We start from the raw sequence: 56,157 nt of genomic DNA on the forward strand, positions 1-56,157 counted from the left end.
GCCGAAGGCGGCGATCACGACGCTGCCAGCCGACTGGGCGAGTTGAGCCGATAGTCGAGGGATACGGGTGCGCCCGCCGGAGCGACTCCGGCGCTGCTTGATTATCTCCGGCCGTTGTCACCGCCGAATGCAGCGCATTTGTCTTAGCGCAAAGCTTTTTTCGGCCGTGAGCTGCTATTCTCGCGCGCTATTCAATTGATACCCAATTGGAATAGTCCGGCAAATAGGGGTGAAGAGCCTCGCGCCGCGGGAAGGATCGGCAAATGGACGGCTGTCGCGCAGCGTGTGGATCCGGATTTCGACTTCGGGGAAGTCGATCGGCGCTCGCGGGCCCTGCGGGTGACTGCAAGTGAAGCGGACCACGCGCCGAATGCAGCTGCGGGTGCATGGCCGCGGCCGGTCATCGACCGAAGTGCGAAACATCGCGCTGTTCGTGCTCGTGGTCATCCTGAGCCTCGCGGGCCATTTCTACTTCTACGCCTATCCCTCGCTCGTCCAGTGCCTCGTCGAAGAATCCGAGCGCGACGCCGTACGGGCCGCGGCCATTCTGCGTGTCGTCGTGCCGGGGAACGCAGAGGCGACCGCCACGCTCGACGCCCACGTGTCGGCCGAACTCGAATCCGTCCGCCGCGCGCTCGGCGTGATGAAGTTCAGGATCTTCGACCGGGATGGCCGGATCACCTTTTCGACGGAGCCGTCGGAGACGGGCCGCGTCAATGAAAACCGCTATTTCCGCGACAGCGTCGCGGCAGGCGAAACGCGCACGAACCTCCTGCGTCGCAACGGATCCAGCCTCGACGGCGACACTTACGTCCGCGACCTCGTGGAAGTCTACGTCCCTCTGATGGAGCAGCGGCGCTTCAACGGCGCGTTCGAGATCTATTACGACATCACGGAGCAGCGCAAGGACTTCGACCTGCGCCTGCGCGCGATGAGCGTGAACCTGGGCGGCCTGCTGGCGATCCTGCTTGCGATCTTCGCGGTGATCGTCGTGCGCTCCTACACGAACGCGCTGCGCAACGAGCGCAGGCACAGCCGCGAGTTGCACCGGGAAATCGAACGGCGGCTCGAAATCGAAGAGGAATTGCGCGAGAGCCACGGCCGCTACCGTCACCTTGCGCATCACGACTCGCTCACCGGCATCCCGAACCGTACGCTGTTCCTCGACCGCTTCCAGCATGCGCTCGCCAATGCCCGCCGTTACGACACGCGGCTCGGCCTGCTCTTCATCGATCTCGACCGCTTCAAGACGATCAACGACACCTGGGGGCACGAAGCGGGCGACCGCATCCTCAAGGCGGCGGCGAACGTGCTGCAAAAGAGCATCCGTGAAAGCGATACCGCGGCTCGCATTGCCGGGGACGAGTTCGCGATTCTCGTCGAGCATGCCGATGAGCGCACTGTCACTGCGCTCGTCGACCGCCTCGCGCGCGAGTTCGCTAACGGACTCGACTTCGGCGATGGCGACGTCAGCACTTCGGCGAGCATCGGCATCAGCCTGTATCCGCAGGATGGCGAGGACATCGAAACCCTGTTTCGCCATGCCGACGTCGCGATGTACCGTGCGAAGGCCGACCGCCGCGGGAGTTGGCAGTATTTTGCGGCGGAACCGGCGACGGATTCGGCGAGGGGCTGACCGATGCGAGTGGCCCTGGCGAAGCGCTGGCGCCTGCAGGCTTGCGCGCGCTAGTCTCTCGGTGGTTCGGTCAGTCCGGTCCGAGTCTGTCCTTTCTCGGACGCCGGATGCCGACCCCCCAGCCCTGCGGAGAATCCATGCATTTGCCGAACCACCAACTCACGATGACGGTGCTGATGACACCGGACATGGCCAATTTTTCCGGCAACGTCCACGGCGGCACGATCCTGAAGCTGCTCGATCAGGTCGCGTACGCGTGCGCAAGCCGCTACGCCGGGCAATATGTCGTCACGCTGTCGGTAGACCAGGTGATGTTCCGCCAGCCGATTCACGTCGGCGAACTCGTGACCTTTCTCGCGTCGGTGAATTTCACCGGCAAGACCTCGATGGAAATCGGTATCAAGGTGCTGGCCGAGGACATCCGCAAGCAGGTGGTCCGCCATGCGAACAGCTGCTTCTTCACGATGGTTGCCGTCGACGACCACGGGCGAGCGACGCCGGTGCCGGCGCTCGAACCAAGGACTCCCGACGAGGAGCGACGCCACCGTAACGCGATGATGCGGCGCGAACTGCGGCAGGAATACGAGTTGCGGCAGCGCGCGTTGAGGCCGGCTACGCCTTCCATTCTTCAGCCGGGAGAAAAGCGGACGCAGTAGATCGGCGGCAAATGCGCAGACAGGCAGGTCCAGGAATTCCCGCCGTCCTCCGATATCCACAGTGCGCCTGTCGTCGATCCCATCGCGAGCCGCTTGCCGCTTGCATCGACGTCGAGCCCGTGGCGATAGACGAGATCGTACGCGGGGGCACGCGGCAGGCCGTGGTCGAGCGTCTCGAAGGTCGCGCCGCCGTCACGCGTGCGCGTCACGACGAGGTGGGCGTGTGAAGGCACGCGGCAGGCGTCCTTCGCGGCCGGTACGAACCACGCGGTCTCGGGGTCCTGCGGATGGACTGCGACGGTGAAACCGAACGACGACGGCTGCGCGACAAGCGGTTGCCAGCTCGCGGCCCCGTCGGTTGAACGGTAGAGGCCGGAATGATGCTGCACCCACAACACGTCGGGGTTCGCGGCGCATTGGGCGAGCCGGTGGACATCCTGGATGTTTGGATCGCCGATGCGCTCCTCGGGCATGTAGTCGGCCTTCATCCCGCTCGCGCGGCAGTCCCAGGTTTCGCCGGCGTCGCGCGTCTGCCAGATCCCTCCGCACGAGATTCCGATCGTCACACGTCGGCTATCGTGCGGGTCGACGCAGATCGAGTGGATGCCGGGGTGGTCGTAACCGCCGCCAAACCATTCCCGGCGCTCCGGCCGGTCCCACAGCGAGCGCACCAGCGTCCAGGAATCGCCGCCGTCGAGGGAGCGGAAAAGTCCTCCCGGGATCGTGCCCGCCCACAGCAGGCCCGGCTGATCGGGGCCGCCGCGTTCGAGCGCCCAGACTTGCGCAAGCGTCCACGCCGCGTCGGATTCGTCTGCGGCCGATTCCGGCTTGGGCGGATAGGCGGGGACCGCTACCTCCGTCCAGTTTTGCCCGCCGTCCGAAGAGCGGCGCATCTTCACCCCGAAGTGCCCGAGGTTGAGCGCCGCGTGCAGGGTGGCGCTGCGGGGATCCGCCAGCACCATCGTCACCGGGTCGCCGAGAAACTGCACTTCGGCGCGCGGCAGCCAGTGCGGGCTCGCATGCGGATGGCGGTCGTAGATGAACAGACCCTTCCGGGTCGCGACGGACAGCTGGTCGGACATCCTTCGCTCCTTGACGCTCGGGGCTCAACCGCCCGACAGGGCCTGCACGACGTAGATTTCCGCGGTTTCGCCGGCCGCGTCCGTCAGGTGCAGCCGGTCCTCGATGACCCGGCCGTCGATGAAGATCGCGACATGGCGCCGCAACCGCCCCTGATCGTCGAGGATGTAGTCGCGCATCTGCGGCTGCGCGGAAAAAGCCTGTCCGAGCGCGGCGCTGACCGTGCCCGCCGCAACCTTCAGCGGCGGACAGGGTTGATGACGCTGGATGGCCGGGGCGAACACGATTTGCGGCATGATTCGTACGTCACAGGGCACCCGTTCGACGGGGTTTTGACAGTCTAGACCAGCATCGCCGCGGCTGCCGGCATCCGCCTGCCTGCCCCATATGGCCGGTAGCGCGATGTCGTGAGGAACGCGGCGATGAAACAGGCGACGCCGATCGCGCTGCGGCGGTCGAAGGGCGCTGGTGCCGACGGGGCTTCGACGAGTTCGACGCGCGCGGCATCTGCCGCGCGGGTGGATAATGAGTCTTTGGGAGATCCGGATGAGTGTCGAAACGGTAGTAGATCGTTATCTCGACGGGAGGATCACGGTGCTGATCGGCGATCTCACCGACCAGAGGGTCGATGCGATCGTCAATGCCGCGAACGCGTCGCTGCTCGGAGGCGGCGGCGTCGATGGCGCGATCCACCGCCGGGGCGGGCCCGCGATTCTCGAAACTTGTCGCGCAATTCGTGCGACACGCTATCCGCAGGGGCTGCCGACCGGCGAAGCGGTCATCACGACCGCGGGCGAACTGCCGGCGCGGTATGTCATCCACACGGTCGGCCCGATTTACGGACAGCATCGAGGCGACGAACCCCGGCTACTCGCCAACTGTTACCGCCGCTCGATCGAAGTCGCGCGCGAACATGCGCTGACGACGATCGCATTTCCCGCGATCTCGACCGGGGTGTACGGCTACCCGGCATCCGAAGCCGCGAGCGTGGTCTCGCGGACGCTGTCGCAGTGGCTCGCCACGGATGATTCGTTCACCGAAGTGCGTCTCGTGTTCTTCAATCGCAGTCACGCCGAGACCTTCGTTGCGGCCGCAGCCTTCGGAGCGACGGACGAATCAGCGTAACAGCACGAAACGCAGCCCCGGATACCGGTTTATTCGTAGATACTTTCGCCTTTAAAAAAATGCCGACCGGGCGGCGAAGACGGCGCGGGCGCCGGAACAGGAAAGACATCTGAAATGGAAAATGGATTGACCAATGCGCAGTGGTTCCTGCTGATCGGGGGGCTGCTGATTGCGATGGGGTTTACGTCGTCGACGTTGAAGCGCCTGCCGGTGACCTCGGCGATCATCTACCTCGCCGTCGGCATGATCGTCGGGCCGACGGTTCTGCATCTGTTCCACTTCAATCCGCTCAAGGAATCGGCGCTGCTCGAGGTGCTGACCGAGGCGGCCGTGCTGATCTCGCTGTATGCGGCCGGCGTGAAGATGCCGGTGCCTGTGAGCCTCCCGCGCTGGCGGACGCCGATCCTGCTCGCTTTCGCATCGATGACCGTGACGGTCGGGCTGGTCGCGGCCTTCGCCCACTATGTGCTCGGCTTGCCGCTGGGCGCCGCGGTGCTGCTCGGGGCGATCGTCGCACCGACCGACCCGGTGCTCGCGACCGACGTCCAGATCCGCCACCCCGGCGACCGCGACCGCCTGCGTTTCACGCTGACCTGCGAAGCGGGGATGAACGACGGCAGCGCCTTTCCGTTCGTGATGCTCGGTCTCGGGCTGCTTGGGCTGCATGAGCTGGGCGAGTTCGGCCTGCGGTGGGCGCTCGTGGACGTGCTGTGGGCGACCGCCGCCGGCATCGCGATCGGAGTCGGGTGTGGCGTCGCACTCGCGCACATCGCCAGGCGCCTGCGCGGAAAGGATGCGACGCACGGCCTGATGGACGATTTCCTCGGCCTCGGCCTGATCGGCGTGGTCTACGGTCTCAGCGTCCTGGTCAGCGCCTGGGGCTTCCTCGCGGTGTTCTTTTCCGCGGTCGCCCTGCGGCAAGCCGAGAAGCGGCTGTCGGGCGCCGCGCCGGATGCGCCCGAGCGGCTGCAGACCGCAGAATCGGCGTCCGCGGGGCGGCCGGCGCTCGCGCGCCGTACGCCGGCGCCGACCGTCAGCCAAGGCTCGCTCGTGTTCAAGGAGCATCTTGAGCGGTTGTCCGAACTGATGCTGATCCTGCTGATCGGCGGCACGCTGTTCGTCGATTCATGGAGCTGGCGCGCGGTGGGACTCGCGTTCTTCCTCTTCGCCGTCGCCCGGCCGGTCAGTGTGCTGATTGGCCTCCTCGGCACGCGCGCGCCGTGGACGATCCGCAGCCTCAGTGGCTGGTTCGGCGTGCGCGGGATCGGGTCACTGTATTACCTGATGTTCGCGATCCAGCACGGCCTGCCGCAGCCGATCGCGCTCGAGCTGATCCACATGACGCTGATCGTCGTCACGCTGTCGATTGTCTGTCACGGTGTCAGCGTGAAGCCGCTGATGGAGCGGTTCTGGCCGGCGCGACCGCTCGCGACGCACTGAACGGGGCGGCGAAAACCGGCGCGCAATGCGGGTGGTCGGCTTCGATTTCGCAGTGATTCCCGGCTCCGGCGGGATGGCGAGGGGCGCGAGAATGCGGCCTCGCCCCGTCCGGCCTTCCGTCCTACGGCCTGAAGTCCAGTGTCTTCAGATCTGCCGCGTCGATTCGCGGCTTGTTCCGTCAGTCAGGCTTTCCGCCATACCGTCGCGAGCCACGGCTGCTGCTCGCGCGGGAGTCCGGGCGGTCGGTAGTAATGGTCGATTTCGACGAAGCGGGCCGCGCCGACGTAGCGCCGCCACGCGTCGAGGTCGTGGTAGCAGCCGTAGCGCCCGCCGGCCATCCCTTCCTCATTGTTGCCCCGAGGGTTCGACGAAAACAGCACGCCCTGCGGCTTCAAGGTCGCGTGCAGCTTCGCGAGTACGTCCGGCAGGACTTCGCGCGGCACGTGAAACAGCGATGCATTGGCGAAGACGCCGTCGAATCGGGCTTCGGGAAGGTCGAGCGCGAGGAAGTCCTGGTGCAGCACTTGGCAGCCGGAGAACTCGCGCGCCATCTCGACGAACGCTTCCGAGCCGTCGAGCCCGACCGCTTCATGCCCGAGCGACCTGAAATACGCGAGGTCTCGCCCCGGCCCGCAGCCGAAATCGAGAATGGACCACGGCGGGGCGGTCAGGATCGTGCCGAAGAGCGCGTCGTAATTCTGCCTGACGTCGTGATCCCGCGTACCCGACCAGAATGCATCGGCGTTCCGGTCGTAATGCGCGATCGTCGTTTCGGCGAGCCGGTGGAGCGAGTCGGCTCCCGTCTTTCCTGCATCGCCGGATCTACCGCCGTTGTCGCTCACCGCTCTCCCGTGCCGCTCACTTGTACTGCTTGAACACGGTCCGGGCGTCCTGATGCGCACGGTCCAGCGTGCAGATCGACGGGTCGTCGTCGTGCCCGCTGAAGTACCCGTCCGCCTGCGCGCGCATCACGATCGCGATCGCGACGTCGTCCTCGACGTCGTATTTTTCGGTGATCAGCGTCGTCACTTCGTCGAGGTGTTCTTCGTAGGTCATCTCGCTTCCCTGGGTGCTCCGGGAATTACCGCGCGGAAGCCGGCAACGGGCTGTACTCGACCGGCACCCAACTGTAGACACCCTTGCCGTCCGCGCGCACGTGGCCGATGCCGGGGAAGGGCAGGTGCATGCCCGCGACCAGGGTCTTCGTCGCGGCCATCGAATACATCAGGCTCTTGCGTGTCGCAACAGCTTGGTCCCGATCGACGTCGAACTCGATCGACACCTCCGGCTGAGCGAACTGCACCGCGTGCGCATGGACGACATCGCCCCAGATCAGAAGTTTCTGCCCGTCCGACTCGACGGAATAGGCGCTATGGCCCGGCGTGTGACCGTATGCCTTCGTCGCCCGGATTCCCGGGACGATGACGGTTCCGTCTGCGAAGGTCTTCCACTGGCCGCGAGCCTGGTAGGGCGCGGCAACGTCGCGTGCCGTCTTGAAGAACTGCTGCATCGCCGGCGCGACCTTCGCCGCGGCCTCCTGCGACAGCCAGAAGTCGTTGTCGCTCTGCGGGACATGGATCGCGGCGTTCGGAAATGCCATCTGGCCCGCCGAATCGTTGAGACCGCCGATGTGATCGCCGTGCAGATGCGTGACGATCACGGTGTCGACCTGCGCGGGGTCGTAACCGGCAGCGCGCATGTTATCGACGACGTGGCCGAGGCCCGGGCCAAAGAGCTTGGCGGCACCGGCGTCGACGAGCACGAGGTTGCTGCCGGTGTTGATCAGGTAGGCATTGACCGCGGTCTGCATCTTCGGCGTGCCGACGAACATCCGCGCAAGCATGCGGTTCAGCGAATCGCCGCGGGCGTTCTTGAGCAGGTTGACGTCGAGTTCGAGTGCGCCGTCATGCAGCGCGGTGACCTCGAACTGTCCGAGCATCATCCGGTAGTAGCCCGGTGCCTGTGTCTTCACCATCGGCGCCTCGGCGTGCGCCGCCGACACCGGGGCGAGCGCGGCCACGGCGGATCCCGCAACGAGCATGGCACGGAGGATTTTTTTCATCGCTTCTTCTCCCTGAAAATTGACGAATGTGAGGTTCGCCGGCCCCGAAGGACGTCGGGCCGGCGAACGGAAAGGGGCCAGGCGGAGCGCCGGTTCAGCGGGCGATCGGCCTGTAGCGGATGCGCTTCGGTTTCGCGCCTTCCTCGCCGAGGCGTTTCCGCTTGTCCTCTTCGTATTCCTGATAGTTGCCGGCGTAGAAGGTCCATTGCGAATCGCCTTCCGCCGCGAGGATGTGCGTGCAGATGCGGTCCAGGAACCAGCGGTCGTGGCTGATGATCAGCGCGCAGCCGGCGAACTCGAGCAGCGCGTCCTCGAGCGCGCGCAGCGTCTCGACGTCGAGGTCGTTCGACGGTTCGTCGAGCAGCAGCACGTTGCCGCCGGAAATCAGCGTCTTGGCCATGTGCAGCCGGCCGCGCTCGCCGCCGGAAAGGTTGCCGACGATCTTCTGCTGGTCGCCGCCGCGGAAGTTGAAGCGGCCGATGTACGCGCGGCTCGGCATCTCGAAGCGGCCTACGGTGAGGACGTCCGCGCCGTCCGAGATCGCCTCGAACACCGTCTTGTCGTTCGCCAGACCATCGCGCGACTGGTCGACCGACGCGAGCTTGACCGTCGGGCCGACGACGACTTCGCCCGAATCCGGCTGCTCCTTGCCCTGGATCATCCTGAAGAGCGTCGATTTGCCGGCGCCGTTCGGGCCGATGATGCCGACGATCGCGCCCGCGGGAATCGTGAAGCTGACGTTGTCCATCAGCAGCTTGTCGCCGAACGCCTTCGACACGTTGTGGAACTCGATCACCTTGTCGCCGAGGCGCTCGCCGGGCGGGATGAAGATTTCCTGTGTCTCGTTCCGGCGCTGGTATTCGACGGTCGCCATCTCCTCGTAGCGCGCAAGCCGCGCCTTCGATTTCGCCTGGCGCGCCTTCGGGTTCGAGCGCACCCACTCGAGTTCCTGCTTCATCGACTTCATGTGCGCGTCGACCTGCTTCTGCTCCTGCTCGAGGCGCGCTTCCTTCTGCTCGAGCCACGACGAGTAGTTGCCCTTCCAAGGGATGCCGTGGCCGCGGTCGAGTTCGAGAATCCACTCGGCGGCGTTGTCGAGGAAGTAGCGGTCGTGCGTGACGGCGACGACGGTGCCTGGGAAGCGGGTCAGGAACTGCTCGAGCCACTCGACCGATTCGGCGTCGAGGTGGTTCGTCGGCTCGTCGAGCAGGAGCATGTCGGGTTTCGACAGCAGCAACTTGCACAGCGCGACGCGGCGCTTCTCACCGCCCGACAGGTGGCCGATCACGGCGTCCCAGGGCGGCAGGCGCAATGCGTCGGCGGCGATTTCCATCTGGTTCTCGATGTCGCTGCCGGCCGTCGCGAGGATGTTCTCGTACTTCGCCTGCTCCTCGGCGAGCTTGTCGAAATCGGCGTCGGGCTCGGCGTACGCAGCGTAGATCTCGTCGAGTTTCTGGCGCGCCTCGAGGATTTCGCCGAGGCCGGATTCGACTTCTTCCCGCACGGTCTTCGCGGGGTCGAGTTCGGGCTCCTGCGGCAGGTAGCCGATCCGGACGCCGGCCAGATGCTGGACTTCGCCGTCATACTCCTTGTCCGCGCCGGCCATGATGCGCAGGACGGTCGATTTGCCCGAGCCGTTCAGGCCGAGCAGTCCGATCTTGGCGCCGGGAAAAAACGAGAGGGAAATATCCTTGATGATCTGCCGTTTCGGCGGCACGATCTTGCTCACGCGGAGCATCGACATCACGTATTGGGCCATCGCTCTCTGATTGGAAAACGCTCGGAAAGAAAGACTGCCAAGGATACCCCAAGCCTGCAGCATGCTGTTCAGGCGGCGGGGCCGTCGAACCGATGTCCGATGATGCTGTCCAGTGCTCGTATCGTGTCCCGGGGGCGCACGGATATCCGATCACCGTGCCGTAATCGGCTTCCCGCAACAGGTAAACGCGCTGCATGACCGACAACGACAAGACATCGGGGGAAGCGGTCCGGGGCTGGCGAGGCGGGCTGTCGGGCGTCGTTGCGATGACGCTTTTCGCGTTCGTTTGTTCAGGGCTCGCGGCCTGGGTGGTATGGCGTGAACTCACTGACCGGCACGAGCGCGAGCTGGCGTCCCACTTCGAAGTCGAGCGTGCCGAAGTTGTGCTTCGCATCGAGGAGCGCTTCAGGAGTTACAAGGCGTTGTTGCGCAGCGGACGGGCGCTCTTCGGGCTGGCCGGCGAAATCGACCGTGCGGAATGGCGGGATTTTGTAACGACGCTGAACCTGGTCGAAGACTTTCCCGGGATCCAGGGGTTCGGCTTCACCGAGTGGATAGAGCCCGAGACGCTGCCAGCGCATCTCGCGCGCATGCGCCGCGAGGGGAACGCCAACTACCGAGTGTGGCCGGAGGGCGAACGCGACGGCTACTCCAGCATCATCATGCTCGAGCCAGACGATTGGCGGAATCGCCGTGCCTACGGCTACGACATGTATTCCGAGCCCGTGCGGCGGACGGCGATGGAGCGCGCGGTGCGAACCGGCCAAGCGGCGCTGTCCGGCCGGACGATCCTGGTGCAGGAGACGGAATCCGACGTCCAGCCGGGTGTCCTCATCTACAGCGCGGTGTTCGATCGGAGCAAACCGTTGGACACGCTCGCGCAGCGCCGGGAAGCGCTGCTCGGTTGGGTTTACATGCCTTTCCGGATGTCCGATCTGATGCGAGGGATCCTCGGGCGGAATTCGGACGGCGTGCGACTCCGGATTTACGATGAAGCCGAGGCGCCCGGCAACCTGTTGTACGACAGTCATGGCGGTCGCGAGCCGGAAGACGAGCCCGAGTTGGTCAGCGTCGAGCACGTGTCGCTGGCCGGGCGGGAGTGGATCGCGCGGCTCGAAGCCTTGCCGGGTTACCTCGCGCCGTTCGACGCGCGCCAGGCCGAATTGGTGTCGATCGCGCTCGTCGGCGTGCTGTTTGTGGTGGTCACGTTCTCGATGTCACTGGCTCGCCGACGCGCCCGTACGCTGGCGCGTACGTCGGCGTCGTTGCGACGGAGCGAGGCGCGCTACGGCACGCTCGTGAATCTCGCGCAAGAAGGGATCGCGGCGACCGACGCGCAGTTCCGGCTGACTTTCGTCAACCCGAGCCTGATCGAAATGCTCGGGCGCGACGAATCGGTGCTCATCGGTCGCGCGTTGGACGAATTGTGGCGGGACGGCGAGCCCGAGAGCCGTGAGCACCTCCTCGAACGACTGCGGATGGGGCGCGGGAAGCGTTACGAGAAGGAAATCGTCCGCGGCGACGGGCGCGTCATCACCGCGCTGGTGTCGGACGCCCCGCTGACCGACGATCGGGGCGGGCTGAAGGGAGCGACGGTCGTGATCTCCGATATCACCGAGCGCAAGGACGTCGAGCGTCGCATTTCCCATCTCGCAACCCACGACGTGCTCACCGGGGTGCCGAATCGCCTGCTGTTCGGACAATTGCTGACCCACGCAGTCGATCAGGCGCGCCGCTACCAGCATCGCCTCGCGTTACTGTTCGTCGATCTGGACCGCTTCAAGGAGGCGAACGACGAGTTCGGGCACCACGTCGGCGACCTGCTGCTGGTCGAGGCCTGTCGGCGGATGCAGGGTTCGGTCCGTTCGTCCGACACTCTCGGCCGATGCGGCGGCGACGAATTCGTGGTCCTGCTGCCCGAAGTCGACTCCCGGGCCGATGTCGAGATCGTCGCGGAAAAAATCCGCAGTGAGATCGAGCGAGCTTTCCTCCTCGACGGCTACGAAGTGCGGATCTCGTCGAGCATCGGCATCGCGTTGTATCCGGAGCATGCCGACGACGAGGACGGGCTGCTGCGGCGCGCGGATGAAGCGATGTATCGCGCGAAGAGCGAAGGGCGGAACAGCTGCCGGTATGCCGACTGAGCGGCGACGGCGAGACGCCTCAGCCCACCAGCTCGTCGAGATTGATGTCGGCGATCAGGTCGTTCGACAGCCGTTCGAGATCCGCCTTCAGCGCCGCGGCGTCGACCGAGGCGTCGGCGTTGAGTACCGCCTCGGCGTGGAACAGCGTCTCGGATGACATCGGCGCGCTCGACACGTGCGTGACGAGTTTCTCGACGTTGACGCCGTGCCGGGTGAACACCTGCGACACCTCGCGGACGATGCCGATGCGGTCGTGTCCGACGAGGCTGAACGCGAGACGGCGGTGACGCGGCGCCGCGCCGGCGGAGTCCATCGAACATTCGACGGCGACACGCAGCGCCGACAGCTGCGCCAGGGCCTGTTCGAGCGGTTCCGCCTCTTCCGCCGGCACGCTCACCTTCAGGACACCGGCGAACTTCCCCGCGAGCTGGGCCATCGAGGATTCGAGCCAGTTCCCGCGATGAGCGGTGATCACCGACGAGAGCTGTTCGACGAGTCCGGGACGGTCGTCGCCGAGGAGCGTGAGAACGAGAATTCGGGACACGGCTTTCCTCCGGTTGTCAGGGCGCACGAACGTCCGCGCCGGGGCCACCGATCGATTCTAGTCCTTCCGCAGGCGAACGTTCAGGCGGCGAATTGCAGGCGCGCGAGGTGGGCGTACAGGCCGTTCAGCAAGACCAGGCGCGAGTGGGTGCCGGTTTCAACGATCCGGCCGGCGTCGAGCACGATGATGCGGTCGGCGCGCTGCACGGTGGCCAGACGGTGGGCGATGACGATCGTGGTCCGATTGCGCATCAGCGCGTCGAGCCCCTCCTGCACCATCCGCTCGCTTTCGGCGTCGAGCGCGGAGGTCGCCTCGTCGAGCAGCAGGATAGGGCGGTCGGCGAGGATCGCGCGCGCGATCGCGATTCGCTGCCGCTGTCCCCCCGACAGCTTCACGCCGCGCTCGCCGAGATCGCTGTCGTAGCCGGCCGGAAGTCGCGAGATGAACTCGTCCGCGCTAGCGGCTTCGCACGCGGCGCGCACTTCGTCGAGGCTCGCTTCCGGTCGGCCGTAACGGACGTTCTCCGCGACGCTCGCGGCGAAGATCACGGGCTCCTGCGGAACGAGCGCGATCCGGTTGCGGATCGCGGACGGATCGGCTGAGGTGAGCGGGACGCCGTCGATGCGCAGGACGCCCGCATCCGGATCGTAGAAGCGCAGCAGCAACTGGAAGAGCGTCGACTTGCCCGCTCCGGACGGGCCGACGAGTGCGACGGTTTCGCCGGACGCGACCGAGAGGTCGAAGTGCTGCAGCGCGGGTGCGTTCGGCCGGGAGGGGTAGTGGAAGCTCACGCCCTCGCAGCGGATTTCGCCGCGCGGTGGTTCGGGTAGCGGCACCGGCACCGCGGGCACGCGGATCGCCGGGCGCGCGGCGAGAATTTCCAACAGACGCTCGGTGGCGCCGGCCGCCCGCTGCAAGTCGCCCCAGACTTCGGATAGTGCCGCGACGCTGCCCGCAACCAGCGCGGAATAGAACACGAATGCGGACAGTTGGCCGGCGCTGAGCGTCCCCGCGAGGACGTCGTGTCCGCCGACCCACAGGATGAACGCGATCGCGCCGAACACGAGCACGAGCACCGTTGCGACGAGCTGCGCGCGGACGCGGACGCGCGCGTGCGCGGAATCGAACGCGCGATCGAGCCGCTGCCGGAAGTCCGCGCGGTCGGCATCTTCGTGGCCGTACGCCTGCACGACGCGGATCTCGTGCAGCGTCTCGTCGATGCGGCTGCCGAGTTCGGCCAGCCGGTCCTGACTTTCGCGCGCGAACCGGCGGACGCGCCGACCGTAGATGATGATCGGCACGACGACGAGCGGGACCCCGGCGAGCGTCAGCAGCGTAAGCTTGAGGCTCGTCGTGAACAGCATCGCGAGCCCGCCGAACAGCATCAGGATGTTGCGCAGCGCGATCGACAGGCTCGATCCGATGACGCTTTCGATCTGCGCGGTGTCCGACGTCAGCCGCGAAATCACTTCGCCGGTGCGTCCGGCCTCGAACCACGCCGGCGGCAGCGTGAGCAGGTGATCGAAGAGGCGCTGGCGCAGGTCCGCGGTGACGCGCTCGCCCAGCCACGAGACGTTGTAGAAGCGAACGTAGGTCGCGCCGGCGAGCAGCGCGATGATGCCGAACATCGCCGCGAGCGTCGCGTCGAGCCAGATCGGGTTCCCAGCCGAAAAACCGCGATCGACGACCGCCCGCAATCCTTGTCCGACCGCGAGCATCGCTCCCGCGGCGACGAGCAGCGCGATGCCGGCAACCACGACGCGCTGGCGATACGGCCTGAGCAGGGCGGCCAGCGCAGCGGCCGGGAAAAATGGTGGAGGCATTGCGATCGGAGAAGGGAGGCGAGGGTGTAGAGAAGCACAAACTCGGCTTCGACGCGATACCCCAATTTGGGCACTCGTTCGAAGTTCCGCCGGTCCGTCGCAGCGGCGACGCGCCCGGCGTGCATCCAGCTCGACGCTTCAGCCCGCGTCGATCGTCGCGATCAGTTGCCCTTCGTCGATCAGGTCGCCTTCGTCGATGTGGACCTCGACAACGCGTCCCGCATAGAGGGACGGAATGTCGAGAGCGACCTTCCCGGTCTCGAGCACGATCACGGTTTCGTCGAAGCCGATGTTTTCCCCTGCGCGAATCAGCACGCTCTGCACGTAGACCTCCTCCGCGCGACAGGAACCGCAGCTCTCCCAGCATTCGGGAAACCTCGGCATGCGGATCTCGACGATTCTGCTCATATTCAGTGACCTGCAGGCGTGACGGTAACGCCGCTGACGAACATCACCGCCGGAAAGGTGCGGTGCAGCAGCTTGCTGTGAAACGCCTTGATGACCACGCCGTCGTCAAAGCGGACGATGTCGCCCCGCGACAGGACGGTACGCGGCCCCGCGATCCAGCGCGTGCCGTCGGCTTCCCTGACTTCGATGTAGGTGTATTCGTTCGCATCGATCGTACTGACGACTTCCCCGGTGTGCGCCGGTGTTTCGGCGCGCAGGGGCGTGCCGGACGCCATGATCCGATATGCATTGGCGGGGGAAGGATGGTCGGGCGGCGGCGCTGCGTGGGCCGCGAGCGACCCGGCGAGCAACAGCGCGGGCAATGCAGGTAGCGGCGCGATCGCCGCCCGTCTGCGGGGGGTGGTCATTAAGGTAGTCCGGAAAACGGCGGGGAAGCAGAAGTTTACTCCCGCGCCCACGCTTTCGCACGAGCGACGGGGGCCCACGTTGCCCGGACTCGCAGGCTTACTTCTCGACGAAGGCGCGTTCGATGACGTAATCGCCCGGCTCGCCGATATGGCTCGACACCTTGAACCCCCGCGAGTCGAGTAGCGAGCAGGTGTCCTTGAGCATCGCCGGGCTTCCGCACAGCATCGCGCGGTCGTGTTCGGGGTCGAGCGGCGGCAGCCCGATATCTTCGAACAGCTTGCCGCTTTCGATCAGATCGGTCAGGCGGCCGCGATTCACGAAGGGTTCGCGCGTGACCGTGGGGTAGTAGATGAGCTTGTTGCGCACGTCGTCGCCGAAGAACTCGTTCTCGGCCAGTTGCTCGGTGATGAAATCGCGGTAGGCGAGCTCGGATACGGTACGCACGCCGTGGATCAGCACCACATGCTCGAAACGCTCGTAGGTCTCGGGGTCCTGCATCAGGCTAAGGAACGGGGCGAGACCGGTGCCGGTCGCGAGCATGTACAGGCGCTTGCCGGGCTTCAGGTCGTGCAGCACGAGCGTGCCGGTGGGCTTCTTGCTGACGACGATCGGGTCGCCTTCCTTCAGGTGCTGGAGGCGCGAGGTCAGCGGACCGTTGGGGACCTTGATGCTGAAGAATTCGAGGTGCTCTTCGTAATTCGGGCTCGCGATGCTGTAGGCGCGCGTGAGCGGGCGGCCGTCGACGTCGAGGCCGATCATCACGAACTGACCGTTCGTGAAGCGCAGCGCGCGATCGCGGGTCGTGCGGAAGCTGAAGAGCGTGTCGTTCCAATGATGGACGCTAAGGACGCGTTCGGTGCTGAGATTGCTCATGGTTGTCACCTTGCCGGGAGGGAATACGGGTCGGTGCTGATTTTAGGATTGCGTAAATATCCGTTGGTTGGATAATTCGGATATTTCTTAGAAGAAAAAGCGATATGAAGTTCACGCTTCGCCAACTCGCGATCTTCGCCGCCACCGCGCGAACCGGCAGCATTTCGCGCGCGGCGGAGCTGTCGGCGATCTCGCAATCGGCCGCGAGCAGCAGCCTGGCCGAATTCGAACGGCAGTTCGACGTCCAGCTCTTCGACCGCGTCGGCCGGTCGCTGCGTCTGAACGAACTCGGGGAGCGCCTGCTGCCGCGCGCGATGGAGCTCCTCGACCGCGCGGACGACATTGAGGCCTTGCTCCACGGCCGTGCTGGCTTCGGCACGCTCGACATCGGCGCGACGCTGACGATCGGCAACTACCTCGCGACGCTCATCGGCGCCGAGTTCCTGCAACGCCATCCCGACGCGCGCATTCGTCTCGAAGTGCACAACACGGCGACCATTGTCCAGCAGGTCGCGGGCTTCGAACTCGATCTCGGGCTCATCGAAGGGCGCTCGCAGCACCCCGATCTCGTCACGGCGCCGTGGCTCGACGATGAGCTCGTCGTGTTCTGTGCGCCGTCCCACCCGATGGCGCAGCGCCGCCCGGCCACAGCGGACGAGCTGCTCGATCAGCCGTGGATCTTGCGCGAAATCGGCTCCGGCACCCGCGAAACCTTCGACCAGGCGACCCGGCATCTTGAAAGGCGACTCGACGTGCGGCTCGAACTCGAACACACCGAGGCGATCAAGCGCGCCGTCGAATCGGGACTGGGGATCGGTTGCATTTCGCGCATGGCGCTGCGCGAAGCGTTCCGTCGTGGAAGCCTGGTCGCGATCGAAACGCCGTGGCTCGATTTGCGCCGGCGCTTTCATTTTCTCTGGCATCGGCAGAAGTTCCAGACGGCGGGTATGAAGGCTTTTCTCGACCTGTGCCGCGAGATGACGGCGGGCGCCCGTCGCAGCGACGAGATCGAACTCAGCTTCATTCCCTGAACACGCGCCGCGGGCGCCCGCGTCCCGACGAAGCGCCGGCCGCAGCTCTGAGTGCTAACATCCGGACATTCAGTCCGCATGGCGACGCGCGCTTTCGCGCGGCCTCGACATCCCGGAAGCAGCATTCGGGAGCGGGCGAAGGAGGCTTGGGAATGCGTGCAATCGACCGCTCGACAGCATGCGTGCTCGCGGCAGCCGCGCTCCTGTTTGGCTGCAGCCAGCCGAGTTCCGGCGAGACCGCGACGCCCGTCGCCGGAACGCTCCACGTCGCCCCCGACGGTGCCGAGCTCGACCGGACGAGCTTTCAAATGCGGCTCGCGGCGGCGGACGTGATCTATCTGGGCGAACAGCACGGCAACCGCTACCATCACGCCGCCCAGCTTCGCATCGTCACCGACCTCGTCGCGAGCGGGCGCAAACCCGCGATCGGCTTCGAGGTCGTGAGCCTGACGCAGACGAGCGACCTGATGAACTACGTTTTCGCGCCGGCGTCCGACGACGCCGAAGCGCCTGCGCGCCGCTTGCGTACCGAGCTGGAGTGGGCGGCTGACGGCGAGCAGTGGCGCGACTACGGGCCGCTGCTAGAGTTCGCACGGGCAAACAAGCTGCGTGTCGCCGGTATCGATCTGACGCGCGGCCTGCGTCGGCGCATCAGCCGCGTCGGCACGCAGGGGCTGACTGAGGTCGAGCGAGATCAGCTGTACGACACCGGGTTCACCGATGCGGCCTATCGCGAATTCATGCAGGGACGGCTCGACGAGGCGCACTGCGGCTTCGCTCCGCCCGCGCTGCTTGATCGCCTTTACGAAACCTGGCTTACGCGCAACGACGCGATGATGACAGTCATCACGACACTCGCCGCCGAGCGGCCGGGCGAGCCGGTCGTCGTGATCGTCGGCGGCGGGCACGTCGCACACGATATGGGAGTCTTCGAACGGGTCGCGCACCGCGCGCCCCACTTGCGCCAGCTCAACATCGGCTTCCGCGGCGAGCAGGCCGGGGTGAGCGTTCCGGAACTCTTCGCACCCGTCGAGGTAGCGGGACGGCGGTTTGGGCCGATACACGAAATCATCTGGCTCACGCCGTCCGCACCGGGCGGGGCAGGGGCATCCCCGTGCGCCGGGCTCGAGGAGCACATGAAGAAGATGGGGAAGTAAAGGCGCCGGTTCTGCCGGCGCTACGCGCCATCATCCGCAGTCGAGGGAGAACCGGGAGTGCGGGGCGCCGGTGTCGCCAGCGCCATCCGATCGTCGCCCCGCCGAGGCGGAACCGAGGCGCCGGGGATTGAAGAGCGCCGACTTCGTCGGCGCCCCCAACGGCAGTCAGCCTTGGCCGGCCCGCAATTCCCGAGCGCCCATCTTGGCCGCTACCGGAGCAGGTGCGGCCGGAACGGGTGTCAGCGGAACCGACGGCGCCGCGGGCGCGGGTACGACGACGGGCGGGCGCTCCGGCATGTAGGAGGCGACCTGGCACGCGATCGCCGCGACATAGGGAATGCATTGCAGCGCCAGGATGCCCACCCATAGCTGTGCTTCGAGGTCGTTCGCGCCGCGCAGCCAGACGAGGACGACCGAGGCGAGGATCAGTGCGAAGAGCAGCCCGATTTCCTCGCGGATCGGCGAGAAGAACGCGAGCGTCCCCTTGTCCTTCCAGCCTTTCGGCGTGCGGACGAACTCGCCGCGTTTCTTGATCAGGCCGGCGAAGACGCCCCTCGCGATCGCGTGCGCCAGTCCGACCGAGAGCACCGATGCGCCGAGAATGTCCTTCCACGGCGCGTCCATCGTCCGGCGGTAGAGGATCGGCCCGAGACCGCCCTTGAATGCCATGAACACGAGGATCGGCAGCGCGAGCGCCGACACCGGCAACCCGAACTCCTTGGGCATGTAGAGCATGCCGATCGTCCATGCGAGGCTCGCGAACACGAACACGAGCTGCAGCGCGTCCCCGAGCCAAGCGAACCATCCGGTGAGGAAGTGGTAGCGCTGCGCGATGTTGAGCCGGCTCGGGCCGAGCATCGCGGGTAGGTGGTGCTTGAGAATCTGCATCGCGCCGAAGGCCCAGCGGAAGCGCTGGCTCTTGATCGCCGGGAAGTCGGCCGGCGTGAGCCCGCGCCCGAGGATGTGGTCGACGTAACGCGTGTCGTAGCCCTTTTCGATCAGGCGCAGGCCGAGTTCGGTGTCCTCGCAGATGCACCATTCTGACCAGCCGCCGACCTCTTCGAGCGCGATCCGACGCACGAGCGTCATCGTTCCATGCTGGATCAGCGCGTTGCGCTCGTTGCGGTGGTGCATGCCGATGCGGAAGAAGCCGTCGAACTCCCAGTTGCACATGCGGCGGAACGGCTGCGTCTCCCAGTCGCGGTGCGCTTGCGGTGCCTGCACGACGGCGACGTCGGCAGCGTCGAAGTGCGGGATCAGGCAAGACAGCCAGTCCGGCGACACGACGTAATCCGCGTCGACGACGCCGACGACTTCGGCTCGCGGATCGGTCTGCTTGAGGCCGAAGTTGAGCGCACCCGCCTTGAAGCCGGGCCAGTTGTCGAGATGGAAGAAGCGAAAGCGTGGCCCGAGTTCGGCGCAGCGCTTCTCGAGCGGCTTCCACAAGGCCTCGTCCTTCGTGTTGTTGTCGAGAACGAGAACTTCGAAGTTGCCGTAGTTCATTGCCGCGAGGCTGTCGATCGTCGCGATCACCATGTCGGGCGGCTCGTTGCAGCACGCAAGGTGGATCGATACGAAGGGCTCGCGTTCGACCGGGTGCGGCGCAAGCGGCAGGAAGCGCCGCTGCCAGCGGCGTTTGAACAGCACTTCGCCGAACTCGAAGCCGTGTGATAGCAGCACCGCGATCGTCAGGATCGTCGCGCCGATCAGCATGACGAGGCCGATCAGGTCGCGTTGGGTGAGGTAGTAGTCCGCCGGCACGTTCAGACCGATGACGAGCGTCACGGCACAGGCTTGGATCAACGAGGCGAGCCACAGGCGGCCGAGGACATTCCAGTCGCGCAGCAGGAAGCAGATCAGGAACATCGGAAGGAAGGCGATCATCGCCGCCATCTCGGCCTTCTCATGCCAGCGGATGTCTTTCACGACGAGGCCGTCGAGCGGGTATTTCGCCTCGCGCTCGGCGTTGTACATGCCCCAGTACGCGCCGGCCCATCCTTCGACTTCGATCTTCCACGGCTGGTCGATCGCTTCCATCAGGAAATAATCGAGGTCGGCGGTGCGCGGGTGCGCGAGGAACTCGCGAATGAACCGGGCCTGGTTCTCCGCGGACGGGACCGAACTCGTGTCCGCGCCGTCGAGGCTGTTCAGCGTCGGACCACGGCTCGGCCAGCCGATTTCGCCGATGACGATCTTCTTCCTCGGGAAGGTCTTCACGAGTTCGTCGTAGCGCATCAGCGCATAGTCGACCGCGGACTCGACCGGAACCCCTTCGTGGTACGGAAGGAGGTGCACGTTGATGTAGTCGGCGTTCTTCGCGAGCTCCGGATTCTTGAGCCAGACGTGCCACGGCTCCGCCGTCGAAACCGGAACCTTGAGCCGCTTCAGCGCCTTGCGCACGCTCGCGAGATACGCGGACAGTTCCTTGACCGAAAGGTCGCCGCGCAACACTGCTTCGTTGCCGACCACGACGCGGTCGATGTTCCGGTATTTGTGCACCGCTTCGATCAGCGCTTCGATCTCGCGCTCGTTCGCGGCGAGGTCGGGCGACAACCAGGCGCCGGCCGTCACGCGCAGTTTGCGCTCGGCCGCGAGCGGGATGACCGCCGGGTTCTCGGTGATGCCATAGGTCCGCACGCGCTCGGTGGACTGCGCGAGCAGATCGAGGTCGGACCCGATCTGCGCTTCGGTGGGATACGTCCCCTTCAGGGGACTCTGGTCACGCTGGAAGGGGCTGTACGCGAAGCCGTGGATGCTGTTGCCGGCGCCGACGAATTCGGCGCCGCGGTTCCAGCGTTCGGCGATGTAGTACTGGGTGGCGGCGACGAGGCCGGCGAGAATGAGCGCTACGAACAGACGGTAAATCAGCGAAGCAGCAGTTTTCATCAATGATCCGGGTGCCTTCAGGGCAGGAGAAGCTGCACGGCGTGGCGGAGGTGCTTCGAGCGGCGGCGTGGTGCAGCGCGGGGCTCATGCAGAGCCGACCTTGTGACACAATTCGGCCTACCCGGAACACGTTACGTGCGGCGCGAAGTTTATTCGTTTTTTCAGTTGCTTAGCAACGGGCCACAGGTGCAATTTGCAACAGGACGTAGGTAGTAGGTCGGGTGCTTGATTTGAAAGGGAAAAGAACAATGGTTCGAAAGTATTTGCACACACATTGCACCCCGGGAGAGATCGCTGTGGTTGGCGTCGCAGTGCTCGCGGCGGCGCTCCTGCTGCGCTACGCCGCCCTCGAAGCAGGGGTGTTTCCGCTCGACTGCGCGGGCGCCGCTGCGGATGGAATCGGCGGTTTGTGCGCGGCGAAATGGCTCCTGGTGCAGTCGTTCCTGCACCAGCGGCTCGGCTGGCTGAGCTTCGTTCTGGGGCTCGCCGCGTTCGCGACCCGGCGGAGGGGGCTCGCATGGGCAGGCTGGGGCAGCGGGATCGCCGGGCTCGTCCTGTACAGCTTCGATCCCGCGGCGATCGGGGCCTTGCTGTCACTGCTCGTCCTCGCGCGCGCCGCGTCTCAGCGTCGGCGCGGCGAGGAGCAGCCCGGTGAGGAGCCACGCGATGGCCTCGGGGTTGGCGGGCTCGGGTAGCCAGCGGCCGACGACGCAGATCGCGATGACCGCCGCGCAAACCCGCTCCTCGACTCCGTGCCGGCTCGGGCGGAACCACCCGACGCTCCCGAACACGAGCGCCGGAATGAGAAACAGCAAAGTCGGAAAGTCGCGATAGCGCGGGTCTGCGAACAGCAGCAGCGCCGCGATCGCGGCGGCAAACAGCAGTACGGCACGCAACAATCCGAGGTAGCCCGACGCGCCGAGACCGGCAGCACCGCCTTTGCGAAAAGCTCTCCACGCCGCAGCGCCGGACCCGATGCCCGACTCCGTCGCCCCTCCGATCAGCACCAGCGGAGCGAGCAGGCCGACGACGAATACCGTGCCGAGCAGCATCCATTCACCCGCGTCGCGGTAGGCGAGGGCGGCGTGCTCCCAGTGCAGTACGGCCACGAGTCCGGCGACCATGCCGATCACCGCAGCCGCAGCCAGTCGCCCGGGGGACCGCTCCCCGCGCCGCACGACGAGTGGCAGACCGACGCAAAGCAGGGCGCCGAGCGCGGCAGCCATTGCGGGCACACCGGCGTCCTTGCGTTCGGCGACGGGCCCGGCGAGCGGGAATTTCGGCTTCAGATCGACATCGAGCACGCCCCAGTAGCCGCCGACCGTCCCCTCGAGGCGCCGCTTCCACGGCTGATCGATCGCCTCGATCAGGTTGTAGTCCCAGCCCTCGTCATGGGCCCGGTGCACGAACTCGCGGATGTAGCGCGCCTGATTGACCTGTGACGGTGCCGACGCTTCGCGCTGGCGTCCGGCGCTCGGCCAGCCCGTCTCACCGATCATCACCGGTTTGTCGAAGTGCGTGCGCACCTCCTCGAAGACCGTCGCGACATGGGAGAGCGCGGTGTCGACGGAGACCGGGTTGTCTTCCCAGAAGGGCAGGATGTGCACGGTGACCCGATCGACCGCGCGCGCGAGGCTCTCGTGCTTGAGCCAGAACTCCCAGACATCGGCGTAGGTGATGGGAACCTTCGTGCGCGCCTTCGCGTACTCGATAAGTTCGCTCAACTCGTCCTCGCTCCGCTCGCGGCGCAGCATCACTTCGTTGCCGACGATCAGCATCCGCACGACGTCGGCGTTGTCGTTCGCGATGGCGATCGCGCGGTCGAGTTCCCGCGCGTTCCGCTGGCGGTCGAACCCGATCCACGCGCCGAGCAGCACTTTCAACCCGACCTCGCGCGCCACCTCCGGCACCTGGTCGAGCCCTTGATCGACGGAGTACAGCCGCACGCACTCGGTCATCCGTGCCAGCGCCGTGAGGTCGTCGACGATCTGTTCGCGCGAGATCATCAGGGTCTCGTCGAACGGTGTTTGTCCCGGCTTCCGGTACGGCGCGTAGGACACGCATTTCAGCCGTTCGCCTTCGGCGAGCTGCAGGTCGTGCATTGCGACGGGCCGCAATTGCCACGCGAGGAAGAGGCCGAGGCAGGCGAGCACGACGACGTGGACGAAGAGCAGCGCGCGCCAGGGGGCGGCGGCCGCGCGCGACGGGCGGGAGTCGGGCATGTAGAAGTCGGGGGGTTTTTGCCGATGGATATGAAAAAGCCACGCCCGGGGGCGTGGCTTCCGAACGAAGCGCGGGGATTTTAGCTCGCGTATTCGGCCATGGGTACGCAGGCGCAGAAAAGATTGCGGTCCCCATACACGTCGTCGATGCGATTGACGCTCGGCCAGAACTTGTTTTCGGCCACCCACGGCAGCGGGAAGGCGGCCTGCTCGCGTGAATAGGGCCGGTTCCACTCCTGATCGCCTCCGATGAAATCAGCCTGCGTATGCGGCGCGTTCTTCAGCGGATTGTCGTCGGCCGGCCACGCGCCCGTCTCGATTTCGCGGATCTCGTTGCGGATCGAGATCATCGCTTCGATGAAGCGGTCGAGTTCCCCCAGATCCTCGGACTCGGTCGGCTCGACCATGATCGTGCCGGCGACCGGGAAGGACATGGTCGGCGCGTGGAAGCCGTAGTCCATCAGCCGCTTCGCGATGTCGACCTCGCTGATGCCGGTCGCGGCCTTGATCGGGCGGATATCGAGGATGCACTCGTGCGCGACGCGGCCCTTGGAGCCGGTGTAGACCACCGGGTAGTGCGGGGCGAGGCGGTTGGCGACGTAGTTGGCGTTGAGGATCGCGACTTCGGTCGCACGCCTGAGGCCGGTGGCGCCCATCATCGCGATATACATCCACGAGATCGGCAGGATGCTCGCCGAGCCGAACGGCGCCGCGCTCACCGCTCCCTGACCCTTGTTCGGTCGCCCGTCGCCGCCGGTCGGCGCGACCGCGTGGTCGGCCATGAACGGCGCGAGATGCGCGGCGAGGCCGATCGGTCCCATGCCCGGTCCGCCGCCGCCGTGCGGGATGCAGAAGGTCTTGTGCAGGTTCATGTGGCTGACGTCGGCGCCGATCGTCGCCGGGGACGTCAGTCCGACCTGCGCGTTGAGGTTCGCGCCGTCCATGTAGACCTGACCGCCGTGGCGATGCACCGCGGCGCAGATTTCGCGGATCGCTTCTTCGAACACGCCGTGCGTCGAGGGATAGGTGATCATCAGCGCCGCCAGGCGGTCCGCGTATTGCGCGGCCTTTGCCTCGAGATCGGCGAGCTCGACGTTGCCGCTGTCGTCGCAGCCGACCACGACGACCTCCATGCCGCACATCTGCGCGGTCGCCGGGTTCGTCCCGTGGGCGGATTTCGGGATCAGGCAGACGTTGCGGTGCGTGTCGCCGCGGCTGTCGTGATAGCGACGGATGGCGACCAGACCCGCGTATTCGCCCTGAGCACCCGAGTTCGGCTGCATCGAGATCGCCGGGAAACCGGTCACCGCCTTCAGGTAACCGGCGAGCCCGTCGATCATCTCCAGGTAGCCCTGCGCCTGCTCGCGCGGCGCGAACGGGTGAAGGTTCGCGAATTCGGGCCAGGTGATCGGGATCATCTCGCTCGTCGCGTTGAGCTTCATCGTGCAGGAGCCGAGCGAGATCATCGAATGGTCGAGCGCGAGGTCGCGATTCTGCAGCTTCTTCAGGTAGCGCAGCATCTCGTGTTCGGTGTGGTGCGTGTTGAACACCGGATGCGCGAGGATCGCGTCGTCGCGCAGGAGCGCCGACGGAATCGCGCCGCCGGCGTCCGTGACGCGCGCGTCGAGCGCGACGACATCGGTGCTCGCGCCTAAGAGCGACAGCAGCCGCGCGACATCGTCGGCGGTCGTCGTCTCATCGACCGACAGACCGAGAACCGTCGGGGTCGCATGCCGCAGGTTGTAGCCCGCCGCTTCGCTTGCCGCGAGCAGATCCGCGGTCCGCCCGCCGGTCTCGACCTGCACGGTGTCGAAGAACGCGTTCGAGAGGACGCGGAATCCGGCGCTCCGCAGCCCTTCGGCGAGAATCGCCGCCAGGCGGTGGATGCGCGCGGCGATCGTGCGCAGGCCACCCGGACCGTGATACACGGCGTAGAAACCGGCCATGTTCGCGAGCAGCACCTGCGAGGTGCAGATGTTGGAATTGGCCTTCTCGCGCCGGATGTGCTGCTCGCGCGTCTGCAGCGTCATGCGCAGTGCGGTCTTGCCCCGCGTGTCCTTCGAAACGCCGATGATGCGTCCGGGCATCGAGCGCACGTTCGCTTCGCGCGTCGCGAAGAACGCCGCGTGCGGGCCGCCGAAGCCCATCGGCACTCCGAAACGCTGCGCGGAGCCGAGCGCGATGTCCGCGCCCATTGCGCCGGGCGACTTCAGCAGCACCAGCGCCATCAGGTCGGACGCGACCGCGACGACGGCGCCCTTCGCCTTCAGCGCGGCAACCGTGTCGCTCAGGTCGACGATTTCGCCGCGCGCGTTCGGATACTGCAGCAGTGCGCCGAAACAGTCATGCGCGCCCGCTTCCGTCGCGGGCCCGAACTTCAGCTCGAAGCCGAAGAAACCGGCGCGCGTGCGCACTACGTCGACCGTCTGCGGAAAGCTCGCTTCGTCGACATAGAACACGTTCGACTTCGACTTGCTGACGCGCCGCGCCATCGTCATCGCCTCGGCTCCCGCGGTCGCCTCGTCGAGCAGCGACGCGTTCGCGAGCTCGAGCCCGGTGAGATCGATGATCGTCTGCTGGAAGTTCAGCAGGGCTTCGAGCCGGCCTTGCGAGATCTCTGCCTGGTAGGGCGTGTACGCGGTGTACCAGCCGGGATTTTCGAGGACATTGCGGAGGATCACCGCCGGCGTCAGCGTGCCGTAATAGCCCATGCCGATCAGCGACTTCTTCACGACGTTCTTCGCCGCGATCGCTCGCAGGTCGGCCAGTGCTTCGTGCTCCGGCTTCGGGCCGGCGAGCGGCAGCGGTGCTGCGAGACGGATCGACGGCGGCACCGTCTGATCGATCAGCGCGTCGAGATCGGGCGCTCCGACCGCGGCGAGCATTGTCGCGATCTCGTTCGCGTTCGGGCCGATGTGTCGGCCGATGAAGGCGTCGCGCTGTTCGAGCTGCGCGAGCGGAGCGGTGAGGTGCGAGGGGAGGGATGTGTTCGGCATGAGGCGTGGCTCGTCAGGGATTTTCCGGACCGGTGTCACCGGCCCCGGGAGAAATGAGATCGGGCCGTCAGGCGTTCGCGATCTCGGCCTGATAACCGTCGGCGTCGAGCAGCGCCGAGAGGTCGGCCCCGCTGTCGGGCTTGAGCTTGAACAGCCAGGCGGAATATGCGTCGGCGTTGACGGTTTCCGGCGCGTCGGCCGCCGCCTGGTTCGACTCGACCACTTCGCCGGCGACCGGGGCGTAGATGTCGGAGGCGGCCTTGACCGACTCGATCACCGCGCACGCTTCGCCCGCGGAGAGGCGTCGGCCGGCTTCGGGCAGTTCGAGGAAGACGACGTCGCCGAGCGCTTCCTGTGCGTGGTCGGTGACGCCGATCGTGAGCGTGCCGTCGGCTTCGACGCGAATCCATTCGTGGGACTTGGTGTATTTCAGCTGGGAGGGAACGTTGCTCATGGTTGACTCCGGAAGTTGGGTGAGCCGCTGGCGATCATGCCCGCGGCTGGTAAGGCTGCTTTCGAAAAGAAACGTGAGTGCGTGTCGAAGGGGCGCGGTGGGGATGCGAAAAGGATGTCGCAGGCGGGGTGTCGGGTGTCGCAGGCGCGGTGTCGCAGGCGGTCCGGCGCGCCCGACGCTCAGACGAGCGCCTTGCCGTTGCGCACGAACGGCAGCTTCACCGTGCGCGCTTTCAGCCGTCGGCCACGGATGTCGACCTCGACGGTCGCACCTGCTTCGACGCCGCGCGGCAGTCGCGCGAACGCGATCGATTTCTCGAGCGACGGTGAGAAGCTGCCGCTCGTCGTTTCGCCTTCGCCTTGCGCGGTGAAGACCGACATGTGCGCGCGCAGCACGCCCTTGTCCTCGAGGATCAGGCCGAGAACCGTGCGAGTGCCAGGCTTTGCGACGAGGGCGGCGCGGCCGACGAAGTCGCGCGCTTCGTCCTTCATATCGACGGTCCAGGCGAGGCCGGCATCGAGCGGCGAGACATCGTCGTCCATGTCCTGCCCGTAGAGATTCATCCCCGCTTCGAGGCGCAGCGTGTCGCGCGCGCCGAGGCCGCAAGGCACGACGCCGGCGGCAACGAGCGCGTTCCAGATCGCTTCGGCACGGTTCGCCGCCAGCGCGATCTCGAAGCCGTCCTCGCCGGTGTAGCCGGTGCGTGCGACCAGCAGGTCATCGACGGCGACGGCCGAGAAGGGTTTCAGGTTTTCGCTCGCCGCGCGGATCTGCGGGAGCGCCGCCCACGTCTTTTCACGCGCGTTCGGCCCCTGGATGGCAATCATCGCGAGATCGCGTCGCGCTTCGAGCGTGACATTCGCCGCTGTCGCGGCGATCCGCTGGCGCATCCACGCGACGTCCTTTTCGGCGGTGCCGGCGTTGACGACGATGCGGAATGAAGTCGGGGAAAAGTAGTAGACGATCAGGTCGTCGATGACGCCGCCGTTCGGATTCAACATGCAGCTGTATAGCGCCTTGCCGGGTTCCTTCAGCTTCGCGGCGTCGTTCGCGAGAAGACCGCGCAGCCACGTCGTCGCATCCGGCCCTTCGAGGTCGAGCGCCAGCATGTGGGAGACGTCGAACATGCCCGCGTCCCGGCGAACGGCGTGATGTTCCTCGATCTGCGAACCGTAGTTGACCGGCATGTCCCAGCCGGCGAAGTCCACCATGCGGGCGCCGGCGGCGACGTGGATGGCGTGGAGAGGGGTTTGTCTGGACACGGGATGTACCTCGGGACGGATTTTCAGGCTGCGAAGGGTTGTAAAACAGGACGGGGCGAGGCCCGTCCAAGCGAGCGTCGCCCCATCTGTCCCTTGTACCTGAGAGATTCCGACATGCGCCGGGTGCCCCTTCGGTGGATGCCGAAGCCCGCGGAAGATTTCACCGCGCGCCGCATCGCTCTCCAGATTTTCATTCCGTCGGCGGTCCTTTTGCCTGAGCGATTCCGGGGGATTACGCCTTCGGCGACTCTCTGGGAGAGTGCTCTCCCGCGCGACGGGCGGACGATAGCACCGCCTGCCCTCCCGTGGCAACGGCGGGAGCGCCCGGTTTGTTACCATCGCGGATCCTCCCGGTCTTCCTACTGTCCTAGAATGCGAACCCATCCCGCCGTATCGATGCCATGAACGCTGACCTTCATTGCCATTCCACCGTTTCCGACGGCTGGCTCGCGCCCGCCGACGTCGTCAGGCGGGCCGCCGCGAATGGGGTGACGCACCTCGCGCTGACCGACCACGACGAAGTCGCCGGCCTGGACGAGGCGCTCGCGGTCGCGCGCGAGGTTGGCATCACGCTCGTGCCGGGCGTCGAGATCTCGGTGTCGTTCCGCGGCGAGACGGTGCATGTGGTCGGACTGGGTATCGATCACCGCAACCCGGAGCTGCTCGCCGGGCTCGCGCAGGTGCGTCGGGGGCGCGACAAACGCGCCACACGCATCGGCGAAGCGCTCGAAGCGGCCGGCATTCGCGACGCCCTCGCCGGTGCGCGACGTTTCGCACGCAATCCCGAACTCGTCAGTCGCGCGCATTTCGCGCGCCATCTCGTCGCGAGCGGGGTGATGCCGGACGTGAATACGGTTTTCCGTCACTACCTTGCGCACGGCAAGCCCGGCTACGTTGCGCACGAATGGGCGCGGCTCGAGGACGCGGTGGGCTGGATCCACGCCGCGGGCGGCGTCGCAGTGATCGCCCATCCCGGGCGCTACCGCTTCTCCGATGCCGACCTCGGTGCGCTCTTCGATGCGTTTGCCGCGTGCGGGGGCGAAGCGGTCGAGGTCGTCTCGGGGGCGCACTCGCAAGCCGAGGCCCAGAAGTTCGCGAGCCTCGCGCGGCGACGCGGGCTGCTCGCGTCGCGAGCGTCGGACTTCCACGGCGAGGGCGAAAGCCCCGTGGATCTCGGTTGTTGCGAACCCCTGCCGCCCGATCTGTTGCCCGTGTGGTCGCGGTTCGTTTGATTTTATGCAGTTCAGCCTTGAAAAAGCAGGCAAGAAAAAATGGCCCAGTTCTTTTCGCTCCATCCCGAGCATCCCCAGCCGCGGCTGATTCGACAAGCCGCGGAGATCATGCGCGGCGGCGGTCTGGTCGTGTTTCCCACCGACTCGGCGTATGCGCTCGGCGGACTGACCGGCGACGCCGATCTGCTGCAGCGGATCCGCCGGCTTCGCGCCGTCGACGAGCGCCACCATTTCACGCTGATGTGTCGCGACCTGTCCGAGATCGCGACCTTCGCGCGAGTCGACAACACCCAGTACCGCCTGCTCAAGGCGACCACGCCCGGTCCGTACACCTTCATCCTCGAAGGCACGCGGGAGCTGCCGCGACGGGTGCTGCACCCGAAACGGAAAACCATCGGGCTGCGCGTGCCCGACCATCCGGTCGTCGCCGCGCTGCTCGCGGAGCTCGACGAGCCGATCCTGACTTCGACCTTGTTGTTGCCCGGCGAGGACCACCCGCTGACCGACGCGGAGAACATCCGCGAGCGGATCGGCAAGCAGGTCGATCTCGTGATCGAGGCCGGCTTCTGCGGACCCGAAGCGACCACGGTCATCGACCTGACGTCGGGGACCCCTACGCTCGTGCGCGCCGGGCGCGGCGACCTCGCGCCGTTCGGACTCGAGGAATAGGGCTGGGTGTATCGGGGTCTCGGCGGCCTGCCTTCGCGAAATGCGGGCGTTTCACGGCGGCCGTAGATGCCGGCGATTGCCGCCGTATCAGAGGATTTCGGGCGATCTTCCTGCCACGTGGGCGGCGGTCGCGGTGCGGGCCCGCGTGCGCCGCAGCCGGCCGTGACGGGGTGCGCGCGCCGCTCTGCTAGAATGCGCCGTTTTACGCCGTGACCTCATGGAATCGCTGATCTCGACAATCGCCATCTGGGCGCTGCCGGTGCTGCTTGCCATCACGCTGCACGAAGCTGCGCATGGCTATGTCGCGCGCCACTTCGGCGATCCGACCGCGCATCAGGCCGGGAGAATCACGCTCAACCCGTTCAAGCACATCGACCTGGTCGGCACGATCCTCGTGCCCGGGGCGATCCTTACGCTGAGCACACTGTTCGGCGGGGCAGGGGTGCTGTTCGGCTGGGCGAAGCCGGTGCCGGTGGATTTCGGTCGTCTGCGCAACCCGAAGGCCGACATGCTGTGGGTCGCCGCCGCAGGGCCGTTCATGAACTTCCTCATGGCGCTCGCGTGGGGCGTGCTGTTCAAGATCGCGGCGAGCAACCCGGGCGGCATTTACACGATCCCGATGATGAAAATGGCCGACGCCGGCATGCAGATCAATGCCGTGCTCATGCTGCTGAACCTGCTGCCGATTCCGCCGCTCGACGGGGGCCGGATCGCGGTCAGCCTGCTGCCGCACCGGCTGGCGTGGAAGTTCGCGCGGCTCGAACCGTATGGTTTCCCGATTCTTCTCGTGCTGCTCTTCACCGGCATTCTCGGGGAAGTCCTGTGGCCGATGATGGCTGTTTTCCGTGTTCTTCTCGCGACCCTTCTTGGATTCTGACCAGCGACCATGTACGCAGAACGTGTTCTTTCCGGCATGCGCCCCACCGGGCGCCTCCACCTCGGCCACTATCACGGCGTCCTCAAGAACTGGGTGAAGCTGCAGGAAGAGTATCCCTGCCTGTTCTTCGTCGCCGATTGGCATGCGCTGACCACCGCGTACGACAGCCCCCAGGTGATCGCCGAGAGCGTCTGGGACATGCTCGTCGACTGGCTGGCCGCCGGTGTCGACCCGCAGAAGGCGACGTTTTTCATCCAGTCGCGGGTGCCGGCGCACGCCGAACTGCACCTGCTGATGTCGATGTTCTGCCCGCTCAGCTGGCTCGAACGCGTACCGACGTACAAGGACCAGCAGGAAAAGCTCGCGCATAAGGATCTGTCGACGTACGGCTTCCTCGGCTATCCGCTGCTGATGTCGGCCGACATTCTTCTGTACCGCGCGGACAAGGTGCCGGTCGGCGAGGACCAGCTTCCGCACGTCGAGTTCACCCGCGAGGCCGCGCGCCGCTTCAATCACCTCTATGGCCGTGAACCCGGCTTCGAGGACAAGGCGAAGGAGGCGATGAAGAAGCTTGGCAGCAAGGGCGCGCGGCTGTTCGACGAACTGCGCACCCGCTTCCAGCAGGACGGCGACGACGAAGCGCGCGATCAGGGGAAGCTGCTGATCGACGACGCGAAGAGCCTCGGCCACGTCGACCGCGAGCGGCTGCACGGCTATCTCGAAGGCACCGGCAAGATGATCCTCGTCGAGCCTGGCGCGCTGCTGACGGAGGCGGCGCGCATGCCCGGCCTCGACGGTCAGAAGATGTCGAAGAGCTACGGCAACACGATTTACCTGCGCGAGGACGCCGACTCGATCACGAAGAAGATCCGCACGATGCAGACCGATCCGGCCCGGGTGCGGCGCACTGATCCGGGCGACCCGGACAAGTGCCCGGTGTGGCAATTCCACCTGATCTACTCCGATGACGGCGTGCGTGCGTGGGTGCAGGAAGGCTGCCGCAGCGCCAGCATCGGCTGTCTCGAATGCAAGCAGCCGGTGATCGATGCGGTGCTGAAGGAGCAGGCCGAGATGCGCGAGCGCGCGCAGCCCTACGTGGAAGATCCGTCGCTGCTGCGTCGGATCATGGCCGAGGGCTGCGAGCGCGCGAGCGTGCTGGCGGAGGAGACGATGCGCGATGTGCGCGAGGCGATGGGCCTTTCGTATTCCTGAGCCGTCCCGACCCGTCGCGACGGAGCGGCGCGAGCCGGTCACGGTCGCTTCGGCGCAACGGCGCTCTGCCGGGTTCTCGCTGTCCTTGCAATGAATCTGCCGCTCGCACTCGCCCCCGAGGAGACGCTCGCCCAGAGCGAGGCTGTCGCACGCCTGTACGGCGAGCCGCTGCTCGAGCTGCCGAAGGACCTCTACATCCCGCCCGACGCGCTGGAGGTTTTTCTCGAAGCGTTCGAGGGGCCGCTCGACCTGCTGCTGTACCTGATCCGCAAGTCGAACCTCAACGTCCTCGACATCGCGATGGCGCCGCTCACCGCGCAATATCTCGTCTATGTCGAGGCGATGCGCCGGCACAATCTCGAGCTTGCCGCGGACTATCTGCTGATGGCCGCGACGCTGCTGGAGATCAAGTCTCGGATGCTGCTGCCGCGCCCGCCCCGCGAAGGCGACGACGAGAACGCCGACCCGCGCGCGGAACTCGTGCGCCGGCTGCTCGAGTACGAACAGATGAAGATGGCCGCGGCACGGATGGACGTGCTGCCGCGAGCCGAACGCGATTACGAATGGGTGAGCGTCTTCGTCGCCGAGAAGGTCGTCGAGCGGCAACCCGACGTCACGCTGCACGACCTCCAGTTCGCGTGGCTGAAGATGATGAAGAAGGCGCGTCTCACCCAGCATCATCATGTGAAGCGCGAAGAGCTTTCGGTGCGCGAACACATGACCGCGATCCTGAGAAAGCTCGCGGACGGCACGTTTGTCGCGTTCGAGACGCTGTTCGAGCCGTCGGCCGGGCCGGCGTCGCTCGTAGTCGGTTTTCTCGCGGTACTCGAACTCGTGAAGGAAAAGCTCGTGCAGGTCGCGCAGAATGAACCCTTCGCACCGATCTACGTGAAACTGACCGATGCAACCGACGACGCCTGAAGACTTCAAACGCGTCGTCGAAGCCGCGTTGTTGGCGGCGTCCGCGCCGCTCGCCGTCGCCGACTTGCGGCAGCTCTTCGAGAATGACCCGGGCGGCGAGTTCATCCGCCGCGTGCTCGACGAGTTGCGCGGCGACTGGGCCGGGCGGGGCGTCGAATTGGTGCAACTCGCGTCGGGCTGGCGCTTCCAGACGCGACCGGAATATCAGGTCTTCCTCGATCGCCTGAAGCAGGAGAGGCCGCCGAAGTACTCGCGCGCAGTCCTCGAAACGCTCGCGATCATCGCCTATCGCCAACCCGTCACGCGCGGCGATATCGAGGATATCCGCGGCGTCGCGGTGTCGCCGAACGTGCTGAAAACGCTCGAATCGCGGGGCTGGGTCGACATCGTTGGCCATCGCGACACGCCGGGCCGGCCCGCACTCTTCGCAACGACGCGGCGCTTCCTCGACGACCTGGGCCTGCGCACGCTGACCGAATTGCCGGCGCTAACCGAAATAGAAAGGATCATGGATCTTGTCGACACCAAAGAAATCGAAGCGCCCGCTGCGGCCGCCAACGAAGAAGAAAACTGAACCGGCTGGGCACCGGCCCGAGCGTCCGCCGCTGCGCGCAGATGCGGCGTTCGGCGAAGCCGACGGACGCGGCGGTCTCGCTCGTCCCGCACGGGCACCGGCCGCGCCGTCGAGAGGCCGCCGCGCAGTCTCGCAGGGAACGGAGCAAGCCGAGCCCGAGCGCCTGCAGAAAGTGCTCGCGCAGGCGGGGATCGGCTCGCGCCGCGAGATCGAGGAATGGATCGTCGCGGGGCGGATCTCGGTCAATGGCGAGCCCGCTGTCCTCGGCCAGAAGGTCGGCCCGGGCGACCGGGTCAAGTGCAACGATAAGCTCGTTCAGCTGCGATTCGCGACGCGGACGCCGCGCGTGCTGATGTATCACAAGCCCGAAGGCGAAATCGTCTCGCGCGAAGATCCCGAAGGCCGGCCGACCGTGTTCGAGCGGCTGCCCATCCTGCGCAAAGGCCGGTGGATTGCTGTCGGTCGCCTCGATTTCAACACCTCGGGCCTGCTGCTCTTTACCAACGACGGCACGGTGGCGAACCGGCTGATGCACCCGCGCTACGAACTCGAGCGTGAATATGCGGTGCGCCTGCTCGGACAACTCACGGACGAGCAGGTCGAGTCGCTCAAGGCGGGCGTCCAGCTCGAAGACGGTCTCGCGCGCTTCACGACGCTGTCCGACCAGGGCGGCGAGGGGGTCAATCACTGGTACAAGGTGACGCTGTCGGAGGGCCGGAACCGCGAGGTGCGGCGGATGTTCGAGGCGGTCGGTCTCACCGTCAGCCGCTTGATGAGGGTGCGCTACGGACCGGTGTCCTTGCCATCGCGCCTCAAGCGCGGGATGTGGATGGAGATGGCGGAATCCGAAGTGTGCGAACTGGCCGGTTTGCCGAAACCGCAGGGGCAGGCCTCGCGCCCGGGCGAGCGGGAGCGGAAAGTGCGCGTCCATCGCACCACGCCGCGCGGGCGCGAGCCGGGGAAGTGAACGCCTGGCGGCAATAGGTTGCCGGACGGTGTGGTCCGAACGTCCGGCCCGACTCTCGCGCAGCGCTTATCGTTCTCGCGGGGATGCGATGCAACCCGCTTCGCCCCGCAGCTCTCGATCGTGAATTGCCTGTTATCCGGCGACCAGTTATAATTTCAAGGCTTTGGTAGGACAGATTCCGCGTCCTCCAGTTTCGGTTGGAATCAACAGGGATGGGCGTTATGCCCATTTTTTATTTGTGGACGTGAAAATGAACGTCGAAGGTCTGGTCGAGCAGGTCGTCAGCGGACTCGGCTTCGAGTTGGTCGATTTCGAGACATCCCCGAAGGGGAGGCTGATGCGCGTTTTCATCGACATCGAGCGGGGCGTCACGGTTGATGACTGCGCGACCGTCAGCAACCAGCTGACCCGTGTGTTCGAGGTCGAAAACGTCGATTACGACCGCCTCGAAGTTTCGTCTCCCGGCCTGGATCGGCCGCTGAAGAAGCTGTCGGACTTCGAACGTTTCACCGGAAGCGACGTGCAGGTGCGGTTGCGCATGCCGATCGGCAATCAACGGAATTTTGCCGGCGTGCTCGAGGGAGTGGTCGACGGTCAGGTGCGGTTGCGCGCCGAGAAAGGCGAGGTCGCCTTTCCCTTCGACGAGATCGAGAAAGCACGCCTGGTACCCAAGTTTTGAGCTTTCGGATGTGGAGGTTTTGATTAATGAGCCGCGAAATATTGCTGCTTGTAGATGCGCTGGCGCGCGAAAAGAATGTGGCCAAGGACATCGTTTTCGGTGCCCTGGAGACGGCTCTCGCCTCTGCGACGAAGAAGCGCATCAATGATGAAGCCGACGTGCGCGTGACGATCGATCGCGAGACCGGCGACTACGAATCGTTCCGCCGCTGGCTCGTGATGCCCGACGAGGAAGTCGTCAACGACGAAGCGGAGATGGGCATCATCGACGCGCGGGACGTGGATGCGGGAATTCAGCTCGGCGACTACATCGAGGAGCCGCTCGAGCCGATCGATTTCGGCCGCATCGGCGCGCAGGCAGCCAAGCAGGTCATCCTGCAGCGGATTCGCGACGCGGAGCGCGAGCAGGTCCTGAACGACTTTCTCGAGCGCAAAGAGCACCTCGTGTCCGGCTCGATCAAGCGCATGGAGCGCGGCAACGCGATCATCGAAGTGGGCCGGCTCGAAGCCGTGATTCCGCGCGACCAGATGATTCCGCGTGAAAACCTGCGTGTCGGCGATCGCGTCAAGGCGTTCCTGCTGCGCATCGACCGCGGCGCCCGCGGGCCTCAGCTGATCCTGTCGCGTACCACGCCCGAATTCCTCGGCAAGCTGTTCGAACTCGAAGTGCCCGAGATCGAAGACGGGCTGCTCGAAATCAAGGCCTGCGCCCGCGACCCCGGGCTGCGGGCGAAGATCGCGGTGCAGTCGAACGACCCTCGCATCGATCCGATCGGGACCTGCGTCGGTCTTCGTGGCTCGCGCGTGACCGCGGTCCGGAACGAGATCGCCGGCGAGCAGATCGACATCATCGTGTGGTCGGGCGACCCCGCGCAGTTTGTCATCGCCGCGCTGCAGCCTGCCGAAGTGGTCTCGATCGTCGTCGACGAGGAAAGCCACGGCATGGATGTGGTCGTCGACGAGAACAACCTCGCCATCGCGATCGGTCGCAATGGCCAGAACGTCAAGCTCGCGTCCGAACTGACGGGCTGGACGATCAATCTGATGAGCGAGGAAGAGTCGGCACAGAAGACGGGGCAGGAGCGCGAGGGGTTGCGCAGCCTGTTCATGGAGAGGCTCGACGTCGACGACGAGCTGGCCGACATCCTGATCGACGAGGGGTTCTCGTCGCTCGAGGAAATCGCCTACGTTCCGCTTGCAGAGATGCTCGAGATCGAGGCGTTCGACGAGGAAACGGTGAACGAGCTGCGCAATCGCGCGCGCAACGTTCTGCTAACCGAAGCCATCGTCACGGAGGAGCATCTCGAAAGTGTTTCCGACGATCTGATCAACCTGGACGGCATGGACAAGCCGCTCGCCGCGAAGCTGGCCGAGCATGGCGTCCGTACTCGGGATGATCTTGCGGACCTGGCTGTGGATGAGCTGGTCGAGATCGCGGGGATCGAGCAAGAACGGGCGAGTGCGCTGATTTCGGTCGCGCGGGCGCACTGGTTCGAAGAATGATGGGAGGGCATTGATGGAACAGATGAGCGTAACCCAGTTTGCCGGCGAACTTAAGATGCCGGCCGCGGTACTGCTCGAGCAGTTGCAGAAGGCCGGCGTCCAGAAGACCGGCGCCGACCAATTGCTGTCCGAACAGGACAAGGCGCGGCTGCTCGAATATCTGCGCCGCTCGCATGGCGAGAATCAGCCCAAGGGCAAGATCACCCTCACCCGCAAGCAGACGTCTGAAATCCGCTCGACGGATTCGTCCGGTCGCGCCCGCACCGTCCAGGTGGAAGTCCGCAAGAAGCGTGTCTTCGTGAAGCGTGACGAGCTCGAAACGGCCGTCGTCGAGCAGCCGCCGGTCGAAGAGGACGAGTCGCTCGCGATCTCCCAGGGCCCGGCCGAGGAAGCTCAGGTTGTCGAAAGCGAAGTTGTCGCGGAATCGGTGCCTGAGCCTGAAACGATCGCCGAACTCCCGAGCGAGCCGGAGCCGGTGATCGAGCCGGAACCGGAACCGGAGCCCATTCCCGAGCCGGAGCCCGCTCCCGAACCCGAACCTGAGCCCGAATCCCAGCCGGAACCGGAGCGAGAGCCCGCCGAAGTCGAGGCGAAGGCGCAAGAACCGGTTGGCGGTACGGCCGCGCCGAGAAAGCCGCTTCGCGTTTCCATTCTGAGCGACGAGGAGCGTGCGGCCCGCGAACGTGAAGCGCGCCGGCATGAAGAGCTGCGCGCGAGGCAGATGGCGGACCTGAAGGCGAAGCAGGAACGCGAGGCTGCCGCCCGCGCTGCCGCCGAGGCGCGCAAGAACGAAGAGGAAGCGCGTCAGCGGGCCGAAGCCGAAAAACGTGCCGAAGCCGCGAAGCCGCAGCCGAAGGAAGCGCCGAAGGCGCCGACCGGAACCCTGCATCGGCCTGCGAAGACCGACGAGAAGGCCGGCAAGGACGCGAAGCGCGGGGTGCGCGGCGATGCTGCCGGCGACAGCGCGAAGCGGCGTGGCCTGAAGACCCGCGGAGAAGTCGGCGCGACCGGTTCGTGGCGCGGCGCACGCGGCGCGGGCGGGCGACAGGGCCGGGGCCAGCAGGACGAGCATCGGGCGTTCCAGGCTCCGACCGAGCCGGTCGTCCGTGAAGTCCACGTCCCTGAGACGATTTCCGTTGCCGATCTCGCGCACAAGATGTCGGTCAAGGCCGCCGAAGTCATCAAGAACCTGATGAAGATGGGTTCGATGGTGACGATCAACCAGGTCCTCGATCAGGAAACCGCGATGATTCTCGTCGAGGAAATGGGGCACAAGGCCTTCGCCGCGAAACTCGACGAGCCGGATGCCTTCCTCGAAAGTGCGGAGACGCACGACGCGCACGTCGAACCTCGCGCGCCGGTCGTCACCGTCATGGGCCACGTCGACCACGGCAAGACCTCGCTGCTCGATTACATCCGGCGTGCGAAGGTCGCGTCGGGCGAAGCCGGGGGCATTACCCAGCATATCGGCGCCTACCACGTCGAAACGGCGCGCGGGATGCTGACCTTCCTCGACACGCCGGGCCACGAAGCGTTCACCGCGATGCGGGCGCGCGGCGCGAAAGCGACCGACCTCGTGATCCTGGTCGTCGCGGCCGACGACGGCGTGATGCCGCAGACGCGTGAAGCGATTCACCATGCGAAGGCGGCGAACGTGCCGCTGGTCGTCGCCGTCAACAAGATCGACAAGCACGAGGCGAATCCGGAACGCGTGAAGCAGGAGCTGGTTGCCGAGGGCGTGCTGCCCGAGGAATACGGCGGCGATGTGATGTTCATCAACGTTTCGGCCAAGACGGGCGCCGGCATCGACGAACTGCTCGAAGCCGTGTTGCTGCAGGCCGAGGTGCTGGAGCTGACCGCGCCGGTGGAGACGCCGGCGAAGGGCCTGATCATCGAGGCGCGTCTCGACAAGGGACGCGGCCCGGTCGCGTCCCTGCTCGTGCAGTCGGGAACGTTGCGCAAGGGTGACGTCATGCTGGTCGGCGCGACCTTCGGTCGCATCCGCGCGATGCTGGACGAGAACGGCAAGCCGGTCGACGAAGCCGGGCCGTCGATCCCGGTCGAGATTCTCGGTCTGTCGGACGTGCCGGCAGCGGGCGACGAGGCGATCGCGCTTGCTGACGAGAAGAAGGCGCGCGAGATCGCGCTGTTCCGTCAGGGCAAGTTCCGCGAGGTGAAACTCGCGAAGCAGCAGGCCGCGAAGCTCGAAAGCATGTTCGAGCAGATGGGCGAGGGCGAAGTCAAGACGCTGCCGCTGATCATCAAGGCGGACGTCCAGGGCTCGCAGGAAGCGCTTGTCCAGGCGCTGAACAAGCTGTCTACGGAGGAGGTGCGCGTCAATACGATCCACTCCGCGGTAGGTGCGATCAGCGAGTCCGACGTCAACCTCGCGCAGGCTTCCGGCGCCGTCATCATCGGCTTCAACACGCGTGCCGACGCGGGTGCCCGGAAGCTCGCCGAAACCTTCGGTGTCGACATTCGCTACTACAACATCATTTACGACGCGGTCGACGAAGTGAAATCGGCACTGTCGGGGATGCTGGCTCCGGAGCGGCGCGAGAACGTCATCGGTCTCGTCGAGGTGCGGCAGGTGTTCAAGGTACCGAAGGTCGGCGCCGTGGCGGGCTGCTACGTCCTCGAGGGTCTCGTCAAGCGCGGTTCGCAGGTCCGCGTGCTGCGCGATCACGTCGTGATCCACTCCGGCGAGCTGGAATCGCTGAAGCGCTTCAAGGACGACGTCAAGGAGGTTCGGTCGGGCTTCGAATGCGGCCTGTCGATCCGCAACTTCAACGATGTCCAGGAAGGCGATCAACTGGAAGTGTACGAAATCCAGGAAATCGCGCGGACCCTTTAAGCCATGGCCAAGGAGTTTTCCCGAAGCCAGCGCGTGGCGGAGCAAATCCGCCGCGAGCTGGCGGAGCTGATCCGGTTGGAGGTGAAGGATCCCCGCGTGGGATTCATTACGCTGACCGACGTCGAAATCACACCGGACTACGCGCACGCGAAGGTGTTCTTCACGTCGATGCGGGGCGAGGAGGGGCTCGACGAAATCCTGATCGGCCTGCGTCGGGCGAGCGGTTTCCTGCGCCGGGAGCTCGGCAAGCGGGTCCGCATCCATACGCTGCCGGAGCTGCATTTCCAGTACGACAGCTCGGTGGAGCGCGGCAGCCGCATGTCGCAACTGATCGACGAGGTGGTTCGCGAGGATGACGCGCGCCACAAGGACGATCCGGAAAGCTGAGTCGTTTTGAAAGCATCGAAGCAATTCCGGCATCAGCGCCGGATCGTCGACGGCGTTCTGCTGCTCGACAAGCCGCAGGGAATGACCTCGAATGCCGCGCTGCAGACCGCGCGACGCCTGCTGAACGCGGCGAAGGCGGGTCACACCGGCACGCTCGACCCGATGGCAACCGGGCTCCTGCCGTTGACGTTTGGGGAGGCGACGAAGTTTTCGCAGATGCTCCTCGACGCCGACAAGGAGTATGAGGCGACGGTCCGGCTCGGGATCGAAACCGATACGGGCGACGCCGAGGGGACGCAGACCGTGACCGCGCCGGTGGACGTGACCGAGGATGCGATCCGCTCCGCGCTCGGCCGTCTGACCGGCGAGATCGAGCAGGTCCCGCCGATGTACTCCGCACTGAAGCGCGACGGTAGACCGCTTTACGAATACGCGCGCGCCGGGATCGAGGTGGAGCGGGCGGCGCGGAAGGTGACGATCCACGCGCTCGAACTTCTTGCTGTCGGTCCGGACTCGTTCCGGTTTCGCGTAGCCTGCAGCAAGGGAACCTACGTGCGCACGCTGGCGATCGATCTCGGCCGAATCCTCGGTTGCGGTGGTCATCTCAGCGCGCTGCGGCGTACCCGTATCGGACCGTTCTCGATCGGTCTCGCGACGACGCTGGATGCCCTCGAGGCGGCCGCGCCGGAGCAGCGGGACCGCTTGCTCGCGCCGGCCGACGCACTCGTCGTGCATCTTCCGCGGGTGGAGCTCGATGGCGCGCAGGCTGCCTTGCTGCTGCAAGGGCGCGTGCTCGCCGTTCCTGCGGGAAACGGGGGACTCGCGCGCATTTATGCGGAGGAACGCTTTCTCGGTCTCGGCGAACGCACGGCAGACGGCAAATTGTGCGCGAAACGGCTCGTTTCGACGAATGCGCCTCGTGTAAAAGTCGATAACGATTGAGTTTTAAGCCCGGCGTTCGGTATAATCCGCCGCTTCTGATTGGCAGAACGAAAAGAGTAAACACCCACATGGCTCTCGATACCGCATCCAAGTCGCAGATCGTCAACGACTTCCAGCGCGCCCAAGGTGACACCGGCTCGCCCGAAGTCCAGGTCGCGCTTCTCACGGCCCGTATCAACGGGCTCACCGGCCATTTCAAGGCCAACGCCAAGGATCACCACTCGCGCCGTGGCCTGCTCAAGATGGTTAGCCAGCGCCGCAAGCTGCTCGATTACCTGAAGGGCAAGAACGCCGATAGCTATCGCAACCTGATCGAGCGTCTGGGCCTGCGCAAGTAATTTTCCTGGCTGTGTCGAAGCCGACAGCGCCGAACAGGGCACTTTAAGCCAGCAAGCCGGTGCGGGTCCCGAGGGACCCGCACCGGCTTTGTTTTTAGTCTGTCTCGCTCGCCGTCATCGCAGTTGTAGTCCGCTGCTTCCAATTTCTAAAGGATATTCACCTTGCCTACCGCTATCAAAAAGACGTTTGCTTACGGCGCTCACACCGTCACCCTGGAGACGGGTGAAATCGCGCGCCAAGCCGGTGGCGCCGTTATCGTCAATATGGACGACACGATCGTTCTCGCGACGGTCGTCGCCGCGAAGGAAGCCAAGGCCGGACAGGACTTCTTCCCGCTGACGGTCGATTACGTCGAGAAGTTCTATGCCGCCGGTCGCATTCCCGGAGGCTTCTTCAAGCGCGAAGGCCGCCCGACCGAGAAGGAAACGCTCACCAGCCGCCTGATCGACCGCCCGATCCGTCCACTGTTTCCGGAAGGCTTTTATAACGAAGTGCAGGTCATTGTTACGGTCTTGTCGCTGAACCCCGAAGTCGACCCCGACATCCCGGCGATGATCGGCGCGTCGGCTGCGCTCGCGATCTCCGGCGTGCCGTTCGATGGCCCGATCGGTGCCTGCCGCGTCGGCTACACAGATGGCCAGTACCAGTTGAATCCGACCGTCGAGCAACTCAAGGCGAGCGAATTGAACCTCGTTGTCGCCGGCACCGAAGCCGCTGTGCTGATGGTCGAGTCGGAAGCCAAGGAGTTGTCCGAAGAGGTGATGCTGGGCGCGGTCGTGTTCGGCCACCAGCAAATGCAGGCCGCGATCCGCGCGATCAACGAGCTCGTCGAAGTCGCAGGCAAGCCCGAATGGGATTGGCAGCCGCCCGCGAAGAACGAGCCGCTGATCGCCCGCATCAAGGAACTCGCGGGCGCCGAGCTCGAAGAGGCTTTCCGCATCACGAGCAAGCAGGCCCGGACGCAGCGCATTGCCGAGATCCGCAAGAAAACGATTGCTGCCGTGACCGAAAACGTCGAGGTGCCGCCGTCCTCGAACGAATTGAAGGACATCTTCCACGAACTCGAAGCCGGCGTCGTGCGGAGCCGCATCCTCGCCGGGGAGCCGCGGATCGACGGTCGCGACACCCGCACCGTGCGCCCGATCGAAATCCGCGTCGGCGTGCTGCCGCGCACTCACGGGTCCGCGTTGTTCACGCGCGGCGAGACGCAGGCTCTGGTGATCGCGACGCTGGGAACCGGCCGTGATGAGCAGATCATCGACGCGATCGCGGGCGAGTACCGCGAGAGCTTCCTGCTCCACTACAACTTCCCGCCGTTCTCCACCGGCGAAACCGGGCGTATGGGCGTGACCAAGCGCCGTGAAGTCGGGCATGGCCGCCTCGCGAAGCGCGCCCTTGTGGCGGCCTTGCCGCCGTCCGAGGACTTCAGCTACACCGTTCGGGTGGTGTCGGAGATCACCGAGTCCAATGGTTCGAGCTCGATGGCCTCCGTGTGCGGCGGCTCGCTCGCGATGATGGACGCGGGTGTGCCGATGAAGGCGCACGTCGCCGGCATCGCGATGGGCCTGATCAAGGAAGGCAATCGCTTCGCCGTGCTGACCGACATCCTCGGCGATGAGGATCACCTCGGCGACATGGACTTCAAGGTCGCCGGTACCGAGAATGGCGTCACCGCACTTCAGATGGACATCAAGATCCAGGGCATTACGAAGGAGATCATGCAGGTCGCACTCGCGCAGGCGGGCGAAGGGCGGATCCATATTCTCGCCCTGATGAAACAGGCACTCGCATCTCATCGCGGCGAGGTGTCTGAGTTCGCTCCGCGCATGATCACGATGAAGATCAACCCGGAGAAGATCCGCGACGTCATCGGCAAGGGCGGTGCGGTGATCCGCGGGCTGCAGGAAGAGACGGGCACGGTCATCGAGCTGCAGGACGATGGCAGCGTCACGATCTCGTCGGTGAGCGCCGACGGTGCGCAACTTGCGAAGGAAAAGATCGAGGCGATCACTGCCGAAGTCGAAGTCGGCAAGGTCTATAACGGGACCGTGGTTCGCCTGCTCGATTTCGGCGCAATCGTGAATATCATGCCGGGCCGCGACGGACTGCTGCACGTGTCCCAGATCGCAAACGAGCGGGTCAATAACGTCGCCGACTATGTCAAGGAAGGTCAGGCGGTGCGCGTCAAGGTGCTGGAGACGGATGAGCGCGGCAAGATCCGTCTGAGCATGAAGGCGCTGCTCGACCAAGCTGCCGAGTAAGTGGTGGCGATTTAGATCGTGAAAAAGGGACGCCGCGGCGTCCCTTTTTTTCAAGCCGGCGCGGCGGATGCCGCGACGGCAACTTCGGCCCTCGTTACTTCGCAACCTGCCGCTCGCGCATTTCCTCGAGCGTCTTGCAATCGATGCACATCGTTGCGGTCGGACGGGCTTCGAGGCGCTTCAACCCGATCTCGACGCCGCAGCTGTCGCAGTATCCGTATTCGCCGGCGGCGATGCGCCCGAGCGCTTCGTCGATCTTCTTGATCAGCTTGCGTTCACGGTCGCGGTTGCGCAGTTCGAGTGCAATATCGGATTCCTGGCTCGCTCGGTCGTTCGGATCGGCGAACACCGTCGCCTCGTCCTGCATCGTGTGCACCGTGCGCTCGATATCGCCCATCAGTTCCCGCTTGACCGATTCGAGCATGTCGCGGAAGTGCGCCAACTGCTTCTCGCTCATGTAGTCCTCGCCTTCGGCGGGGACGTAAGGCGGGAATTGCTTCTGCAGTGTATCGTCCGTCATGACTTCGACTTCCGGTTGATTGTTGAAGGAAGCGAACTAATATCAGAATCCGCATCCCCGGGCAAGCAATCGGGAGGCCAGTCCCCGCGGGCGTCGAAGTATGAATTGCGCTTTGGGTGAAACCTGGCTTGAAGGGCTCGACGTTCGCTCAAGGAAGCATGGTTTTCCGGTTCTAGGCCGCGGACTGCTGCGCAACTGCTGCTGACGCCGCTATCGAAGGGGCGATCTGGTTCGCCGTAAGCTCGTCGCCAACTGAGTTTAGAAGCCCGCCGGAACGGCGGCGGTCCTAGGTCAGCAAGGGCATGATGTGCTCGAGGTCCTGTAGATTTTCACCGATCTTCACTGTTTAGCGGGTGCGGCGAAACTATCGGCACGCCGTCTGCCGCTGACATCGTGCAATCAGCGTTTGACGCAGTTCGATTCGATGTGTATTATTCGCGGCTCTCGGGGTGTAGCGCAGTCCGGTAGCGCGCTTGCTTTGGGAGCAAGATGTCGGGGGTTCGAATCCCTCCACCCCGACCAGCTCACCCCGATGCCCGCGGGATTTCTGCCCGTAGCTCAATTGGATAGAGCACCGGCCTTCTAAGCCGGGGGTTACAGGTTCGATCCCTGTCGGGCAGGCCAGAAGTAAAGGTTTCTGAGTGCAGAATTTCTGCACTCGTGAAAGTGGCGGCATTAGCTCAGTCGGTAGAGCACTGGATTGTGGCTCCAGGTGTCACCGGTTCGATCCCGGTATGTCGCCCCAAGTATTTCAATAGCTTACGAGCTATTGCCCGGCGCCGGTGGTGTCGCTTCTTACAAACTTTGTAAGATCAGCGGGCCGCCGGCGCTTTTCTTATACGCCTTCTGTCATAGACCTTGCTCACGACAGCTTCCGTCCGGTGGCCTGTCAGGTCGCTTGCCTTGCGGCCGGCTTCGGTGGTGTCCGTGACCGCTTTCGCGCGCAGATCGTGGAAGGTGAAGCGCTCGTTTTCTGCTTCTTCCCACGCGTTCATCATGCGTTGCCACATCGACTTGAAGCCGCTCGCCGTGTAGGGCTGGCCGTCGCCGTTGTAGATCAGATAGGTGCTGGTGATCTTCGCGGGGAGAGCAAGGCACTCGTCGACCGCGGTACGCAGAGCTTGCGTCCATTGGACGAGCGTCCGCGCGCCGCGCTTTCGCTTCGCGAACTCGATGCCGTCCTCCTTGATTTGCGTGCGGCTGATTTTCAGGACTTGCCCGAGCGCTTTCCCGGTGAGGTAGGCGATCTGGGCGGCGAGCGCGAGCCGAAGGCCGGCGTCGCTCGTCTGCTTGACCGGGCTGTCCGTGCCGAGGTGGCCGTTGCCACGGCAGAACGCGAGGAACGCATCGAACTCGACGTCGGTGACCAGGCGGTCCCGCTCGTTCTCTTCGTTGCGCTCGACGCCGGTGCACGGGTTGGCGTCGAGTGCGCCGGCATTCACCAGGCGCGAGAACATGCGCGAGAGCAACGCAATCTCACGGTTGGCCCGGACCGGCGCTTCTGCGCCCCGGTAGAGATGCAGGTAGTCCCAGACGTGTTTCGGGCGCACGGCCTCAGGCGACATCTTGCCGAAGGCCTTCTTCAGCGAGACGAGCTCGAGCGCGTTGCTGTCGAGAGTTTCAGTCGAGAGTTTCCCGCGCTCGACGAGGCGGCGCCGCTCTTTCATGAGCTCGTCCAGGTGGTCGGCAATCGTGCCAACGGGTGAGCTCTCGCCGTCGAGTTCGAGGAGCTTGCGCTTCGCTTCTTTGAGATCGTGCCCGAGGTTGACCCGTTTGTTGTCCGGCGTAATCGTGTAGTACGTCGTCGCGCGCTTTCCGCGGTAGACGTACAGGCGGGTCATGCCGAGATCCAGCCCGGTTTTCCGTCGTCCGATCATGCTGCCGTCCATGCCGAGAAGTCGGGTTCGTCAGCGCCCAGGCGAGCCGAGTCCAGGCCGAGCTTCTTTTCCGCGAAGGCGCGAAGCACTTTCGGGTTGCCCATCCTCGATACGGTATAGACCCACCCGTTCTGGTCGAGCCATCGGCACTGCAGGTGCTTGACGCGTGCGTCAGTCAGCTCGCGCAACTCTTCGGGGGTTAGCAGGGTGTTGAAAATTCCGCCTTCACCTTCGGTTTCCGGCCGCCTGGAAAAAAATCGATGCTGAAAAGATCCGACCTGAGCCGCCCTGATGACGATTCCAGCTGCTTTTTCAGCCGATTGTGCAACGGCAATTGGGCAGCGCTCCCCGTCCCTACAAAGACAACGTATTCAACAATCAAATGCCTCAACGCAAATGGCGCGATGGCGCCATCGGATTACGGCGCCAGCAAGTTACCCAGCCGCGTCAGGTTGTATGCGGCGAAATTGAGCAGCGCATGAGCGCGAATCGTTTCCAGGCCGCGTGCCATCAGACGGCGCAGCGTGCCGATGTCCTTCGCCCAGCCAAACGCCTCTTCGATCATCTTTCGACGACGCAGGCTGACCGCGTAGCCTTTCGTGGCCTTGACCGCCACGGGCACGGCGCTGCCCTTGGTCTTGGCGGCAACGTGCGGCAGCACGCCCAGCGGCTTGAGCGCAGCGATGAATTCGGCGGTGTCGTAACCCCGGTCGGCCGCCAGCGTCGGCTTGCGCCTCGAGTCGGCCGGCTTCACGGTGCGCTTGACCATCACCAGCGCGGCGTCGCGCTCGGCGGTGCCCGTGGCCTGCGTGGTCTGTACATCGACGATCAGCCCGTTGCGGTTCTCCGCCAGCGCATGGGTCGTGAAGCTCAGATAGGCGCCACCGCCGCCTTTGCTGGCGAGCAAGGCGTCGGGGTCGGTGCGTGAGACATGCGTCGCGTTCGAGCGCTTCTGTCCCCGGAAGTCGACCTCGGGGTTGCGGCCCTGATCCGGTCCCGGGGGCTCGTCCGAGCCATCGCGTGCGGCCAGGCTCTTGTGCGAGGCCCACGCCCGCAGCAGCGAACCGTCGACGCTGAAGTGCTCGTCCGAGACCAGATCGGCCCACTCGGCAATCGCCACCACGCCACCGAAGAATTCGCGCATCACGCATTCCTTGAGCAGTCGCTCGCGATTGGCCGAGAACGTCGAGTGATCCCACACCGCCTCGTCCAGCGTCAGGCCCACGAACCAGCGAAACATCATGTTGAAGTCGATATGCTCGACCAGTGCGCGTTCCGAGCGAATCGAGAACAGGCATTGCAGCAACGACGCGCGCAGCAATCGCTCCGGGGCAATCGAGGGACGACCGCCTTCGGCATACAGCGAATCGAAAGTCGGCGACATGGCACGCAGCACCAAATCGGCCAGCACTCTGACTCGACGCAACGGGTGGTCGGCAGGAATGCGGTCCTCAATATTGACGTAACTGAACAGAGCGTTCTGTTTGTGGTCGGTGCCACGCATCGAGATTATTGATTTGTTGATTCGAATGGAATTATATCAGCCCTGAAATACCCGCCAATACTAGGATTTATCGTAAATCAACACCCTGCTAATCTGGAATCAAACGAAAGAACGGGGAAAACCGCGATGAAGAATTGGCAAATAAGCGGGATGTTGAAGGACTTCATCGCGGATCAGGACGGCGTCACCTCGATCGAATACGCGCTCCTTGCGGCGCTGATCTTCGTTGTTATCGTCGCCTCGGTGGTCGCGCTGGGAGCAGCGGTCGAGGCGATGTATGACGGGGTCGCGCAGAAGGTTTCGGATGCGGTGACATAGACGCCTCGCATTTCGACCGCGTTACGACGTTTTCCCGAAACGGCCCTTCCGTTTCGGAGCATTGCCGGAAGGTCCGGCGTTTTTTTATCAAAAAAACGGAGATGAAAATGTTGAAAATGGTCAAGCAGTTTGTTCGCGACGAAGAAGGCGTTACGGCGATCGAATACGGTTTGCTCGCATCGCTGATTGCGCTGGCGATCATTACCGGGGCCACTCTCCTCGGGGGGAAACTTGACGCCATGTTCACCTTTATCGCTGGGAAGCTCAAGACACAGTGATCAGCAGAGGGCCTCGATGGAGGTCAATCCATGAGGCCCGCTCATTATTTGTCACGGAGATAGCGATGCTTGAAATGCTGAAGAACTTTGCACAGGAAGAAGACGGCGTAACTGCAATTGAATATGGTCTGATTGCTTCCTTAATCGCACTTGCAATCATTACCGGCGCGACATTGCTTGGCGGGAAGCTAGACGCAACGTTTACCTACATTGCCGGGATTCTAAAGACATCATGATCTAGACGACTGCCCGCTTTCAACTTCAGGCGGGCCGCTCGAAGAAATCTAGCTACCGCCATGATCGCTACCCTTCTTCTGCTTGCGCTTCTCTTTGCTGCGCTGATTTCTGATCTTAGAAATCGACGGATTCCCAATGAGCTGGTCCTATTGGGGCTGGCATCGGCCCTGACGATTAGTCTGGTCCCAACATTTGATGCTGCAATTGGAAAGACCTCCGGCATAGATCTCGACGTACTTTCGGCCTTTGGAGGACTGACCGTGGCTCTCGTCGGAATGCTGCCTCTGTACGCGCTGCGTGCGATGGGAGCCGGCGATGTCAAGCTGATGATGATGGTCGGCGCGTTTCTCGGGCCGATGCAAACCCTCGGCGTCGTCGTGCTGACGTTCGTCTCCGGCGGCGTGCTCGCGATCGTCATGGCGCTGTGGCAGCGCTCGTTCCGGCAGCTCGCGACGAACCTGCGCTTCATGCTGACGACGAGCGCGGTCCGCGCCGCGGGGGGACAGGCGCCGCGTTTCGAGCCGCTCGCGCAGACCGCCGGCCGGATGCCCTACGCGGTCGCGATCGCCGCCGGCACGGTGCTGCAACTGATTCTGGTCCGCTCCGGCGGCTGGGCGTTGAGCTGATGGAATGAACCACGTGAACGCACCGACTTCGACCTCGAACGTGATCCCGCTCGGCGAGCCCGCAGGCTTCCCGCGCGCGCCGCGTACACTCGACGAAACCGGCCTGCCGCTGCTGTTCCTCGTCGAGCTCGCGACCAAGCTCCTGTTCGTCCGCGGCCAGATGCGGCTGACCGAGCTGTCGCAGCAGTTGCGGCTGCCGGCGATCGTGCTCGAGAGCCTGCTCGCGTTCATGCGCGCGGAGCGGATCTGCGAGGTCATGCGCCGGGGCGAGACGGACGGCGACATCCTCTACGAACTCACCGACGCCGGCCGTGCGCGCGCGTCGGAATATCTCGGCCGCTGCAAGTACGCAGGCGCTGCGCCGGTGAGCCTCGCCGCGTACGTCGCGCAGGTCGAGCGCCAGTCGGTGACGAAGATGAACGTCACGCGCGAAGGCGTGAACGACGCGTTCCGCGGGCTGATCGTCAAGCCGGAAGTGCGCGACCAGCTCGGCGCCGCGATGGGCTCGGGGCGCGCGCTGTTCCTGTACGGCCCGGCCGGCGCCGGCAAGACCTACCTCGCCGAACGGCTCGCGCTGCTGCTCGACGGCGACGTCGCGGTGCCGCACGCGATCCTCGTCGACGGCGAGATCATCCAGGTGTTCGACCCGCTGATCCACACGCCGGTCGCCGATGACCACCGTCCCGCGGCGCTCGACGTGATGATGCGGCCCGACCAGCGCTGGGTGCGCTGCCGGCGGCCGGTCGCGATCACCGGCGGCGAGCTCACGCTGCGGATGCTCGACCTCGACTACGACGCGAGCAGCGGCTTCTACCAGGCGCCGCCGCACGTGAAGGCGAACAACGGGCTCTTCGTCGTCGACGACCTCGGCCGCCAGATCGTCACGCCCGAGCAGTTGATGAACCGCTGGATCGTGCCGATGGACCGGCACCACGACTACCTCGCGCTGCACAGCGGCACGAAGTTCGCGCTGCCGTTCGACGTCGTGCTCGTGTTCTCGACGAACCTGATGCCGCAGGACGTCGCCGACCCGGCCTTCCTGCGCCGGCTCGGCTACAAGATCCACATCGGGCCGATGGATGAGAACGACTATCGCCGCATCTTCGTCGGCGTTTGCGAAGCGCGCGGTGTGCCGTTCGACGAGGCGGCGTTCGGGACACTGGTCAAGGATTACCACGAGGCGCATGGCCAGCCGCTGCTCGCGTGCTACCCGCGCGACCTCGTCAACCAGATCGCGGACCTCGCCCGCTACCTGGGCGAGCCGCCACGTCTGACGCGAGAGGCGTTGGACTGGGCCTGGCATAACTACTTCGCGACCCGATAGGGCGCGAATCGGAGGGAGGGGGAGGCCGGCGACCGCGCAAGCGGTCGCCGGAACCTACCCACTGCGCGCAGTGCGGGCGCTTTGGCGGACGACGGCATAACGAGCGCCGCCGCGGAAACAAGGGGATTCGAATGAAAGCAAAGGGGATGGGATTTCTGCTGGTCGCGATGCTCGCCGGCCTCGCCGCGGTCGTGCTCGGCGTGCGCTGGCTGCAGGCGAAATCGGCCAGCGGCGGCAATGGGATCGCGGTCGCCGCGGTCGAGCTGCAGCTCGGCAGCCGCATCGCACCCGAGGCGATCCGCCTCGTCGAATGGCCGTCGGGCAGCATCCCGAACGGCGCGTTCACCGACCTCGCGAAGCTCGACGGCCGCGTCGCGATCACCGGCATCCAGCCGGGGGAGCCGATCCTTGAATCGCGCCTCGCGCCGGAAGGCACGAAAGGTGGGCTGTCGGCGGTCGTGCCGGAAGGCAAGCGCGCGATCACCGTGCGCGTCAACGACGTGATCGGCGTCGCCGGCTTCACCCTGCCGGGCAACTACGTCGACATCATGGTGAACACCGAGAACACCGGCGCGAACCGCAACAACGCGGACCAGATGATCTCGAAGATCGTCCTCGAGCGGATCCTCGTGCTCGCGGTCGCGCAGGAAGCGAACCGCGACGAGACAAAGCCGAAGGTCGTGAACGCGGTGACGCTCGAAGTCACGCCCGAGCAGGCCGAGCGGCTCGACCTCGCGCGCAGCGTCGGCAACCTGTCGCTGGTGCTGCGCAACCAGATCGACTCGAACCCGACCGACACGGCCGGCATCACGAAGGCGATGTTGCTGCGCACGTCTGTTGAAACCCCTGCGCCCGCGCAACCGAAGCCCGCCGCGCCGCGCCGCGCCGCGGCCAATCCCCGTACCGAATCTCCTGCCCCTGCACCCGCGCCGGCCCCGAAGCAACAGGTCTGCGTCGAGGTGATCCGCGGCGTCTCCAAGGTCAACGAATGCTTCTAGCCGCTTCCAATCGATTGCCGAGCGCAGGGAACATCATGAGCACGAACACCACATCCAATCGTCCACGCTCCAAGGCGGTCGGTGCGGCCGTCGCACTGGCGCTGATGCTGCCCGTCGCCGCCCATGCAGCCATCGCCACCTCACCGGCGGCGCCGAAGACGGCCGCCGTCGCGGCGACCGGCGGTTCGCCCTGCGGGCGCGTCGAAATTGCGCCGATGGTCACGATCCCGGTCGGCAAGTCGTCGGTGATCCGGCCCGACGTCCCGGTCACGCGCATCCTGCTCGGCAACCCCGACAACGCACAGGCCGCACGGCCGAGCGCCGAACCGGCGAAGGACGACAAGAACGCGAAGCAGACGAAACAGAGCGACGGCCGGCCCGGCGTCGCGCAGGTCGACGTGCTGCTGCTGAGCCCGAACGAGATCTATCTGCTCGGCAAGAGCGTCGGTTCGACGAACGTCGTGCTCGTCGACCGCTCCGGCGGCTGTACGGCGCTCGATGTCACCGTCGCGATGGACGTGACGTCGGTACAGAGCGCGCTCGCGGCACTGCTGCCGGACGAGAAGGGCATCAAGGTGACGTCCGCATACGACTCGCTCGTGCTGACCGGCACGGTAAGCGACGCGACCAAGGTCGAGCGCGCGATCGAAATCGCGTCGGCGTACGTGCGCGAAGGCGACGGGGGCGAGAGTGGGCGCAACGTGCGCGTGCTGAACATGCTCGGCGTCGGCGCCCCGCAGCAGGTGATGCTCGAAGTGAAGGTCGCCGAGGTTTCGAAAGCGGTGATGGACCGCTTCGGCATCGATTTCTCCCGCGCCTACGCGGCCGGCGACGGGACGATGATTCGCTTCCTGTCCGGCGTGTTCGGCGGCAAGGGCTCGGTCGGCGGACAGGTGTCGGGCACCGTGGGCGCGCGCGTGGGCGGCGGTATCGTCGATTCCATCAGCAACAGCAGCGGCACCAGCGCGATCACCGCGCCGATCGGAAACGCGACGATCGGCGGCGACGCAACGACGGTCCCGCTGATTTCCGGCAAGAACAGCACGCTGATCGGCGTCGATGCGCAAAAGAGCGACGGCCTCGTGAAGATCCTCGCCGAGCCTACCGTCATGGCGATCAGCGGCCAGGAAGGGAGCTTCCTCGCCGGCGGCAAGATCTTCATCCCCGTCTCCCAGAACGACGGCGGGACGAGAACCGTCACGTTGGAGGAAAAGGAGTTCGGCGTCTCGGTGAAATTCACGCCGACGGTGCTCGACGGCGGCCGCATCAATCTCGCGGTGCGGCCGGAGGTCTCCGAGCTGAACCGCGAAGGCGTCGGCCTGAGCGCGCCCGGCGTGAATGGCCTCGCGATCCTGCCGTCCTTCACGACCCGCCGCGCGTTCACGACGGTTCAGCTCCGCGACGGCCAGAGCTTCGCGATCGGCGGCCTGATCAAGAACAACACGACGACGAACATCAAGGCGTTCCCGATCCTCGGCGAATTGCCGATCCTCGGTGCGCTGTTCCGCAGCACCGAGTTCCAGACGGACCGTTCGGAACTCGTGTTCGTCATCACCCCGCGCCTCGTCAAGCCGCTGCCGGAGAACTACGCGCTGCCGACCGACAACTACGTCGAGCCGAGCCGCAGCGACGTGATCTGGCGCGGCAAGCTCGAAGGTGACGGCCCGACCCCCGCCGACCAGCCCGACCTCCTGCCCGGTGCGGAAGCTCCCGCCCGCGGCGGCTTTGCACCGAAGTGAGGAACAGACCATGAACGCATTCGTCCGCGCCGCCGCTCCGCTCGTGGCGCTCGCCCTCGGCGGCTGTGTCGCAACTTCGCCCAACTGGGAAGCGCGCTTCGGTGAGGCCGCACGCGTCACAACCGCGCAGCAAATCATTTCGCCCGAAGCGTCCCAGAACAGTGACCCGGTCGCAGGCGTCGACGGCAAGGCTGCCAGCGAGGCGATGCGCGGCTACGCAAAGAGCTTCAGCGAACCCGAGCCGCAGCCGTCGCTGATGACGATCGGCGTGGGTGGCGGCAAGTAACGCTTGTTACGGAGAGTAGACGTGGGTAATCGGTTCGATCTACGGCACAGGCAGCAGGGCGCAGTGGCAATCATCGTAGCGCTGTGCATGGTGGTCCTTGTCGGATTCGCCGGTCTGGCGCTGGATGGCGGCCACTTGTATGTAACCAAAACCGAGCTACAGAACGCGGCCGATGCCTGCGCCTTGGCAGCTTCCTACGAGCTGACCGGCTCACCGATCGAGGAAGGAAACTTCGAGCGTGCCATAAACGCCGGATCGACGGTCGGCACCCAGAACCGCGTCGATTTCCAGGGAGGTTCGATCGTTCCAGCCGATATCGACGTGGAGTTCGCCTCGTCGCTCAGCGGGCCATGGTCATCATCCGGCTCGGGCAGTTCGAAATACGTGCGCTGCACGATCGTGCAGGACGAGATCGCGCCATGGTTCATGCAGGTGCTCGGATTCGGCAACCAGACGGTCCGCGCCTTCGCGACCGCCACGCTGGCTCCCTCCCAGAGCAATTGCGCGATTCCGATGGGTCTTTGCACCAACGGTGGGACACCCCCCGACTACGGTTACGTGAAGGGACAGTGGTATTCAATGAACTTCGACGAATCCGGCTCCAGCGTCACCGGTAATTTCCGATGGGTCGATTTCGATCCGAGTTCGGAGACAACGGGCTGTCCCGGCGGGGGAGCCCAGGAACTCGCATGCTTGTTCGAGAAAGGGGGAGAGTGTTCGCTCCCCCCGCAAGGCCCACTCACCTGCTCGGGAGCCTCGCCAGGCAACCCCATCTCCGGATGTATCGGGCAAACGGGCTCGGCGAATTCGCTGCAAAAGGCGTTCAACGCTCGTTTCGGGATTTGCCAAGGCGGAAACTGCACCAATGATGAGTTGCGGATGTCTCCGCCTGATTTCACTGGCTTTGCATATAACGCAAGCACCTGGCAGAACCCGCCGCCCCAGAATGCGTACGCGGGAACATACGCAGGCACGCTCAATTTCTCTTCCGCCCGCACGTCGGACCAAGCCTCGTACCGGCAAGTGCAGGAGGCTGAGGTGCCCAGCGGTGCGAAGCGTGCGAGCTTCGATCAGATGAAACAGTTCGGCGCCGACCGCCGCTTGGTAACCGTTCCGCTGGTCGAGTGTTTACCCGATTTTGACAAAGGTCAGCAGGCCCCGATCCGCGGCTACGCATGCGTTCTTTTGCTCGAGCCGTACAAGAAGGTCGGGAGCAATGTGATTGTCAGCGCCGAATATCTCGGCCGCTCCAACGAGCCTGGCAGCCCCTGCGCCACCTCGGGGGCGGTCGGAAACTCGACGTCCGCGGGGCCGCTGGTCCCCGCGCTCGTGCAGTGAGGATGTCCGTCATGCGCCGGTATATGCGCGGAGTGGCCGCGGTCGAGTTCGCGATTTTGGCAATTCCGCTCGTGACCTTGGCCTTCGGCATTACCGAGATCGGCCGCGCGATCTATTCATACAACACGCTGGTCAAGTCGGTGCGCGACGCGGCGCGTTTTCTCACATCGCAGGCTCCGGGCGATCCCACGAAACATGCAATGGCCAAGTCCATGGCTGTATACGGCGCACCCAACTGCACCGGCTGCGCGCCCCTGGCATCCGGCCTGACGACCGGCATGATCCAGACATGCGACTCGGCCCTGCCCTGCGAGGGCGTGACCAACACCCTGCCCACCGGCTCGGGAATCATCAAGACGGTAACGGTGCGCATCGTCGGCTATCCCTACAACTCGCTGGTGGAATTCGTGGTGTCCGACATGAATTTCAACAACATCAGCATCACGATGAGGTCGCATTTATGAGGACGCGCCTCGCATCACACGAGCGCCAGCGAGGCACTACCGCGGTGGAGTTCGCGATCGTGTCGGTGCTGTTCTTCACGCTGCTCCTGGGCGTGATGGAAATGGGGCGGCTCCTGTGGACCTGGAACGCTGCAGTCGAAGCCACGCGACTTGGCGCGCGATTGGCAGTGGTATGCAGCAAGGATGACGTCGACATCGTCGCACGCATGCGGACGATGCTTCCTGCACTTCAACCCGGCCACATCCAGATCGACTACCTGAACCCTCCCGACGCAGCCAACAGCTGTACGAGCGCCAACTGCAAATCGGTCCGCGTGCGCCTGTCCGGCTACACCCACGTACCCATCATCCCTTTCTTGCCCATGTCGCTAACCATTCCCGCCTTCCAGACGACGCTTCCGCGCGAGAGCATGGAGAGCGCCGGCAATCCCGTTTGCAACCCTTGAGGCCCATCGGCCAGATGCAATCAAGGAACACGCCATGAAAATCAGAATCCTCTCCGACAGCCACGAGAATGCGGAGCGCTTGCGGGCCTCGCTCGCCGGGACGGGAAGTTCGATGGATATCGCGGTCGGACACGCGACGTCGAGCGAGCCGCTCGGCGCGGTCAACGGGACCGTCCCGGACATCGTCGTCCTCGACGCGTTCGACCCGGCCGACATCGCGGCGCTCGAGACGCTGACACTGCGTTTCCCGCAGATCGACCCGATCGTGATCACCGGTGATACGTCGTCGGACTTTCTGCTCCGCGCGCTGCGCGCCGGCGTGCGCGAAGTGCTGCCCGGCACACCGACGCCCGAAGCGCTGCTCGGCGCGGTCGCACGAATTCGCGTGAAGCGCGGCGGCGCGCCCACCGACGGCAAAATCCTCGCCCTCACCTCCTGCAAAGGCGGCAGCGGCGCAACTTTCCTCGCGACGAACCTCGCGTGGGTGCTCGCGGCGACGCATGGCAAGCGCGTTGCGCTGATCGACCTGAACCTGCAGTTCGGCGACGCGGCGATGTACGTGACGGACCAGAAGCCGGCGAGCAACCTCGCGCTGGTGTGTCAGCAGATCCATCGGCTGGACGCGGCCTTCCTGACGTCGGCGATGATCGAGGTCGCGCCCGGCTTCCACCTGCTCGCGGCGCCGGACGACCCGGCGCATTCGATCGACGTGAAGGCGGAGCATGTCGAGGCGATCCTGAAGGTCGCGCGGGCGAACTTCGATTTCGTCGTCGTCGACGTCGGCCGCTCGCTCGACGCGGTGAGCCTGCAGCCGTTCGAC

Annotated in this window: 55 protein-coding genes, 3 tRNA genes and 1 riboswitch (2 of these 59 running past the window's edge); of the genes, 38 read left to right on the top strand and 20 right to left on the bottom strand. The window is 65.2% G+C overall.

Going from position 1 to position 56,157, the window contains the following annotated elements; all coding sequences use genetic code 11:
* The 3 genes from ROZ37_RS07965 to ROZ37_RS07975 form a co-directional block, all read left to right on the top strand.
* A protein-coding gene (locus tag ROZ37_RS07965; RefSeq protein ID WP_312658747.1) for an HDOD domain-containing protein crosses the window boundary here: on the top strand, nucleotides 1–46 show its 3' portion. The gene continues 890 nt to the left of window position 1, outside the view; 46 of the gene's 936 nt are visible here — the last part of the coding sequence; its start codon lies off the left edge, out of view; it ends in the stop codon at nucleotides 44–46.
* Between the two features lie 303 nt (nucleotides 47–349).
* Entirely contained in the window at nucleotides 350–1,636 is a 1,287-nt protein-coding gene (locus ROZ37_RS07970) for a GGDEF domain-containing protein (RefSeq protein ID WP_312658748.1), read from the top strand.
* Nucleotides 1,637–1,773: 137 nt separating this feature from the next.
* Entirely contained in the window at nucleotides 1,774–2,292 is a 519-nt protein-coding gene (locus tag ROZ37_RS07975) for an acyl-CoA thioesterase (RefSeq protein ID WP_312658749.1), read from the top strand.
* Here the strand turns inward: ROZ37_RS07975 and ROZ37_RS07980 are convergent.
* Together ROZ37_RS07980 and ROZ37_RS07985 are read right to left on the bottom strand one after the other, a co-directional pair.
* Nucleotides 2,265–3,374 (bottom strand): exo-alpha-sialidase, encoded by a 1,110-nt coding sequence (locus ROZ37_RS07980; protein ID WP_312658750.1) that lies wholly within the window; start codon nucleotides 3,372–3,374, stop codon nucleotides 2,265–2,267. The two genes, ROZ37_RS07975 and ROZ37_RS07980, sit on opposite strands and share 28 nt — an antisense overlap.
* A 24-nt stretch (nucleotides 3,375–3,398) precedes the next feature.
* Nucleotides 3,399–3,668, bottom strand: a complete 270-nt coding sequence (locus ROZ37_RS07985; protein WP_312658751.1) for a MoaD/ThiS family protein — start codon at nucleotides 3,666–3,668, stop codon at nucleotides 3,399–3,401.
* Between the two features lie 250 nt (nucleotides 3,669–3,918).
* On the opposite strand from ROZ37_RS07985, the gene ROZ37_RS07990 reads away from it, so the two are divergent.
* Nucleotides 3,919–4,497, top strand: a complete 579-nt coding sequence (locus ROZ37_RS07990) for an O-acetyl-ADP-ribose deacetylase (protein WP_312658752.1) — start codon at nucleotides 3,919–3,921, stop codon at nucleotides 4,495–4,497.
* A gap of 114 nt (nucleotides 4,498–4,611) precedes the next feature.
* The gene (locus ROZ37_RS07995; protein ID WP_312658754.1) at nucleotides 4,612–5,937 is read left to right on the top strand and encodes a sodium:proton antiporter; all 1,326 of its coding nucleotides are present in this window, start codon (nucleotides 4,612–4,614) and stop codon (nucleotides 5,935–5,937) included.
* 182 nt (nucleotides 5,938–6,119) lie between these two features.
* Here the strand turns inward: ROZ37_RS07995 and ROZ37_RS08000 are convergent, their stop codons facing one another.
* From ROZ37_RS08000 to ettA, 4 genes are all read right to left on the bottom strand, one after another.
* Complete coding sequence (locus tag ROZ37_RS08000) at nucleotides 6,120–6,779, bottom strand: class I SAM-dependent methyltransferase (protein ID WP_312658755.1); 660 nt, start codon at nucleotides 6,777–6,779, stop codon at nucleotides 6,120–6,122.
* A gap of 16 nt (nucleotides 6,780–6,795) precedes the next feature.
* Nucleotides 6,796–6,993 carry a hypothetical protein gene (locus ROZ37_RS08005; protein ID WP_312658756.1) on the bottom strand — a complete coding sequence of 66 codons (198 nt, stop codon included), beginning with the start codon at nucleotides 6,991–6,993 and terminating at the stop codon, nucleotides 6,796–6,798.
* A 25-nt stretch (nucleotides 6,994–7,018) separates the two neighbouring features.
* Nucleotides 7,019–7,999 carry an MBL fold metallo-hydrolase gene (locus tag ROZ37_RS08010; RefSeq protein ID WP_312658757.1) on the bottom strand — a complete coding sequence of 327 codons (981 nt, stop codon included), beginning with the start codon at nucleotides 7,997–7,999 and terminating at the stop codon, nucleotides 7,019–7,021.
* 94 nt (nucleotides 8,000–8,093) lie between these two features.
* Complete coding sequence (ettA, locus tag ROZ37_RS08015) at nucleotides 8,094–9,758, bottom strand: energy-dependent translational throttle protein EttA (RefSeq protein ID WP_312658758.1); 1,665 nt, start codon at nucleotides 9,756–9,758, stop codon at nucleotides 8,094–8,096.
* Nucleotides 9,759–9,952: 194 nt separating this feature from the next.
* Here ettA and ROZ37_RS08020 point away from each other — a divergent pair, with 194 nt between their 5' ends.
* Nucleotides 9,953–11,902: a CHASE domain-containing protein gene (locus ROZ37_RS08020; protein ID WP_312658759.1), complete on the top strand. Its 1,950-nt coding sequence runs from the start codon at nucleotides 9,953–9,955 to the stop codon at nucleotides 11,900–11,902.
* A 19-nt stretch (nucleotides 11,903–11,921) separates the two neighbouring features.
* On the opposite strand, the gene ROZ37_RS08025 is transcribed toward ROZ37_RS08020, so the two are convergent.
* The 5 genes from ROZ37_RS08025 to ROZ37_RS08045 all read right to left on the bottom strand — a co-directional run bounded on the left by ROZ37_RS08025 (nucleotide 11,922) and on the right by ROZ37_RS08045 (nucleotide 15,958).
* On the bottom strand, nucleotides 11,922–12,446 hold the full coding sequence (locus ROZ37_RS08025; RefSeq protein WP_312658760.1) for an ACT domain-containing protein: 525 nt from the start codon (nucleotides 12,444–12,446) through the stop codon (nucleotides 11,922–11,924).
* An 80-nt stretch (nucleotides 12,447–12,526) separates the two neighbouring features.
* Complete coding sequence (locus ROZ37_RS08030) at nucleotides 12,527–14,269, bottom strand: ABC transporter transmembrane domain-containing protein (RefSeq protein WP_312658762.1); 1,743 nt, start codon at nucleotides 14,267–14,269, stop codon at nucleotides 12,527–12,529.
* Nucleotides 14,270–14,407: 138 nt separating this feature from the next.
* Nucleotides 14,408–14,677, bottom strand: coding sequence for a lipoyl domain-containing protein (locus tag ROZ37_RS08035; protein ID WP_312658763.1), 270 nt, complete (start codon nucleotides 14,675–14,677; stop codon nucleotides 14,408–14,410).
* 2 nt (nucleotides 14,678–14,679) lie between these two features.
* Nucleotides 14,680–15,084, bottom strand: coding sequence for a hypothetical protein (locus tag ROZ37_RS08040; protein WP_312658764.1), 405 nt, complete (start codon nucleotides 15,082–15,084; stop codon nucleotides 14,680–14,682).
* 97 nt (nucleotides 15,085–15,181) lie between these two features.
* Entirely contained in the window at nucleotides 15,182–15,958 is a 777-nt protein-coding gene (locus ROZ37_RS08045) for a ferredoxin--NADP reductase (protein WP_312658765.1), read from the bottom strand.
* A gap of 104 nt (nucleotides 15,959–16,062) precedes the next feature.
* On the opposite strand from ROZ37_RS08045, the gene ROZ37_RS08050 reads away from it, so the two are divergent.
* Together ROZ37_RS08050 and ROZ37_RS08055 are read left to right on the top strand one after the other, a co-directional pair.
* Nucleotides 16,063–16,989, top strand: coding sequence for a LysR family transcriptional regulator (locus ROZ37_RS08050; protein ID WP_312658766.1), 927 nt, complete (start codon nucleotides 16,063–16,065; stop codon nucleotides 16,987–16,989).
* Between the two features lie 152 nt (nucleotides 16,990–17,141).
* Nucleotides 17,142–18,146, top strand: a complete 1,005-nt coding sequence (locus ROZ37_RS08055) for a ChaN family lipoprotein (protein ID WP_312658767.1) — start codon at nucleotides 17,142–17,144, stop codon at nucleotides 18,144–18,146.
* A gap of 165 nt (nucleotides 18,147–18,311) precedes the next feature.
* On the opposite strand, the gene ROZ37_RS08060 is transcribed toward ROZ37_RS08055, so the two are convergent.
* On the bottom strand, nucleotides 18,312–21,032 hold the full coding sequence (locus ROZ37_RS08060) for a glycosyltransferase (protein ID WP_312658768.1): 2,721 nt from the start codon (nucleotides 21,030–21,032) through the stop codon (nucleotides 18,312–18,314).
* A gap of 296 nt (nucleotides 21,033–21,328) precedes the next feature.
* On the opposite strand from ROZ37_RS08060, the gene ROZ37_RS08065 reads away from it, so the two are divergent.
* Nucleotides 21,329–21,727, top strand: a complete 399-nt coding sequence (locus ROZ37_RS08065) for a hypothetical protein (RefSeq protein WP_312658770.1) — start codon at nucleotides 21,329–21,331, stop codon at nucleotides 21,725–21,727.
* Here ROZ37_RS08065 and ROZ37_RS08070 read toward each other — a convergent pair.
* From ROZ37_RS08070 to gcvT, 4 genes are all read right to left on the bottom strand, one after another.
* Nucleotides 21,626–23,254 (bottom strand): beta-1,6-glucan synthase, encoded by a 1,629-nt coding sequence (locus ROZ37_RS08070; protein ID WP_312658772.1) that lies wholly within the window; start codon nucleotides 23,252–23,254, stop codon nucleotides 21,626–21,628. The genes ROZ37_RS08065 and ROZ37_RS08070 overlap by 102 nt on opposite strands.
* Before the next feature lie 80 nt (nucleotides 23,255–23,334).
* Complete coding sequence (gcvP, locus tag ROZ37_RS08075) at nucleotides 23,335–26,250, bottom strand: aminomethyl-transferring glycine dehydrogenase (RefSeq protein ID WP_312658773.1); 2,916 nt, start codon at nucleotides 26,248–26,250, stop codon at nucleotides 23,335–23,337.
* A 67-nt stretch (nucleotides 26,251–26,317) separates the two neighbouring features.
* Nucleotides 26,318–26,704, bottom strand: a complete 387-nt coding sequence (gene gcvH, locus ROZ37_RS08080; RefSeq protein WP_312658775.1) for a glycine cleavage system protein GcvH — start codon at nucleotides 26,702–26,704, stop codon at nucleotides 26,318–26,320.
* Nucleotides 26,705–26,883: 179 nt separating this feature from the next.
* Nucleotides 26,884–27,966: a glycine cleavage system aminomethyltransferase GcvT gene (gcvT, locus tag ROZ37_RS08085; protein WP_312658776.1), complete on the bottom strand. Its 1,083-nt coding sequence runs from the start codon at nucleotides 27,964–27,966 to the stop codon at nucleotides 26,884–26,886.
* 193 nt (nucleotides 27,967–28,159) lie between these two features.
* Nucleotides 28,160–28,246, bottom strand: a riboswitch (glycine riboswitch).
* Between the two features lie 121 nt (nucleotides 28,247–28,367).
* Here gcvT and ROZ37_RS08090 point away from each other — a divergent pair.
* From ROZ37_RS08090 to pnp, 14 genes are all read left to right on the top strand, one after another.
* Nucleotides 28,368–29,198 (top strand): 3',5'-nucleoside bisphosphate phosphatase, encoded by an 831-nt coding sequence (locus tag ROZ37_RS08090; protein ID WP_312658777.1) that lies wholly within the window; start codon nucleotides 28,368–28,370, stop codon nucleotides 29,196–29,198.
* 39 nt (nucleotides 29,199–29,237) lie between these two features.
* Nucleotides 29,238–29,867: an L-threonylcarbamoyladenylate synthase gene (locus ROZ37_RS08095; protein WP_312658778.1), complete on the top strand. Its 630-nt coding sequence runs from the start codon at nucleotides 29,238–29,240 to the stop codon at nucleotides 29,865–29,867.
* A gap of 217 nt (nucleotides 29,868–30,084) precedes the next feature.
* Entirely contained in the window at nucleotides 30,085–30,744 is a 660-nt protein-coding gene (locus ROZ37_RS08100; protein ID WP_312658779.1) for a site-2 protease family protein, read from the top strand.
* Between the two features lie 9 nt (nucleotides 30,745–30,753).
* Nucleotides 30,754–31,956, top strand: coding sequence for a tryptophan--tRNA ligase (locus tag ROZ37_RS08105; protein ID WP_312658780.1), 1,203 nt, complete (start codon nucleotides 30,754–30,756; stop codon nucleotides 31,954–31,956).
* A 90-nt stretch (nucleotides 31,957–32,046) separates the two neighbouring features.
* A complete protein-coding gene (locus ROZ37_RS08110) occupies nucleotides 32,047–32,877 on the top strand; it encodes a ScpA family protein (protein WP_312658781.1) in 831 nt (276 codons plus the stop codon).
* A complete protein-coding gene (gene scpB, locus ROZ37_RS08115; RefSeq protein ID WP_312658782.1) occupies nucleotides 32,858–33,451 on the top strand; it encodes an SMC-Scp complex subunit ScpB in 594 nt (197 codons plus the stop codon). Before ROZ37_RS08110 ends, scpB begins: the two co-directional genes overlap by 20 nt.
* Nucleotides 33,393–34,418, top strand: coding sequence for a 23S rRNA pseudouridine(2605) synthase RluB (rluB, locus tag ROZ37_RS08120; RefSeq protein ID WP_312658783.1), 1,026 nt, complete (start codon nucleotides 33,393–33,395; stop codon nucleotides 34,416–34,418). Before scpB ends, rluB begins: the two co-directional genes overlap by 59 nt.
* 250 nt (nucleotides 34,419–34,668) lie before the next feature.
* Nucleotides 34,669–35,097 (top strand): ribosome maturation factor RimP, encoded by a 429-nt coding sequence (gene rimP / locus ROZ37_RS08125; RefSeq protein WP_312658874.1) that lies wholly within the window; start codon nucleotides 34,669–34,671, stop codon nucleotides 35,095–35,097.
* 26 nt (nucleotides 35,098–35,123) lie between these two features.
* Complete coding sequence (gene nusA / locus ROZ37_RS08130) at nucleotides 35,124–36,599, top strand: transcription termination factor NusA (protein ID WP_312658785.1); 1,476 nt, start codon at nucleotides 35,124–35,126, stop codon at nucleotides 36,597–36,599.
* Nucleotides 36,600–36,612: 13 nt separating this feature from the next.
* On the top strand, nucleotides 36,613–39,453 hold the full coding sequence (gene infB / locus ROZ37_RS08135) for a translation initiation factor IF-2 (protein WP_312658787.1): 2,841 nt from the start codon (nucleotides 36,613–36,615) through the stop codon (nucleotides 39,451–39,453).
* A 3-nt stretch (nucleotides 39,454–39,456) separates the two neighbouring features.
* Nucleotides 39,457–39,840: a 30S ribosome-binding factor RbfA gene (gene rbfA / locus ROZ37_RS08140; protein WP_312658788.1), complete on the top strand. Its 384-nt coding sequence runs from the start codon at nucleotides 39,457–39,459 to the stop codon at nucleotides 39,838–39,840.
* A gap of 6 nt (nucleotides 39,841–39,846) precedes the next feature.
* Nucleotides 39,847–40,782, top strand: coding sequence for a tRNA pseudouridine(55) synthase TruB (truB, locus tag ROZ37_RS08145; RefSeq protein WP_312658789.1), 936 nt, complete (start codon nucleotides 39,847–39,849; stop codon nucleotides 40,780–40,782).
* 68 nt (nucleotides 40,783–40,850) lie between these two features.
* Entirely contained in the window at nucleotides 40,851–41,120 is a 270-nt protein-coding gene (gene rpsO / locus ROZ37_RS08150) for a 30S ribosomal protein S15 (RefSeq protein WP_011239109.1), read from the top strand.
* A gap of 162 nt (nucleotides 41,121–41,282) precedes the next feature.
* A complete protein-coding gene (gene pnp / locus ROZ37_RS08155; protein WP_312658791.1) occupies nucleotides 41,283–43,382 on the top strand; it encodes a polyribonucleotide nucleotidyltransferase in 2,100 nt (699 codons plus the stop codon).
* Between the two features lie 94 nt (nucleotides 43,383–43,476).
* Here the strand turns inward: pnp and dksA are convergent, their stop codons facing one another.
* On the bottom strand, nucleotides 43,477–43,902 hold the full coding sequence (gene dksA, locus ROZ37_RS08160) for an RNA polymerase-binding protein DksA (RefSeq protein ID WP_312658792.1): 426 nt from the start codon (nucleotides 43,900–43,902) through the stop codon (nucleotides 43,477–43,479).
* A gap of 445 nt (nucleotides 43,903–44,347) precedes the next feature.
* Here dksA and ROZ37_RS08165 point away from each other — a divergent pair.
* The 3 genes from ROZ37_RS08165 to ROZ37_RS08175 all read left to right on the top strand — a co-directional run bounded on the left by ROZ37_RS08165 (nucleotide 44,348) and on the right by ROZ37_RS08175 (nucleotide 44,647).
* A tRNA-Pro gene (locus ROZ37_RS08165) sits at nucleotides 44,348–44,424 on the top strand.
* Between the two features lie 25 nt (nucleotides 44,425–44,449).
* Nucleotides 44,450–44,526 (top strand) — tRNA-Arg (locus ROZ37_RS08170).
* Nucleotides 44,527–44,571: 45 nt separating this feature from the next.
* A tRNA-His gene (locus ROZ37_RS08175) sits at nucleotides 44,572–44,647 on the top strand.
* Between the two features lie 67 nt (nucleotides 44,648–44,714).
* Here ROZ37_RS08175 and ROZ37_RS08180 read toward each other — a convergent pair.
* From ROZ37_RS08180 to ROZ37_RS08185, 3 genes are read right to left on the bottom strand one after another with little or no spacing between them, the layout of a single operon-like run.
* Entirely contained in the window at nucleotides 44,715–45,791 is a 1,077-nt protein-coding gene (locus ROZ37_RS08180; RefSeq protein WP_312658794.1) for a tyrosine-type recombinase/integrase, read from the bottom strand.
* Nucleotides 45,776–46,150: a DUF4224 domain-containing protein gene (locus ROZ37_RS22085; RefSeq protein WP_409449945.1), complete on the bottom strand. Its 375-nt coding sequence runs from the start codon at nucleotides 46,148–46,150 to the stop codon at nucleotides 45,776–45,778. The genes ROZ37_RS08180 and ROZ37_RS22085 overlap by 16 nt, the downstream gene beginning before the upstream one ends.
* A 47-nt stretch (nucleotides 46,151–46,197) precedes the next feature.
* Entirely contained in the window at nucleotides 46,198–47,283 is a 1,086-nt protein-coding gene (locus ROZ37_RS08185) for an IS5 family transposase (RefSeq protein WP_312658795.1), read from the bottom strand.
* A 126-nt stretch (nucleotides 47,284–47,409) separates the two neighbouring features.
* Between ROZ37_RS08185 and ROZ37_RS08190 the strand changes: the two genes are divergently transcribed.
* From ROZ37_RS08190 to ROZ37_RS08245, 12 genes are all read left to right on the top strand, one after another.
* Entirely contained in the window at nucleotides 47,410–47,601 is a 192-nt protein-coding gene (locus tag ROZ37_RS08190) for a Flp family type IVb pilin (protein ID WP_312658796.1), read from the top strand.
* 107 nt (nucleotides 47,602–47,708) lie between these two features.
* Nucleotides 47,709–47,879, top strand: coding sequence for a Flp family type IVb pilin (locus tag ROZ37_RS08195; protein ID WP_312658798.1), 171 nt, complete (start codon nucleotides 47,709–47,711; stop codon nucleotides 47,877–47,879).
* A gap of 65 nt (nucleotides 47,880–47,944) precedes the next feature.
* A complete protein-coding gene (locus tag ROZ37_RS08200; protein ID WP_312658800.1) occupies nucleotides 47,945–48,115 on the top strand; it encodes a Flp family type IVb pilin in 171 nt (56 codons plus the stop codon).
* 60 nt (nucleotides 48,116–48,175) lie between these two features.
* A complete protein-coding gene (locus tag ROZ37_RS08205) occupies nucleotides 48,176–48,742 on the top strand; it encodes a prepilin peptidase (RefSeq protein WP_312658802.1) in 567 nt (188 codons plus the stop codon).
* Nucleotides 48,743–48,746: 4 nt separating this feature from the next.
* Complete coding sequence (locus ROZ37_RS08210) at nucleotides 48,747–50,066, top strand: ATP-binding protein (RefSeq protein WP_312658804.1); 1,320 nt, start codon at nucleotides 48,747–48,749, stop codon at nucleotides 50,064–50,066.
* Nucleotides 50,067–50,197: 131 nt separating this feature from the next.
* Nucleotides 50,198–51,064 carry a Flp pilus assembly protein CpaB gene (gene cpaB / locus ROZ37_RS08215; RefSeq protein ID WP_312658806.1) on the top strand — a complete coding sequence of 289 codons (867 nt, stop codon included), beginning with the start codon at nucleotides 50,198–50,200 and terminating at the stop codon, nucleotides 51,062–51,064.
* A 35-nt stretch (nucleotides 51,065–51,099) separates the two neighbouring features.
* Nucleotides 51,100–52,803 carry a type II and III secretion system protein family protein gene (locus ROZ37_RS08220; RefSeq protein ID WP_312658807.1) on the top strand — a complete coding sequence of 568 codons (1,704 nt, stop codon included), beginning with the start codon at nucleotides 51,100–51,102 and terminating at the stop codon, nucleotides 52,801–52,803.
* Nucleotides 52,804–52,813: 10 nt separating this feature from the next.
* The gene (locus ROZ37_RS08225; protein ID WP_312658809.1) at nucleotides 52,814–53,089 is read left to right on the top strand and encodes a pilus assembly protein; all 276 of its coding nucleotides are present in this window, start codon (nucleotides 52,814–52,816) and stop codon (nucleotides 53,087–53,089) included.
* Between the two features lie 63 nt (nucleotides 53,090–53,152).
* A complete protein-coding gene (locus ROZ37_RS08230) occupies nucleotides 53,153–54,427 on the top strand; it encodes a Tad domain-containing protein (RefSeq protein WP_312658811.1) in 1,275 nt (424 codons plus the stop codon).
* 11 nt (nucleotides 54,428–54,438) lie between these two features.
* Nucleotides 54,439–54,891, top strand: coding sequence for a TadE/TadG family type IV pilus assembly protein (locus ROZ37_RS08235; RefSeq protein WP_312658812.1), 453 nt, complete (start codon nucleotides 54,439–54,441; stop codon nucleotides 54,889–54,891).
* Between the two features lie 44 nt (nucleotides 54,892–54,935).
* Nucleotides 54,936–55,337: a pilus assembly protein gene (locus ROZ37_RS08240; protein WP_312658813.1), complete on the top strand. Its 402-nt coding sequence runs from the start codon at nucleotides 54,936–54,938 to the stop codon at nucleotides 55,335–55,337.
* A gap of 34 nt (nucleotides 55,338–55,371) precedes the next feature.
* On the top strand, nucleotides 55,372–56,157 hold the 5' portion of the coding sequence (locus tag ROZ37_RS08245) for an AAA family ATPase (protein WP_312658814.1). It continues 366 nt past the right edge of the window; 786 of the gene's 1,152 nt are visible here — the first part of the coding sequence; it begins with the start codon at nucleotides 55,372–55,374; the stop codon falls past the right edge of the window.

It is taken from the genome of Aromatoleum sp., assembly GCF_032027225.1.
GTDB lineage: Bacteria > Pseudomonadota > Gammaproteobacteria > Burkholderiales > Rhodocyclaceae > Aromatoleum.

Coding starts and splice junctions, on each gene's coding strand:
- ROZ37_RS08020 (WP_312658759.1), top strand. CDS start 9,953: ATGACCGACAACGACAAGACATCGGGGGAAGCGGTCCGGGGCTGGCGA.
- ROZ37_RS08005 (WP_312658756.1), bottom strand. CDS start 6,993: ATGACCTACGAAGAACACCTCGACGAAGTGACGACGCTGATCACCGAA.
- ROZ37_RS08225 (WP_312658809.1), top strand. CDS start 52,814: ATGAACGCATTCGTCCGCGCCGCCGCTCCGCTCGTGGCGCTCGCCCTC.
- ROZ37_RS08045 (WP_312658765.1), bottom strand. CDS start 15,958: ATGAGCAATCTCAGCACCGAACGCGTCCTTAGCGTCCATCATTGGAAC.
- rbfA (WP_312658788.1), top strand. CDS start 39,457: ATGGCCAAGGAGTTTTCCCGAAGCCAGCGCGTGGCGGAGCAAATCCGC.
- ROZ37_RS07990 (WP_312658752.1), top strand. CDS start 3,919: ATGAGTGTCGAAACGGTAGTAGATCGTTATCTCGACGGGAGGATCACG.
- infB (WP_312658787.1), top strand. CDS start 36,613: ATGGAACAGATGAGCGTAACCCAGTTTGCCGGCGAACTTAAGATGCCG.
- nusA (WP_312658785.1), top strand. CDS start 35,124: ATGAGCCGCGAAATATTGCTGCTTGTAGATGCGCTGGCGCGCGAAAAG.
- ROZ37_RS08040 (WP_312658764.1), bottom strand. CDS start 15,084: ATGACCACCCCCCGCAGACGGGCGGCGATCGCGCCGCTACCTGCATTG.
- ROZ37_RS08050 (WP_312658766.1), top strand. CDS start 16,063: ATGAAGTTCACGCTTCGCCAACTCGCGATCTTCGCCGCCACCGCGCGA.
- rpsO (WP_011239109.1), top strand. CDS start 40,851: ATGGCTCTCGATACCGCATCCAAGTCGCAGATCGTCAACGACTTCCAG.
- ROZ37_RS08210 (WP_312658804.1), top strand. CDS start 48,747: ATGAACCACGTGAACGCACCGACTTCGACCTCGAACGTGATCCCGCTC.
- ROZ37_RS08200 (WP_312658800.1), top strand. CDS start 47,945: ATGCTTGAAATGCTGAAGAACTTTGCACAGGAAGAAGACGGCGTAACT.
- ROZ37_RS08055 (WP_312658767.1), top strand. CDS start 17,142: ATGCGTGCAATCGACCGCTCGACAGCATGCGTGCTCGCGGCAGCCGCG.
- cpaB (WP_312658806.1), top strand. CDS start 50,198: ATGAAAGCAAAGGGGATGGGATTTCTGCTGGTCGCGATGCTCGCCGGC.
- ROZ37_RS07975 (WP_312658749.1), top strand. CDS start 1,774: ATGCATTTGCCGAACCACCAACTCACGATGACGGTGCTGATGACACCG.
- ROZ37_RS08180 (WP_312658794.1), bottom strand. CDS start 45,791: ATGGACGGCAGCATGATCGGACGACGGAAAACCGGGCTGGATCTCGGC.
- ROZ37_RS08235 (WP_312658812.1), top strand. CDS start 54,439: ATGCGCCGGTATATGCGCGGAGTGGCCGCGGTCGAGTTCGCGATTTTG.
- ROZ37_RS08010 (WP_312658757.1), bottom strand. CDS start 7,999: ATGAAAAAAATCCTCCGTGCCATGCTCGTTGCGGGATCCGCCGTGGCC.
- ROZ37_RS08100 (WP_312658779.1), top strand. CDS start 30,085: ATGGAATCGCTGATCTCGACAATCGCCATCTGGGCGCTGCCGGTGCTG.
- gcvP (WP_312658773.1), bottom strand. CDS start 26,250: ATGCCGAACACATCCCTCCCCTCGCACCTCACCGCTCCGCTCGCGCAG.
- rimP (WP_312658874.1), top strand. CDS start 34,669: ATGAACGTCGAAGGTCTGGTCGAGCAGGTCGTCAGCGGACTCGGCTTC.
- scpB (WP_312658782.1), top strand. CDS start 32,858: ATGCAACCGACGACGCCTGAAGACTTCAAACGCGTCGTCGAAGCCGCG.
- ROZ37_RS08220 (WP_312658807.1), top strand. CDS start 51,100: ATGAGCACGAACACCACATCCAATCGTCCACGCTCCAAGGCGGTCGGT.
- ROZ37_RS08035 (WP_312658763.1), bottom strand. CDS start 14,677: ATGAGCAGAATCGTCGAGATCCGCATGCCGAGGTTTCCCGAATGCTGG.
- ROZ37_RS08110 (WP_312658781.1), top strand. CDS start 32,047: ATGAATCTGCCGCTCGCACTCGCCCCCGAGGAGACGCTCGCCCAGAGC.
- ROZ37_RS08205 (WP_312658802.1), top strand. CDS start 48,176: ATGATCGCTACCCTTCTTCTGCTTGCGCTTCTCTTTGCTGCGCTGATT.
- ROZ37_RS07980 (WP_312658750.1), bottom strand. CDS start 3,374: ATGTCCGACCAGCTGTCCGTCGCGACCCGGAAGGGTCTGTTCATCTAC.
- ROZ37_RS08060 (WP_312658768.1), bottom strand. CDS start 21,032: ATGAAAACTGCTGCTTCGCTGATTTACCGTCTGTTCGTAGCGCTCATT.
- ROZ37_RS08195 (WP_312658798.1), top strand. CDS start 47,709: ATGTTGAAAATGGTCAAGCAGTTTGTTCGCGACGAAGAAGGCGTTACG.
- ROZ37_RS08185 (WP_312658795.1), bottom strand. CDS start 47,283: ATGCGTGGCACCGACCACAAACAGAACGCTCTGTTCAGTTACGTCAAT.
- ROZ37_RS08070 (WP_312658772.1), bottom strand. CDS start 23,254: ATGCCCGACTCCCGCCCGTCGCGCGCGGCCGCCGCCCCCTGGCGCGCG.
- ROZ37_RS08090 (WP_312658777.1), top strand. CDS start 28,368: ATGAACGCTGACCTTCATTGCCATTCCACCGTTTCCGACGGCTGGCTC.
- gcvH (WP_312658775.1), bottom strand. CDS start 26,704: ATGAGCAACGTTCCCTCCCAGCTGAAATACACCAAGTCCCACGAATGG.
- ROZ37_RS07995 (WP_312658754.1), top strand. CDS start 4,612: ATGGAAAATGGATTGACCAATGCGCAGTGGTTCCTGCTGATCGGGGGG.
- ROZ37_RS08030 (WP_312658762.1), bottom strand. CDS start 14,269: ATGCCTCCACCATTTTTCCCGGCCGCTGCGCTGGCCGCCCTGCTCAGG.
- ROZ37_RS08105 (WP_312658780.1), top strand. CDS start 30,754: ATGTACGCAGAACGTGTTCTTTCCGGCATGCGCCCCACCGGGCGCCTC.
- ROZ37_RS07985 (WP_312658751.1), bottom strand. CDS start 3,668: ATGCCGCAAATCGTGTTCGCCCCGGCCATCCAGCGTCATCAACCCTGT.
- dksA (WP_312658792.1), bottom strand. CDS start 43,902: ATGACGGACGATACACTGCAGAAGCAATTCCCGCCTTACGTCCCCGCC.
- ROZ37_RS08095 (WP_312658778.1), top strand. CDS start 29,238: ATGGCCCAGTTCTTTTCGCTCCATCCCGAGCATCCCCAGCCGCGGCTG.
- ROZ37_RS08190 (WP_312658796.1), top strand. CDS start 47,410: ATGAAGAATTGGCAAATAAGCGGGATGTTGAAGGACTTCATCGCGGAT.
- ettA (WP_312658758.1), bottom strand. CDS start 9,758: ATGGCCCAATACGTGATGTCGATGCTCCGCGTGAGCAAGATCGTGCCG.